The sequence below is a fragment of the Paenibacillus sp. MMO-177 genome (assembly GCF_037147795.1).
Classification (GTDB): domain Bacteria; phylum Bacillota; class Bacilli; order Paenibacillales; family Paenibacillaceae; genus Pristimantibacillus.
Map to the genome: position 1 here is coordinate 1 of NZ_JBBCUR010000008.1, position 57,671 is coordinate 57,671.

42 protein-coding genes (1 of these 42 running past the window's edge) are annotated in these 57,671 nt (G+C 52.6%); 7 read left to right on the forward strand and 35 right to left on the reverse strand.

Going from position 1 to position 57,671, the window contains the following annotated elements; translation table 11 throughout:
• Positions 1-504: 504 nt before the first annotated feature.
• The 17 genes from WFK81_RS22915 to WFK81_RS22995 all read right to left on the reverse strand — a co-directional run bounded on the left by WFK81_RS22915 (position 505) and on the right by WFK81_RS22995 (position 31,917).
• Complete coding sequence (locus tag WFK81_RS22915; RefSeq protein ID WP_336788770.1) at positions 505-1,869, reverse strand: Ger(x)C family spore germination protein; 1,365 nt, start codon at positions 1,867-1,869, stop codon at positions 505-507.
• Positions 1,751-2,875 carry a GerAB/ArcD/ProY family transporter gene (locus WFK81_RS22920; RefSeq protein WP_336788772.1) on the reverse strand — a complete coding sequence of 375 codons (1,125 nt, stop codon included), beginning with the start codon at positions 2,873-2,875 and terminating at the stop codon, positions 1,751-1,753. Before WFK81_RS22920 ends, WFK81_RS22915 begins: the two co-directional genes overlap by 119 nt.
• The gene (locus tag WFK81_RS22925) at positions 2,872-4,431 is read right to left on the reverse strand and encodes a spore germination protein (protein ID WP_336788774.1); all 1,560 of its coding nucleotides are present in this window, start codon (positions 4,429-4,431) and stop codon (positions 2,872-2,874) included. Before WFK81_RS22925 ends, WFK81_RS22920 begins: the two co-directional genes overlap by 4 nt.
• 121 nt (positions 4,432-4,552) lie before the next feature.
• Positions 4,553-6,163 (reverse strand): helix-turn-helix domain-containing protein, encoded by a 1,611-nt coding sequence (locus WFK81_RS22930; protein ID WP_336788776.1) that lies wholly within the window; start codon positions 6,161-6,163, stop codon positions 4,553-4,555.
• On the reverse strand, positions 6,160-7,917 hold the full coding sequence (locus WFK81_RS22935) for a sensor histidine kinase (protein ID WP_336788778.1): 1,758 nt from the start codon (positions 7,915-7,917) through the stop codon (positions 6,160-6,162). Before WFK81_RS22935 ends, WFK81_RS22930 begins: the two co-directional genes overlap by 4 nt.
• Before the next feature lie 30 nt (positions 7,918-7,947).
• Complete coding sequence (locus WFK81_RS22940) at positions 7,948-9,513, reverse strand: ABC transporter substrate-binding protein (protein ID WP_336788781.1); 1,566 nt, start codon at positions 9,511-9,513, stop codon at positions 7,948-7,950.
• A 153-nt stretch (positions 9,514-9,666) separates the two neighbouring features.
• A complete protein-coding gene (locus WFK81_RS22945; RefSeq protein WP_336788782.1) occupies positions 9,667-16,008 on the reverse strand; it encodes an S-layer homology domain-containing protein in 6,342 nt (2,113 codons plus the stop codon).
• Positions 16,009-16,041: 33 nt separating this feature from the next.
• The gene (locus WFK81_RS22950) at positions 16,042-16,884 is read right to left on the reverse strand and encodes a sugar ABC transporter permease (RefSeq protein WP_167199626.1); all 843 of its coding nucleotides are present in this window, start codon (positions 16,882-16,884) and stop codon (positions 16,042-16,044) included.
• 1 nt (position 16,885) lies between these two features.
• On the reverse strand, positions 16,886-18,190 hold the full coding sequence (locus WFK81_RS22955) for a sugar ABC transporter permease (RefSeq protein WP_336788786.1): 1,305 nt from the start codon (positions 18,188-18,190) through the stop codon (positions 16,886-16,888).
• Positions 18,191-18,279: 89 nt separating this feature from the next.
• Positions 18,280-19,635: an extracellular solute-binding protein gene (locus tag WFK81_RS22960; protein WP_336788788.1), complete on the reverse strand. Its 1,356-nt coding sequence runs from the start codon at positions 19,633-19,635 to the stop codon at positions 18,280-18,282.
• A gap of 569 nt (positions 19,636-20,204) precedes the next feature.
• Positions 20,205-21,215, reverse strand: coding sequence for a formylglycine-generating enzyme family protein (locus WFK81_RS22965; protein WP_336788790.1), 1,011 nt, complete (start codon positions 21,213-21,215; stop codon positions 20,205-20,207).
• 148 nt (positions 21,216-21,363) lie between these two features.
• Positions 21,364-22,836: a sulfatase gene (locus WFK81_RS22970; RefSeq protein WP_336788791.1), complete on the reverse strand. Its 1,473-nt coding sequence runs from the start codon at positions 22,834-22,836 to the stop codon at positions 21,364-21,366.
• Between the two features lie 185 nt (positions 22,837-23,021).
• Positions 23,022-24,719, reverse strand: a complete 1,698-nt coding sequence (locus WFK81_RS22975) for an extracellular solute-binding protein (protein ID WP_442956091.1) — start codon at positions 24,717-24,719, stop codon at positions 23,022-23,024.
• 251 nt (positions 24,720-24,970) lie between these two features.
• The gene (gene bglS, locus WFK81_RS22980) at positions 24,971-25,636 is read right to left on the reverse strand and encodes a beta-glucanase (protein ID WP_442956092.1); all 666 of its coding nucleotides are present in this window, start codon (positions 25,634-25,636) and stop codon (positions 24,971-24,973) included.
• Between the two features lie 141 nt (positions 25,637-25,777).
• Positions 25,778-30,079 carry a carbohydrate binding domain-containing protein gene (locus tag WFK81_RS22985; protein ID WP_336788795.1) on the reverse strand — a complete coding sequence of 1,434 codons (4,302 nt, stop codon included), beginning with the start codon at positions 30,077-30,079 and terminating at the stop codon, positions 25,778-25,780.
• Between the two features lie 61 nt (positions 30,080-30,140).
• Complete coding sequence (locus WFK81_RS22990; RefSeq protein WP_201007096.1) at positions 30,141-31,019, reverse strand: carbohydrate ABC transporter permease; 879 nt, start codon at positions 31,017-31,019, stop codon at positions 30,141-30,143.
• A 13-nt stretch (positions 31,020-31,032) separates the two neighbouring features.
• Positions 31,033-31,917: an ABC transporter permease gene (locus WFK81_RS22995; protein WP_127496825.1), complete on the reverse strand. Its 885-nt coding sequence runs from the start codon at positions 31,915-31,917 to the stop codon at positions 31,033-31,035.
• Between the two features lie 219 nt (positions 31,918-32,136).
• Here WFK81_RS22995 and WFK81_RS23000 point away from each other — a divergent pair, with 219 nt between their 5' ends.
• On the forward strand, positions 32,137-33,849 hold the full coding sequence (locus WFK81_RS23000; protein ID WP_336788798.1) for a sensor histidine kinase: 1,713 nt from the start codon (positions 32,137-32,139) through the stop codon (positions 33,847-33,849).
• A 10-nt stretch (positions 33,850-33,859) separates the two neighbouring features.
• Complete coding sequence (locus WFK81_RS23005) at positions 33,860-35,488, forward strand: response regulator (RefSeq protein WP_336788800.1); 1,629 nt, start codon at positions 33,860-33,862, stop codon at positions 35,486-35,488.
• Between the two features lie 536 nt (positions 35,489-36,024).
• Here WFK81_RS23005 and WFK81_RS23010 read toward each other — a convergent pair.
• The 14 genes from WFK81_RS23010 to WFK81_RS23075 form a co-directional block, all read right to left on the reverse strand.
• Positions 36,025-36,339: a hypothetical protein gene (locus WFK81_RS23010; RefSeq protein ID WP_336788802.1), complete on the reverse strand. Its 315-nt coding sequence runs from the start codon at positions 36,337-36,339 to the stop codon at positions 36,025-36,027.
• A gap of 130 nt (positions 36,340-36,469) precedes the next feature.
• A complete protein-coding gene (locus WFK81_RS23015) occupies positions 36,470-36,949 on the reverse strand; it encodes a DinB family protein (protein WP_336788804.1) in 480 nt (159 codons plus the stop codon).
• Between the two features lie 34 nt (positions 36,950-36,983).
• Positions 36,984-37,505: a GNAT family N-acetyltransferase gene (locus WFK81_RS23020; protein WP_336788805.1), complete on the reverse strand. Its 522-nt coding sequence runs from the start codon at positions 37,503-37,505 to the stop codon at positions 36,984-36,986.
• A gap of 3 nt (positions 37,506-37,508) precedes the next feature.
• Positions 37,509-37,880: an iron chaperone gene (locus tag WFK81_RS23025; RefSeq protein ID WP_336788807.1), complete on the reverse strand. Its 372-nt coding sequence runs from the start codon at positions 37,878-37,880 to the stop codon at positions 37,509-37,511.
• 17 nt (positions 37,881-37,897) lie between these two features.
• Positions 37,898-38,611: a GntR family transcriptional regulator gene (locus WFK81_RS23030; protein ID WP_336788809.1), complete on the reverse strand. Its 714-nt coding sequence runs from the start codon at positions 38,609-38,611 to the stop codon at positions 37,898-37,900.
• An 11-nt stretch (positions 38,612-38,622) separates the two neighbouring features.
• Complete coding sequence (locus WFK81_RS23035; RefSeq protein WP_336788811.1) at positions 38,623-39,645, reverse strand: sugar kinase; 1,023 nt, start codon at positions 39,643-39,645, stop codon at positions 38,623-38,625.
• A complete protein-coding gene (gene dagF / locus WFK81_RS23040) occupies positions 39,635-40,393 on the reverse strand; it encodes a 2-dehydro-3-deoxy-phosphogluconate aldolase (protein WP_336788812.1) in 759 nt (252 codons plus the stop codon). Before dagF ends, WFK81_RS23035 begins: the two co-directional genes overlap by 11 nt.
• Positions 40,386-41,498, reverse strand: a complete 1,113-nt coding sequence (locus WFK81_RS23045) for a DgaE family pyridoxal phosphate-dependent ammonia lyase (protein WP_336788814.1) — start codon at positions 41,496-41,498, stop codon at positions 40,386-40,388. Before WFK81_RS23045 ends, dagF begins: the two co-directional genes overlap by 8 nt.
• Positions 41,476-42,579: an amidohydrolase/deacetylase family metallohydrolase gene (locus WFK81_RS23050; protein ID WP_336788816.1), complete on the reverse strand. Its 1,104-nt coding sequence runs from the start codon at positions 42,577-42,579 to the stop codon at positions 41,476-41,478. The genes WFK81_RS23045 and WFK81_RS23050 overlap by 23 nt, the downstream gene beginning before the upstream one ends.
• 248 nt (positions 42,580-42,827) lie before the next feature.
• On the reverse strand, positions 42,828-43,172 hold the full coding sequence (locus tag WFK81_RS23055; RefSeq protein ID WP_336788818.1) for a DUF1801 domain-containing protein: 345 nt from the start codon (positions 43,170-43,172) through the stop codon (positions 42,828-42,830).
• Positions 43,173-43,312: 140 nt separating this feature from the next.
• A complete protein-coding gene (locus WFK81_RS23060; RefSeq protein ID WP_336788820.1) occupies positions 43,313-44,620 on the reverse strand; it encodes a homocysteine synthase in 1,308 nt (435 codons plus the stop codon).
• A gap of 39 nt (positions 44,621-44,659) precedes the next feature.
• Entirely contained in the window at positions 44,660-45,637 is a 978-nt protein-coding gene (locus tag WFK81_RS23065; protein WP_336788822.1) for an aldo/keto reductase, read from the reverse strand.
• 36 nt (positions 45,638-45,673) lie between these two features.
• On the reverse strand, positions 45,674-47,890 hold the full coding sequence (locus WFK81_RS23070; protein ID WP_336788824.1) for an SfnB family sulfur acquisition oxidoreductase: 2,217 nt from the start codon (positions 47,888-47,890) through the stop codon (positions 45,674-45,676).
• Between the two features lie 18 nt (positions 47,891-47,908).
• Positions 47,909-49,294 (reverse strand): LLM class flavin-dependent oxidoreductase, encoded by a 1,386-nt coding sequence (locus WFK81_RS23075; protein WP_336788826.1) that lies wholly within the window; start codon positions 49,292-49,294, stop codon positions 47,909-47,911.
• Between the two features lie 459 nt (positions 49,295-49,753).
• Between WFK81_RS23075 and WFK81_RS23080 the strand changes: the two genes are divergently transcribed.
• The 3 genes from WFK81_RS23080 to WFK81_RS23090 all read left to right on the forward strand — a co-directional run bounded on the left by WFK81_RS23080 (position 49,754) and on the right by WFK81_RS23090 (position 52,518).
• The gene (locus tag WFK81_RS23080; protein WP_336788828.1) at positions 49,754-50,779 is read left to right on the forward strand and encodes a methionine ABC transporter ATP-binding protein; all 1,026 of its coding nucleotides are present in this window, start codon (positions 49,754-49,756) and stop codon (positions 50,777-50,779) included.
• Positions 50,769-51,431 (forward strand): methionine ABC transporter permease, encoded by a 663-nt coding sequence (locus WFK81_RS23085; protein WP_336788830.1) that lies wholly within the window; start codon positions 50,769-50,771, stop codon positions 51,429-51,431. Before WFK81_RS23080 ends, WFK81_RS23085 begins: the two co-directional genes overlap by 11 nt.
• A 97-nt stretch (positions 51,432-51,528) precedes the next feature.
• Positions 51,529-52,518, forward strand: coding sequence for a MetQ/NlpA family ABC transporter substrate-binding protein (locus WFK81_RS23090; RefSeq protein WP_336788832.1), 990 nt, complete (start codon positions 51,529-51,531; stop codon positions 52,516-52,518).
• Between the two features lie 135 nt (positions 52,519-52,653).
• Here the strand turns inward: WFK81_RS23090 and bshB2 are convergent, their stop codons facing one another.
• The 3 genes from bshB2 to WFK81_RS23105 form a co-directional block, all read right to left on the reverse strand.
• Positions 52,654-53,316 (reverse strand): bacillithiol biosynthesis deacetylase BshB2, encoded by a 663-nt coding sequence (bshB2, locus tag WFK81_RS23095; RefSeq protein WP_336788833.1) that lies wholly within the window; start codon positions 53,314-53,316, stop codon positions 52,654-52,656.
• 180 nt (positions 53,317-53,496) lie between these two features.
• A complete protein-coding gene (locus WFK81_RS23100; protein ID WP_336788999.1) occupies positions 53,497-53,841 on the reverse strand; it encodes a YojF family protein in 345 nt (114 codons plus the stop codon).
• A gap of 83 nt (positions 53,842-53,924) precedes the next feature.
• Positions 53,925-54,479, reverse strand: a complete 555-nt coding sequence (locus tag WFK81_RS23105; RefSeq protein WP_336788835.1) for a GNAT family N-acetyltransferase — start codon at positions 54,477-54,479, stop codon at positions 53,925-53,927.
• Between the two features lie 172 nt (positions 54,480-54,651).
• On the opposite strand from WFK81_RS23105, the gene WFK81_RS23110 reads away from it, so the two are divergent.
• The gene (locus WFK81_RS23110; protein ID WP_336788837.1) at positions 54,652-55,470 is read left to right on the forward strand and encodes a methyltransferase domain-containing protein; all 819 of its coding nucleotides are present in this window, start codon (positions 54,652-54,654) and stop codon (positions 55,468-55,470) included.
• Positions 55,471-55,651: 181 nt separating this feature from the next.
• Here the strand turns inward: WFK81_RS23110 and WFK81_RS23115 are convergent, their stop codons facing one another.
• A complete protein-coding gene (locus WFK81_RS23115; protein ID WP_336788839.1) occupies positions 55,652-56,935 on the reverse strand; it encodes a histidine--tRNA ligase in 1,284 nt (427 codons plus the stop codon).
• Positions 56,936-57,392: 457 nt separating this feature from the next.
• Between WFK81_RS23115 and WFK81_RS23120 the strand changes: the two genes are divergently transcribed.
• Positions 57,393-57,671, forward strand: partial view of a MarR family winged helix-turn-helix transcriptional regulator gene (locus tag WFK81_RS23120; RefSeq protein WP_336788841.1) — the 5' portion only. Its footprint extends 162 nt past the window's final position; 279 of the gene's 441 nt are visible here — the first part of the coding sequence; the start codon lies at positions 57,393-57,395; the stop codon falls past the right edge of the window.

The window sequence follows — 57,671 nt, forward strand, 5'->3', positions numbered from 1 at the left end:
TCAAACTCTCCATTAAAGTGTTTGACTTGCTCATTACTTGTTTTATCGCTTTTCCGTTATAAATAACGGGGCAGTTTCGCTCGTTGTTCAGTTTTCAAAGAACAATTTTTTTCAACAACGCGGTATATCATATCACGTTATCGTTTTTAGTGTCAAGCTTTATTTTTCATCCATTTGCTCGATGATATTCAGCTTTTCGTCCGAACCGCTTGTCTCTCTCGGCCGGAATTAGAATATATCATAGATCGAAACTCAATTGCAAGCTTTTTTTAAAGAAAATTACTGCGCACACATTACTCTTCATATTGATCGTTTGAAGAACCGGAAGGCAACATCGTTCTTTGTATTGGATCACTGGGCTGATCCTGCTTCCAAGGCGGGTCATGCCTGCGCATCCGATTGGATACCCAGTAGAATACCATGGGAATAACGACACACAGGCCTGTGCTGAATAAAACACTTATCGAAGACACTCGTTTCATAATACCGTTCAACAGTTCCATTCTAATTCTCCGTCAAGTTAATATTGCCGCTTCTTCTCACGCCCACCTTCACATCCAACCGAACCGGTCGGGTAGCAAAGAGATTACCTTGTTCCTCCCACTGGTTTTCATGCTGCTTGAACCAATAGTAATGATTATGGAACAAATATTCGCGGAGGCCCATGACATCGCAATTGTATTCATGCTGCAGCTTACTGATAGTCATCTCCATGATCTTAACGATTTCCTTTCTAACCGCTTCCTCCATTTTTTTGATGGAAGGTTCTTTTAAGGTATCCGGCGCGTGTAAAACCTCGTCCACAGCCCCATCCACCTTGACGTGATAAGTGAACGACGGCAAATGATCGGGGCCAAATCTACATTCCAGGGATCTGGTTGCCTTTTCTATGCTAAATACGCCTAGCCGGTCATCAAAAGAAAATTTAATTTGGCCCCCCTTTACTTTTCCCTGCAAGAAGTTAAGCCCTGCTGTTTCCTGAGAAGTTAAAAAACCGACAAGTTGATTGGAGGTTCCATTAAAAATCGCGGCTTCAGTCAACGTAGAATAGTTGGGATTGCCGTTCGTAACCGCCTGAATGGCAAAGCTTTTGCGCTTGAGCAAGAACTCATGAACATCCCCGATGCGGGATTCGGGCAAAATTCTGGAGCTTTCCTTCGTATTGTCCGACAACTCTTCCAGATACTGCGACGGCAGCTTCTGATCAGGCGGATGCGTATTCAAAATATTAACCGCACTGTCCCGTGTTATCATTACTCTGGTCGAACGCCTCATTTGGCTTTCGCGCAAAAAGAAGTCAATGGTCTCCGCGAACTTCCGGGGCTTCCGCGCAATGCTCTCTGAAATGACTATGACCTTAAGATGTTCAAAGAAGGGAGCGCGGCTCAAACGCTGGGAGAGTTTTGCCATCGAAGTCGCCATCGTTTTTTCCTCTACCGCCATATTAAAAAAAGCTTTTCCGCCGCTTTCACCGCCACCCGACTTATTGGTGCTAAGACCCGCCGGCATTACGATCTGATAGACAACTCTAAAACTCTGCTTGGAAGGGCCTTTCTGACCGGCCTGGGATTGACTTCCGCTATCCTGATTATTGTCATTCTGATTACCGTTATCCTGCTTCTCTTCTTGTTTAACCGGTTCGTCAACCCCTACTCCCACTACAAAACCTCGCTGATCAATTTCAACACGGTCCCAGCAGCCTGACAGCAGAATTGATAAGGCCAACGCCAAGGGCAGCATTCGTCTACTTCTACGCGCCGCTCTTGTCATTTGCCTTCTCCTCCTTTTTCTTCTTTCCCCCAAACATGAGAAGCGAGATCGGCAATAAAATGCCGGAAATGATCGCCAAATAGTTGATAATGCTGCCAAGGATTGTGAATTCGGCCATATCTCCGGGGGTCATGCAGATCAAATAAGCAATAGGAGCAATGATAAGCAGCCTGTATCGCTTGGTTAGTCTTTTGAACATAAAAGACAGACATACGTTAGCTAGATCAAACCCCATTGCCGCTGTGTTATAGATCGTCATAATCCAAATGACAAAAAACAACGATTCAAACCGTTCGAAAAAGTTGCCCGGGAATTGAATTTCCTTAGCCAGCTCGATAGTTGGATACACGATGTTCATGGCTCCAATATTGGAGAATATGCCTATAACGAGATGATAGAGGACAAGGTAAATGAAGATCGTCAACGCAATGCCGGACATTACGGCTTTTGGCGCTTTTTCGGGACGCTCCATAAACACGATGTAATACAAAATAATCTCGAACCCAAGCAGAGAATAAATAACCTCTTTCATCCCTTGGGCAATGCCGATGGGCGGCGTAATAAAGAACGGCTTCAAATTCTGAAATTCGTACCATCTGTACCCAAAGAAAACCACGATGGTGATCATGATAAGAACCGAAGGCAGGAACAAAATATTTAGCCGGAGAAGCCCGGATCTGCTGCCGGACACTCCATAGACAACAACCAAAATAAACACAAGCGAGATGTACTCAACCGGTGTTCTGTCAAATAAGTATTGCTTGGAAATATTGGCGATCGCCCTTGTTTCAAAAGAGCAGAAGCCCAGAAAATAGCTGAATTGAAGAGCAGCAATGAGATAAGTGACCGGCCGGCCAACCAGGGAAACCGAATATTCAAGAAACGGCTTGCCTCCTGCCCGGACCGCAACCTTTGAAACCAGCCAGCCGGCAAGAAGCGCAATACTGCCCGCGAGCAGAATGCTCATCCAGCCGTCAAACGAGCTTGTGTAGGTGGCCACCGAACGGGGAAGCGTCAGAATCCCTACGCCGATCAGCATGGATACGATTGTCATGCCCATCTCCAAAGTAGACAGAGGCTTTTCGCCGTAGCTGTTTATTCTCATTGTGTCCCCTTTCTTTTGCTTTTCTTGGTCAATCTCTTCGAATCCATCGTTTCTAATATCTCCGGCCTATGAGATAAGCGGATAACGGGCAGCCGATAAATAAGATCACGCCAATCCGATAAGCGGAGCGGCGCAAGCGGAGCTGTATACGGAATACCGAAGCTCCTCAGATTCACCAGATGAATGCAAGTGACAATCATCGCAAGCACGACGCCGTAAAGCCCAAATACGCTTGCCGCAATCATAATTAGAAATCTCATTAACCGGATGGTAATGGCAAAGCCGTAAGAAGGAATGGCAAAGGAAGCGATAGCCGTTACAGCCACGACAACAACCATGACCGGACTTACTATGCCTGCCGTTACGGCAGCTTCGCCTATGACCAGACCGCCGACAACGCCAATGGTTTGTCCAATGGATTTTGGCAGTCTCACCCCGGCTTCCCGCAAAAGCTCCAAAGTAGCTTCCATCAGAAAAGTCTCGACTACAGCCGGAAAAGGAACCCCTTCCCTCGTTCCCGCCACGGAAAAGGCAAGCTTGGATGGCAGCATCCCGTGATGATATTCCAATATGGCGATATACATGCCCGGAAGAAATAACGCTACAAACACAGCCAAGACGCGCAAAAGCCGAAGAACGCTGGATAATATCCAGTTCTGGTAATAATCCTCCGGCGATTGAATAAAGGAAGCTATGGTTATCGGCAGGATCAGTTGAAACGGCGTGCCGTCAACCAATATAGACACTCTTCCCTGCAACAAGGCCCCCGCTACCTTGTCCGGACGTTCCGTATTCAAAATTTGGGGAAACGGCGACCAGTAATGATCCTGAATCCACTGTTCGATAAAGCCGGAGCCTTCCGGGTCATCGATGTCGATCGTACTGATTCTGCGCTTCACTTCGTTCACGAGCATAGGATTGACGATACCGTCAATATAAGCGACCGTTACATCCTTCCTTGATCTTCTTCCGATGCAATAGGATTCAAACCGGAGATGCGGATCCCGGATCCGTCTTCTAATTAAAGCCGTATTGGTCCGTAGATCTTCCGTAAATCCATCCCTTGGTCCGCGGATAAGCGACTCGGTTTGCGGTTCTTCTATCGCCCGGCTTTTCCAGCCCTTGCTTCCGATCAGAATCGTCTCTTCCATGTCTTCCACGAATAGAGCCGCATCTCCGGACAGAATAGTCAGCATAATATCATCCCAATCCGAAGAACGCCTCATGTCCTGCAGAGAAAGCTGCTCGGTCGTTTGCGCCTCCAGCCCTCTGCTGTATTCATCGTCCATTTGCCCCGTGTTCTCGGTACGGTCCGTACGGGTAAAATGACTTCCGCTGACTTGGGTCAGCTGGCTGATGACTTGATTCTGAATAACCTGCTTGTCGGCCAGGCCTTCGATACATACAACCGCCGCTTTTTCGCCTTCCGCCATCCGAAAGGTACGGATTAATAAATCATTGGGTGAGCCAAGGGATTGCCTGATAAAAGCTAAGTTATCGCTGACGGATGCGAATGGTTTCGATGGCTGCTCTAAGGGTTGTCCGTTATGCTCCATATACATCCTCCCGCCAATTCGTTTAACTTCATGATGCCCGCGAAAGGAAATTTTATGAAAGAAAAACAAAAAACCACCTGAAAAGGTGGCGGTAAAGCAAAAGGGGATATTTTAGTTGATTTTACTGTACTTTGCGATAAGGCTTGCGGTATTCCTGCGGCGTCACTCCGTGAACCTTGCGGAACAATCTCGCAAAGTACGAGAAGTTCCCGTAGCTGAGCCCGTCGGCAATTTCGCTTATGCTGCGGTCCGTTGTTGCAAGCAGCTCGGCTGCTTTCTCCATTCTTTCCTTCAATATATAATCGGTCAGTACCATGCCGGTTTCCTTCCGGAACAGACGGGACAGGTAAGCCGGATTCACAAAAGCAATCGACGCCAGGTGCTCGCGGGACAGCTCTTCGTTCAAATGCTCGGTTATATACGCTTTTACCTTTTGCACAATTGGACTTACCGCCATCGTTCTCGTAAACAGACTGCCCGCGGCATCGGCCATACAGCGTACCCATAGCTTGAACTGTTCGACCGAACGGGTCGCGGTCTCTACGCTTGAGCAAGCGTGATTCTCGTAAAGCTGCTGGGCATGAAGCCCCTTGCGGTGCATCGCATAATAAATGACCTGCAAGAGCGCGTGATAGGAAGCGGTCAGCGTCTCAACCGTTGCTTTAGTAGAGTCAATAGAATGAGTCCATTCTTCGAGTCTGCTAGAAAGCTCCGCCGTGCTTCCCTGCTCGAGCAAATCCGCCCAATCGAGCATGGACTCTGTAAAGCTGACGGCTGGTTTGGCCGTGTTGTTCAGCGGATCCTCGCTCCAGATTACGCCGCCCGCCATATTCACATTGCGGTATTCCTTGTTAAGCAGCGCCAGGTAGCTTTGCAACACTTCCGTTACGGCGGTTAATTGACCCGCATAACAAGAGAGCCGGCAATAGAAATACTGCCTGCAGGCTTCAACATAGTTCCGGCACAATGCCTCGATTTCCTCTCTAGCCACTTCGGCCTCTCCCAGATGCAGCACGACAAGAATATTGCCCCTGTGATCCTGAATAACGTTGCCGGGAAGCTTCTCGAGCAGCAGCTCCTCGGCCGATTTGCGCAGCGCAAATTCCATAATAAGCTCATCCCGCTCGTTAAGAGGACGTTCCCAGCTCTCCACGCTGATTAGGATGAGGCGTACCCGTTCAACCGTACTCATCCGCATATCGTAGGCGGAGAGCGATTGGCGAATCGCCTCGGAATTGCTTGAAACTCTTCGCTCGAGCAGGTCCTGCCAGAAACGCTCGACAAGCATCGGCTTGCGGCTGTTCCACAGCTCAACGATCTTGTTGTACTGGTCGTCGGTCTCGCTGATTCTCCGCTTCTCCTTCACCCGGGAGATAGCGGTAAGCAGCGTCTCCTCCAGCTCGGTATAAACAACGGGCTTCAGCAAATATTCAAAGCTGCCCAGATGAATCGCTCGCTTAGCGTACTCGAATTCGGAATGGCAGGTCAGGACAATCGTCTCCGGCTGCATGCCGCGCGCTTTTACCCATTCCAGCAGTTCAAGACCGCTGATCTCCGGCATTTCGATATCGCAAACGACAATATCAATCGGCTGTTCAAGCAGCAGCTGCTGCGCCATCGGGGCATGGTACGCTTCATATACCTCGTCTACCCCGATCATCTCCCAGCGTACGCCTGAACGGAGTCCTTTTACCGCATAGATCTCATCATCGACAATAAGTACCCGTATCATAGTCCCGGCTCCCTTTCGCCCGTCTTGTATCTCGGCACCCGAAGCGTGACGACCGCGCCTTGCGGATCCGCGCTGCCAAATGCCATTCTGACCGTTCCTTTATAGTAGAGCCTGCACCGCCGGACAACGTTCCACAATCCTAGGCTGCCGTCGCCGGGCTCAAGCGAATGCACTTTGATTCGCAAATGCTCCATTTGCTCCTCCGTCAGGCCTTTCCCGTTATCCTCCACCTCGATTATCAGCTCAGCGTCGTCCCCTTCGCCCTCGGCCGATACCTTCACCCGGATATGGAACGGCGAGCCCGTGCGGATCGAGAAGCCATGCACCATCGCGTTTTCCACCATCGGCTGAATAGTGAGAGGCGGAATACTCACCTTCTCGAGCGCCGGATCAACCTCGAAATCGAAGGCGAGCGTTTCCGGGAACCGGTATTTCTGAATCGATAAATAATGGAAAATATGCTCGACTTCTTCCTTCACGGTCACCGTCGAGACCTGGGTACGGGTCGTAAAACGGAAATACCTTACCAGATGAAGGGACATATTCTGAATGACTTCATAGTCTTTGATCTGGGCGAGCTGATAGACGATATTCAGAGAGTTCATGAAGAAATGAGGGTGGATCTGGGCTTGCAGATGCTTCAGCTCCGCCTTTTGCGTCCGCAGCTGCTCCTCGTAAATATCAATCTTCAAATGCTCAATCTGCTGGGCCATGCCGTTAAACGTCTCTTTGAGCGTTATAAACTCCTGAAGCTTGTAATCCTCCATCCGGACGCTTAGGTCGCCGGAACGGATTTTTCGCATCCCTTTAATAAAATGATGGATTGGCTTCACGATCGAATTTTGCAGGAATAAGAGATAAAGTCCCAGCATGATCGCAGCCAGCATCGGAATGAGGTACGTCATTTTGCGGAAAATCGGAAGCCCTTCAAGCAGCTTGCGCTCCGGCAGCAGGAAGATCAGGTTCATATCCGCCATCCGGGAGCTCTTGGCGACAAGCAAATACGGCTTGCCAAGCTTGACGATATTATAGGCCGCATTCCCGTTATCCATATACGCGGTCAGGTCAAAGACGTTAATCTCCTGCCGGATCGATTCGCTTACCGTCGATAGAGGTTTTCCTTCCCCCGATACCAGAAGCGCTTCCGCCTTGCCTCCCTGACCCAGCTGGCGGATTGGCTCCATCAACCGGTTTAGATCAATCCATGCTCCGATAAAAGAGTCATAATTCGTATCCACAACGCGAACGAGCGCGTATTGCCCCTTCAGCTCGACTACCTTCCAGCCCGCGCGAAGCGTTGGATCGTTTCCGGCAAGCAGCTCCTTCAGCTTGGACTGAATCTCCTGCTTGCGCGCATAGGTAACGGATTGCTGCTGGGCGACCAAGAGCTCCTTGTATTTCCCGCCGTAAGCAAACAAAACATCCGCCGCGTCGTAATAATTGATATTCAAATCCAGATCGTTTGCCGTCTGCGTTGTGGACAAATAATACTCCCAGCTGTCCTTATCGTATTGGCTGAGCGAAATCAGGCTTTGATCCTGCTCCGCCGCTTTATAGAGATAGTTCTCGATCTCGCCAAGAACCTGATCCATATCGTTCATGTACATGGTGAGCATATTTCGATTCGACTGCGCCACTTGGGAATGGACAACCTTCGTCGCGTAAAGATTGTTCCATAATAGCAAAATGACGAGAGGAATAATAACGAGACCAAAGCCAAGTATCAGCCGGGAACGCATCGTTGCTTGTCTCAATGATTTTCCTCCTCTCTCATTGGGGAATTGCTAGCGGCTCGCAAGCCATAGATCAAGCTGACGCTGCTTCTCCTGGACAACCTTATCGGCTCCCGCCGCCTTCAGCTTGCTTACGTACATCGGAATGATTTTCTCCGGGTCCTGCGCCCCGGTGTTAAAGGCCGGCATAAACTCCTTTTCGACCAGAATCGAGGCCGCAATCTCGGCTTTCACCCTCTCCGGGTTAAAAACAAAGCCTAAAGCCTTCGATTTGTCCGCCTGCTCGTTAAAGCTGCGGTATTCCTCCCATAATCCCGGGTTCTCGTTATCCCATAGGTACGAATTCAGCTGGTTCCCAAACATCCACGGCTGGTTCAGATTATAGCCAACCGTCTTCGCGTCAACGCCAGACGGGTACCCAATGACGTTATCGGATTTTTTGACATAATGAATCCCTTCCACGCCCCAGTCCAGCAGGTTCAGCAAATAAGGATCCGTATACAAAAGATTAAGCAGCATCATCGATTTCTCCGGATGCTTCGCATTGCGGGTGATTGCAAACATCGCGCTTGTTGTATCCGCCGTTGTGGTATATGGCTTTGTCAGCTCCACGCTTACCATCGGATATCCGGTATCCCGGGACGCCTGGATCTCAAAGCCTGGCTTCAGCGACTCTGCGTAAGCGAAGGCATTACCGGCTTTTACCGCGTCATATTCGTTATCCTTCGACGTTGTCGCGTCCGCATTGAGGTACCCCTTCCGGTTCCACTCGTAGAGCAGCTTGGCGTAAGCCATAAATTCAGGGGTCTCCGCCATACTCAGCACCTTCGTCGACTGCCCTTCGCGGCGCAGAACGCCCGGACCTTCTCCCAGCATGTCGAAAATGCCGTATTGCATCATAAACGTAAGCGGACTGCGGTCTGCCCTTGCCTGCAGCGGGGCCATCTCCGGTTCATCCTGCTTGATCTCCTCGAAAATCGGACCAAAATCGGCTAATGTCTTGACCTGCGACAGATCGATATCGTACTTGTCGACCAGATCCTGACGGAGCACAAGTCCTTTGCTGGAGGCAAACTCCTTGTTGGTCACAATGCCGTACAGCTTGCCGTTTACTTTACTTGCCTCCAGAATGGATGGATCCAGAATCCTCCGTATACCCGATCCGTATTTGTCCAGCAATTCATCCAGCGGCAGATAACGGCCCTTCGCAATCTCGTCTCCGAAGCGCATCCATCCAGCCGTGAAAATAATGTCCATCTGCTCGCCGGATGCGAACATCAGCCCCGTCTTATCCCACCAGGAGCCCATGTCGATCGTGCGGATATCCACGGTTGCGTTTATTTTCTTCATAAGGTAGTCATTGATTTTATTTTCAACAAGGTTAAGATCCTTCGGCACGTTGCCTGCGGGGAAAACCATAACCAGCCGGTCGGTATCGCTGTCGGCTCCCGGATTGGCCTGTGTATCTTCTTGGGTCCGGGACGTATTCGAATAGTGCGGGGATTGGGCCGGCCTGGAAGTTTGTCCGTACATCGTTGAGAATGCGATTAGAACAGCAACGACGAGCAGCGATCCCATCATAATTGGAAGCGCTTTCTTATTAGCTCTATTGAACATGTCACTCGTCTCCTTGGCACAAGGTTAGATACCTCATCATACAACGGCCTGATTCTTTCCGACTACTCTAATTGTAACTTTTAATAATAAGATTGTTACTTTGAACGCATGGCGAATAGCCGGTCCGGGAATCTCCCTGACCGGCTCGCGCTATTATTTATTCATCAGACCGCCTGCCTGCAGCAAACGCTTCAACGCTACGGCTGCTTCAGCACGCGATGCCGGGTCGAGCGGCGCAAACTTGCCGGCCGATTTGCCTTGCATGATTCCGGCTGCAACAAGCTCGTTGATTGCGGATTTCGCCCAATCGGCAATCTGGCTGCCGTCTTGCGGGAAGGCCGCTTTTGGCGCTTCAGATTGGATTTGTTCGTGATTCGTAATCAGGTCCATTGCCCGCTCCAGCATAACCGCCATTTCCTGACGGGTAATTTGCCGGTTCGGACGGAATGTCCCGTCACTCATGCCTTTTACAATGCCGTATTGAACGGCTGTCTTCACATAAGAAGCGTACCAGGCGAATGAGGTAACATCCGTGAAGGATGGAGTTGATGTTCCGCTGCCTGATGCAAGGCCAAGCGCTTTTACGACAAGCGCCGCGAATTCGGCTCTCGTCATATTGCGGTTTGGCGCGAACAGATCCGTTGATACACCGTTAATAATCCGTTTGTTTGCCAGCAGCAAAATATCGTCCTTGGCCCAGTGGGCAGCGATATCCTTGAAGGAAGCATCGGTCACCGCTACGGCGTATAAGCTGTTTGTTGTGCTAAGTACCGTCACGACCGTGTCTCCCCCCTGGCTTGCGAACCATGCAGGTACCGTTCGGAATTGGCCGGTTTCCGGATCGTAAACAACAACAGAGCTGTTGTCTTGATCAAGCTGACCGTTAAACGCAAAGCTTCTTGCAACGAATTGCTTGCCGAATTGATGCACGGGTATGGACTGGCCGCCGGATTGCAGCGTCAGCTCGAAGGAAACCGAATTACCGGCAAGAGTAAAGCCCGCGGAAGCGGCTTTGCTCTTCATTTCGTCGGCCAGCTTGCCGGAAACCGGCGAAAGTGTCAGTGTCAGCTTGGCATCGGCAGCCGCCAACGCATTCGCATAACCCGCTTCCTTCAGAATCGTCCATATCGTCGAAGGAAGCGTGTAGGTCATCCCGCCATAACGAATGATAATGGAAGTCTCATGCGACGCGGATGCTGCGTCCTTCAATGCAGCGGCAGAGAATTCGGCAGCGCCAGAGTTGCCTCCGGCCGGCAGGTCGATGACGATTTCCTTTTTGCCCGCCGATAGTCCTGCTATCAGATCTGCGTCATAGTTAACGGAAGAATCAACCGGTGTTGAACCTCCTCCGCCCGTATTGCCGGGGCCGGAGTTGTCTTCATGCGTAATCGTGCGCAATTCAAAGCCTGTAGACTTGGCGTTAAAGACAGGGCCAATCTTCGTATTGCGGACAATGACATTGTCCAGATTAATGGAACCACTTACGTCATTGTTGACATGGATTCCCCATGTACCGGTACCGTCAATAACGTAGTTCTCGATCGTAATGCTGCGGGAACCGTTTGTTATCGCGTTGGGTCCGTTCACATACAAGCCTTGATAGGTGCTATCCAGCGCCGTGTTGTTGCGGATGGTAATATCGGCATCAATCGGCTTATCGCCCGTGAACAGCCAGATCGCCCCGAAGTTTTGTCCCCAGCTTGGCTCGCGGCCGCCGGTACGGATCAGCGTATTGCGCTCGATCAGCGTCGTGCCGTCAAAGGCAACCGGATTAAATCGCGTCGATACCGCGATCCCCGCGCCAAAGCCAACCGTATCGGACAGGATATTATCCTGCACTTTGTTGTCGCGTCCTCCGAAAATCGCCACGTTATCGGCTAGCCATGGCAGCTGTACCGTATTGAACCTTAAGGTGTTATTGCTCACCCGGCTGGCATCGTCGGATACGCCTTCCGGCTTCTGCGACCAAAGCGCGATGCTATCATCCCCGGAGTTGCGGATATGGGTCTGCTCAATCATCGAATTTCGCGTACCGGTTGTAAAATTAATGCCGTCAGCGTAAGTATCGCGGATGCGCACTCCGCCAACGTACAAACCGTCCGTCACCACTCCCTCATTGCTGCGCATCGACCAGATGCCCGCCTTGGCATGCTCGATCCATACATTCTGTATGATGGAGCCTTTGCCAAACGTTCCGTCAAAGCCCGCCTCGCGCAGCTCGTCATGACGTCCGGTTACGCCTAGATCCATATACAAATCGTAGACGCGAACCTTGCTTCCTTCCGCTAGAAAGCCTGCGCCATGCAGCTCCGTACGCCAAATTCCCGCACCGCGGATCGTTACATTATCGATATGGAGAGGTCCTTGCGCAAGATTAAAGCTTCCCGCCGGAATCCACACGCCCGTCCCTTGTTCCTTAGCGGCTGCGATTGCGGCTTCGAATGCGGCCGAGTCGTCGGAGCTGTCGTCCGCCGTTGCGCCAAAGTCCGTCACCGATAAATAACCTTCCGGCTTCGAATATGCGTCAGGCGCTTGCTCCAGATCAACCAAGTCCACCACGTAATAATCGGCGGTATCGTCAGCTTCTTTCACGAGCCGGATGATTGAGCCTGCCGGCACATCTCCAATCAGCAGACGGGACTCATCATAGAAGCGGTGGGCATCCCCGTCGGCCGGATTATTCGACCAAGGGTATTTGCCGTATACCCAGCTGTACTTGCTGGACAAGTTGATCTTGCCTTGTTTATGGCCATTCACGTAAAGCGTCAGCGTACGCTCTTCTCCTTCCCCCGCCGCGGAGTCTGGAATGATATAACGCATGGTCAACGCATTCGCCTGTCCGGTTGTCTTGAACTCGATATATTGTCCCGTTGCATCCAGACGAACCGCCTCTCTGCCGGAGGCTTCGGAAGCGAAGGTCTTAAACGTACGGTCTTCTTCAATAAGAGTACCGTTTGTTGTCCCATGCTCTGCCTCATAGGTTGTAAACGGAACGGTCGCTCCGCGGTAATCCTTGCTCACCGCATTGTGCACAAGGAGGTAATCTACGTCGATACCGCCTGTGCTGCCGTTATCGTATTGAAGCGATACGGTGTTCATGCCGGCACGAAGCGGCAGCTCGAAGGTAACGTCAGACCAGCTGCTGCCCGTGCTTGGGAACTCGGCAGCAGCGGCTTGCTTAAGACCGTTAACATAGACATTCAACGTCTTTGAAGCATGATCCGTATTCCGGAAACGCAGCTTAGCGGAGTAGTTGTCTGCTCTGTCCGTATTGACGGCAAAAAGCAATGCTGCATCCTCTTGCGTAAAGACGGCAACGGAAGTTCCGTTTGCCTTTACGCCGCCCGTCATAAACGCATCTTCCGCTTCGTAACGGATATCGCTCTTCACCGCTTGCAGCTGCCAATGCGCCGCGGCATCGGATGCTTCTACGGCTTGAACGGATACAGTGCCAGCGGCACCCACCGTCAAATATTTCCCTGTGACAGAAGCGTTGCCGAGCACTTGATAACCCCCGTAAGACGAGGCATCCCATTGCGCGGACAAACTTTCCCCATCGGTCAACGCGGTTGCTTGACCGCTTGCCTTCACGGCCAGTTTGCGGCCGGTTGCCTGGTTCACGTATTGCTTATGGCCGTTATAATCCTGTGGCAGCCATTCGGCCGCTGTACCGTCGGCAGCAGTCGGCGTATCCGCCACCACAGCACCATTTCGTTCAATCAATGATTTGCCGCTGAGAGCGTCCACAATCCGGACCGCGTTAAGCTCCTTCAATACCGGAGTTACCGCATTAGCCGGACCGTCAACCGGCGGTACCGTTACCGCTTCCGCGGGCGCCGTCTCGAATCTCCATTGCACGCCGCGGCTTTCATTCGATCGCAATTCATATTGCGCATAACCCTGCAGGTCTTCGGTATGGATATAGTTGTCTTCGTAGCCTTCAGCCGCGCTGCGGAGCAAATAAAGGCCGGCTGCGGGACCATTTTCCACTACCCATTGCACCTTCGTGTCTGCTGCAGACGGCGATGCCGTAGTCTCGAGGTAGCTTTGCAGATGTGCAATCGAAATCGCGTTCCCGGTCGCCCGGTTTACGATCAGCTGCTTGCCTTCCTTAGTAGTAATCTTCCAATTTGAAGCCGCGTTATTGGCAGCCGGCGTTCCGTACAAAACAACGTTCTTGCCATTCTCATACAGGTATTGACCGGAAGCTTCGTTCTTAATGCGGATATAACCTTCCGGCAGCTCGGCCGGCGCTTGACGCGCAGGCTCCAGCACCCACTGGGCGCTGCCCCAGTCGGCAGGAATCGGACTCGCCTGACCGTAACCGGTCTGGTCTTGAATATGGATCCGGGCAGGTTCGTTATTCCATTTCCCATTCCAGCCATTGCTGAATACTTTCGTATTCGCGGCTCCTTCAACGTCATTCATTTCCCACTGCACGCTGCCCCATGATTGATCAAGCGTCAAGCTTTCCAGCGGTTTGAGATGCGGGTTAGTTTCATTTTCGGCACGATTAATATTCTCGTTCGAAATCATATGGCCGGTCGCCTTGTTCACGATATATACGCCTTGCGGAGCGGTCTCGAGGGACCACTGGGAAGCCGGATCATCCGTTGCAGGCTGGCCGTAAGCAACCTTGCCATTCTCGTCCTCAAAGAGGTATTGGCCAAAATAACTGTTCTTCAATCGCACGTAGGACGGCGCTGTTTCGCCTACCGTAATAAACTCCCATTTCGGGCTGCCCCAGTCCTTCGGCACCACGCTAAACTGCGCATGCTTCAGCTTGTTCTCGACGTTGACGTATTTGCCGCTGGCATCGCCAGGCTTGCTAATCAGCTTGTAGCCTTGATACGTCTCGATCGTCCAATCGCCCGCCGCTGAATCATCGGCCAAGGCAGTGGATTTCAATGCGTCTCGGTCTCCCGCAACGCCTTCATTGTTTAAGTAGTGACCGGTCCCGCGGTTCTTGATCCGCTTCGCCCCGTCATGCTCCTCAACCAGCCATTGCGCATTCCGGTCCGAAGGCTGTACGTTGCCGTACTGAACAACGCCGTTTGCATCCTCGAACAAATACAGCTGCAGCCAATTGTTCTTGATCCGGATATACGGAACAACGGGTTCCTTCGGCGGAGCCGGATCCTCCAGCGTCCATTGCGCGCTGCCCCACGTCGCCTGCGCCCAGTTATTACCCTGCGCGAAGCCGTCTTGATTCTGCACGTTGATAAAGCTGCCTGCATTTGCCGCGCTGCCCAGCGTCACGTAACCGTCCACTTCACCGCCGCTGTCGTTCTTGGCTGCCGCAACTATCCAGGCCGAGTCCGCGCTTGGCAAGTCCGCCGCGGAGAGCGGTGCTGCTCCAACGTAATCGACGTTTGTTACGTAATGACCGGTTGCGAGATTACGCAGCAGTGTTCCATTTGCCGTGTCGATTAGAATCCATTGCGATGTCTTATCGGTGTAGGCGGGCTGTCCGTATTTGATCTGGCCGTTCTCTTCGTACAAATAGGTACCCTTCCAGTTGTTCTTGATCCGCTTCGGAGTTGAATCCGCCGCGGGCTCAAGCTTCCAGACGGCGCTGCCCCAGCTCTTCTGCGCCCAGTTGTTCGCGCGGACGATGCCGTCCGGGCCGTTGCCGGTGCCTTGAATATTAACGATCCAGCTGTTATCGCGGGAGCTGACGATATTAATGCCGCCATTGTCGTCTGCCGATTCGAGGGACCATAAATCCGATGTCCAGCCCTCGCCAATAGCGGAGATACCTACCGGATTCGTAATCTGTTCGGCGGTAATCGCCTGCGAGTGCAGATAATGACCCGTCGCCCGGTTGCGCAGACGCTTGTGGCCGTCCTTGTCTTCGATAAACCATTGCGAAGACATGTCATTCAATGCGCGCTCCCCGTATTTCACCTCACCGTCTTCTTCATATAAATAGGAGCCTTTCCACGGATTAACGATCCGAACCGGCTCGGTTGCTTCGGCGGGATCCAGCGTCCATGTTGCGCTTCCCCAATCCTTTTGCGCCCAGTTGTTCGCCTGCACCTTGCCGTCTTGAATCTGGAAGTTAACAATCCAGGACGGATTGCGTGTGCTGATAACATTGAACTCCCCCGGCTTGCTTGCTACTTCCGCAATATCCCAGGTGTCGGATACCGAGCCTTCGCTTGCAGCCGAGCTCTCAACCGCATTCGTAATATTCGCATCCGTCACTTGCTCGGAGTTCATGTAATGGCCGGTTGCACGGTTCTTGATGCGCTTATGGCCATCCTTCTCCTCAATTGTCCATTGCGCATATGGATCGTTTACCGCGGGAAAACCGTAACGCACTTTGCCATCGGCATCCTCATAAAGCGAATATCCTTGCCAGGGATTATGAATTTGAATGAAAGCGCCTTCATTATTAACCCCGGAAACGCCGTCCGCACTAGCGGACAGCGGGGGGATCGCAATGAGGAGCGCCATGCACAGAATCATCAGCTTCTTTAATAATGATGGCATTGATCCCAGTCCTCCTGAAATGAATTCGAACTTCTAACCTTTGGTTGCCCCATCCGCTAGACCGGAAATAAGGAACCGTTGCAGCAGCAGAAAGACAATCGAGATCGGAATCGCAATCAGGATCGTTCCTGCGGCAAACATCGTAAAGTTGTTCGCGAACTTATCGTTGATGAAGTTGTACAAGCCTAGCGCCAGCGTAAACTTCTCCGGGCTGCGGATAATGATCTGCGGCGTCAGGAAGTCAAAGAACGGCGCCATAAACGTAAACAAGGCAACAACCGCGATAATCGGGCTGGCAAGCGGCACCAGAATCCGGAAGAAAATCGTCAGGTAGCCCGCCCCGTCGATTTTGGCCGATTCGTCGAGGTCGCGCGGAATCGTATCGAGGTACCCTTTTACTAGGAACAGGTTCATCGGCAGGCCGCCAAATACATAGATCAGGATTAAACCCAAAAACGTATCCAACAGGTTAACCGTATTTAGCAAGAGGTAAATCGCCACCATCCCCATCAAGACGGGAAACATTTGCAGCAGCAGGAACGTATAAATGCTGTTCTTTCGTCCGACAAACCGGAATCTCGAGAATACGTACGCAACGATGGATACGATACAGACCGAGGCTAGACCGTTCGCAAACGCGATGATTAGCGTATTTTTATACCATAAGGTGTAATTGCTGCTCGGATTGTTAAAGAGCCATTCATAATGCTCTAGCGACCAGTTGTCCGGGATCATCTTAAGCGAGAACAAGCTGGTGCCCGGGTTGAGGGACATGCTGAACGCCCATAGCAGCGGGTACAAAATAATGACGAACATGATCAGGACAACCAGATAAATGCCGGACACTTCCAGAGCGGATTTGAGCGAACGCTTCATCTTAGTACATATCCTCCTCTCTGAAGGAACGGGTTCTGCTGAATTGATATAGAGCAAACGCCGCTACGACAATACCCATGATGATGGATACGGCGGCAGCCATTTTGTAGTTGTTTTCCTTAAACGTCAGGCTGTACACCCACGAAATCAGAATGTCGGTTGCGCCCGAGTTCTGGCCCGGCACCGGAGGACCGCCCTTGTTGAACAGGTAAATAATATTGAAGTTATTGAAGTTGTACGAGTATTGCATAATGAGCAGCGGAGCCGTTGCGAAGAGCACATGCGGCATCGTGATGAAGCGGAATTTTTTCCAGCGGCTTCCTCCGTCCACATCGGCTGCTTCATACCAGTCCTTCGAGATCCCTTGCAGCACTCCGGTAATTAGCGTGAATACGTACGGGAAACCAAGCCATACTTGAATGCCGATAATCGCCACGCGCGCCCAGGTCGGATCGGACAGCCACGGAATCGACAAGCCAAAGTGGGAGAAAATATCCCGGTTAATCGCGCCAAACGTATCGTTAAACATCGCCGTAAACACAAGCACGGTCATAAACGAAGGAACCGCCCAAGGGAGAATCATAACCGTTCGGATCAGGCGCTTAAACCTGACGCGGCTGTCATTAATCATCACCGCAAGGAAAAAGGCCAGCATAATTTGCAGCGTTGTCGCGACAAGCGTCCATACTACCGTCCAGGAAAGAACGGTAAACAAGCTTTTGCTCCATACGGCTTCCGTGAACAGCGCTTTGAAGTTCGCGAAACCAACCCAATCCAGAAGATGGGCAGGCGGAGAATTGTATAGGTTGTAGTTGGTAAAAGCAAGAGAGATCATAAACAGCAGCGGAAAAATAACGATCAGCGCCATCATGATGAAGTTCGGCACGACGACAAAATACGGAAACCCATGCTCCCAGCTGTCCTGGAAGGCCTGACGGACGGATGGCGTGCGAATACCCTCCCGGCGTTTCCGCGCATCCTTCCGGGCATCCAGTATATTAAGCACGTACAGGCCCAGCAGAATAACGCCAATGATAGAGGATAACAAGCCTTGGACCAGCAAATTACGGGAATCGTCAGTCTCCGGGTTGTCCCCAAGCGTAATCATTCCTGCAATGCTGTTTGCGATAGGCACGGACAGCGCAATGATCAAGCTTAAGCCAATTACAAGAAATACAATTCCTTTAATCCAGCGGCGGTTGTATAGCTGGCCTAACCCAGGCACGATGGACAAGACGGTCGCGAGGGCGGGATTATGATGGCTTTGTCTGGTTTGCGACACGGGCTCCAGGGCGTTGATGTTCATGTTTGGTTCACCTTCCATATTTCCGAATGCGATTTAATAGAGAAAGGGGCTGTGAGTAGCCCCTTTCCTTTGTTTCATGGTTTGGCAGGTTACTTCGCGCCGGCCATCTTCATTTTGTCGTTAATGAGTTTGACGGCATCGTCCAGGGAAGCTTGCACGTCTTTGCCTTCCGTAATGAATTTCAAGGCATTCGCCATTGGATCCCATACATGGTCAAGCTCGGGAACCGTCGGGAACGGCTGGCCGTATTGGATTTGCTGCGAGAAGCCGGCTACAAGCGGATCACCCGTCAGAACCGGATTGTTCAGGACATTGATAACCGGAGGAACTTCGCCTGTTTTCTTGAAGTATTCAAGCGCGTTTTCTTCGTTCGTCAGGAAAGCTGCAAAATCCGCCGCCCACTCCGGGCTCTTCGAGAACTTGGAGAGCATCCAGCCTTTTACGCCGATGAACGAGGTTGGGTGTGCGCCGCCTTCAAGGGTAGGGATTGGAGCAACGGCAAGATCGTCGCCGAGCGCTTTCTTGTAATCGTTGATAGCCCAAGGTCCGTTGATAACCGCGCCAACCTTGCCTTGCGTGAACAGGCCGCCAACGATGTCGCCGTTAACGCCTTTAGGCAGGTAACCGTTGTTGAACCAGCTTTGGATCAGGGAAGCGCCTTTTACCGCGCCTTCCTTGTTCAGTCCGATATCGTTGATATCGTATTTGCCGCCGTTGTCTTTGAAAATATAGCCGCCTTCGCCGCCGAGGAAGCCCCATGCAAAGTAGAAGTTTGCCGCTTCAAAGAGGAAGCCGTAATTTTGTTTCTTCGCGTCTGTCTGGTCTTTCATAATTTTCTCGAGGTCAGCAATCGTTGCGGGCGCATTAGGGACAAGCTTCTTATTATAGAAAAGAGCGTAAGTTTCCGTTACTAACGGGAGGCCGTACAGAACGCCGTCTTGGCTAAGAGCCGCAAGTGCTTCCGGCGTGTAGGTGCCTTTCACTTCGTCCGAAGCTTTTACCTCTTGCACCAGGCCTTTCACGACAAGGCTGCCGATTCCCGGCTGGTAGAACAAGTCCGGACCTTTGCCGGCGGGACCGTCGAGCGCAAGCACATCCGGCTGGTCGTTCATCGCAACCGGCTTGATGTTGATTTTGATTCCTGTTGCGGCGGTGTATTTATCCGCTGCCGCTTGGATAACGGCCAGTTTGTCTTCTGCCGTATCCGGCCAGATGGTCAGCTCGGCAGGCTTCGCTTCCGTTGGCCCGTTCGCTTCCGCTGTTGCCGCAGCGTCCGCGCTTGGCGATTCCGAAGCCGGTGCGTTAGCGTTCGTATTGGCGCTTGCGGAGGCATTGGCATTGCTGGCGGCTGTGCCGTTGCCGTTATTGTTGCCGCCGCATGCGGCGAGCGACATCGATACAGCCAGCAGGCTCAGCGTGATAAGCATCTTTTTGCTCTTTAACATCGTGGAGAGCTCCCTTCCCTTTATCAACTCTTGTAGGTTTGTTGACCCCGGTATGCCGTGGTTCATGAGTTCATTGTAGGATTTTGAGGGGGAGTCTCACTACTAATCCGGTGACCTGAAAGGATAAGATTGTGACCTGTCGGTGAGGTGGATGGATGGGAGAGGTCGCTTAACGATGTGGACATGGTTAAGCTCAGAGGAAAACGGCGCTGTGAGCTAGTTTGGGGCGGTTTGGGCGCTTCTTAACGATGTGCGACATCGTTAAGAGAGCTAGCGTGGGCTCTTGCGAGCAGCTTAACGATGTCGCACATCGTTAAGCTCGGGGAAAACGGCGCTGCGGGCAATTTTGGGGTGGTTTGAGCGTTCCTTAACGATGTGCGACATCGCTAAGAGAGCTAGCGTGGGCTCTTGCGAGCAGCTTAACGATGCGGGGCATCGTTAAGCTCGGAAAGCACGGTTTAGGTGGCGTTGTTGAAATAGCCCCGGCCCCCGCGCCACAGGTGCATTCGGGCTACAAAAAAAAGCCGTCTACCAAGCTAACGGCGTGCTTGGTAGACGGCTTTGCTCTATTATTGTTGCGGTGCGGACAGCACCGTGCGGAACCCGCAATTGCCGGTGGAGCTGTCAGGCGTATTCTTGCTGCGCGCCGCTACACGGTAACGGTTGCAGTAAGAGCTGTGGCAGAGATAGGAGCCGCCCCGCATGACGCGCCCTTCTCCGGTACGCGGGCCAAGCGGGTTATCGCTCTCGCCGCTCTGGTAATAGGTTGGGCTGAACCAGTCCGAGCACCATTCCCATACATTGCCCGCCATATTATAGAGGCCATAGCCGTTTGGCCGGAAGCTCTTGGCCGGAGCGGTTCCCAGGTAACCGTCGCTGGCATGATTTTTGACCGGGAACTTGCCCTGCCAGATGTTGCAGTTATGCTCGCCGCCTTGCTTCAGCTCATCGCCCCACGGGTAACGCTTCTGCACAAGTCCGCCGCGGCCCGCGTATTCCCATTCCGCTTCCGTCGGCAGGCGTCTGCCCGCCCACTCGCAATACGCCATCGCATCATTCCAGCTGACATGAATAACCGGATGGTCCTCGCGGCCTTCGATACGGGAATCCGGTCCTTCCGGATGGTTCCAGTCCGCGCCTTCTACAGGGTACCACCAAGGAGCCGTCTGCGGCACCGTCTTCACCTTCGACGCTTCCGCCTCCGACACGAACAGATGGAACACATAAGACCAGCCGAACCTCCGGGCTTCGGTAACATACCCCGTTGCCGCAATAAAACGTCCGAACTGCTCATTCGTTACCGCCGTTTCATCCATATAAAAGCTGTTTACGCTAACGCTATGAACCGGGCCTTCCCCGTCTGCCGCAAAACCTTCCTTATCGTTCGTCCCCATCAGGAAAGTTCCGCCCGGAATAAACACCATCCCCGTTGTATCGGAATACGGATCAGCAGCCGGCTTGGAATCCATCGATTTAACCGCCGCCGGCTTCAGCTTCAGGTTGTTAGGCGCAATAACAACCGATGAACGATTGGTTGAACAGCAGGATTTTTCCGTGTTATGATCCGATTCCCGTGCCATCTTCAACTTCCTCTCCGTCTAAGAAGTGTTTATCATCAATCTAGCTTTTCTGTAAATCTCTTATTTCAACACTACCATAATAAGAAATGGCAGTACAACGCTTTCCGCCTGTAATCTAACGGAAAACTTTATACTGCCATCTGCTCTATTACTTTTCCATTAGTCCAAGCCGGACATACTGCTCTTCCGGTGCTCCTGCCTGCTTCATGCCCGCAACGAGCAGCTCAATCATCCGTGTCTCGGCCGCTTCATCCCGAAGCGGATGCTCCTGATGCTCATCCCTAGCAAGATCATACAGCCGCTTCTCCATGACGAATTGATTCCGGGCATACGGTACTCCTTGCGTGCTCTCCGGAATTTTGAACACCGGATATGCCGTATAAGGCAGGAAACGGCCCGCTTCAATACGTTCCGGCGCTACGTGTCCAAGATAAGAACGGAAGGTTGTTGGCATAGCCGTGTACGCGTAACAAGGATAATTATCCTCCGACACCGGTGCGCGCATATACGTATAACGGCCATCCGTTACATTGACGCACATCCCGTGGTAGCCATACAAAGCCGCTTCCCTAACCTTCTCCTGCGTTCCTTCGAGCAATCCGCGAAGCGAGGAGCCTTGCACCGTATCCGGAATCGAAGCTCCCATATAGTCCAGAATCGTAGGCATAAGATCGATATTTTGCGTAAGCGCCTGTATGCGGGTGCCCGCGGCCCGGCCTTCAGGCAAACGGATCATCAGCGGGATATTGGCCAGCTCGTTATATACATGCATAACGTTTTTGCCGGTCTGTTCATGCTCGCCTAGCAATAAACCGTGGTCGGTTGTAAAAATAACTAGCGTATCGTCCAAAATATCCAGCCGTTCCATCGTATCCAGCAGCTTGCCAAGCCAATGGTCGATCATCGTAAGAGTAGCCGCGTAACGCTTCTGAATATGGGCAAGCGCCTCCGGCGGTACATCAACGGTGCCGTATTTCGGCCAGCTGTAGGCCGGACCTTCATAGCTGTCCTGGTACATATGCAAATAATGATCAGGCGTATCAAACGGCTCATGCGGATCAAAGGCTTCTACGGTCAGGAAATACCGGTCCTCGCGGCCGTTCTTCTCCAGCCAGTCGCACGCCGCCTGAATGGTTCTTGGCCCCGGATAATCCTCTTCGCGAAGAAACTGGGTACGGTTCTTCTCGCATTGCGCGCGTACCTGACCATAATAGCGTTCCGGCGCAGGCAAATCTTTAATAGAGGAAACCCAAGGATCATCCTCCTGCCCCCGGTGGAAATCCCAAGTGGAGAAGGACTGGCAATAGTTCTCGCCGCCCGTTGCAAAATAATGATAGTGGTCGGTCACGATGTGACTGAACACGCCGCCTTCTCGTAACGCGGCAGGCAGCGTACGGTCGAACGGTTCAATGCCGCCCCAGCCCTTTTCCAGAAAAGCAGCCCGTCCCGTCAGCATATCGCGCCGCGCCGGCATGCAAGGCAGCGATCCGGACCAATGCTGGTCGAAGACAACGGACTGCTCCGCCAGCAGGTCGATATTAGGCGTTCGGACGCCCTCCCCGCCGTAAGCGGATAAAGCTCTGCGGTTCAAGGTATCGAGCATAATCATAATCGTTCGCATGTAAGCACCCCTTATTTCAGACCTGTTGTTACTTGCACGAAGTATTTCTGCCCTGCCAACAATAATAATACAAGAGGCAACACGACTAAGGTAGCTGCTTCCATCAACAAATTCCATTCTGCTGGGAGGGGCGCAAGCGGAAAACGCCTCTCCATTCAGATGGAGAGGCGTTTGTCAAACTTCTATTATTTTGTTCCGCCGCTGACGGATTGGTACCACTCGTTCACTTCCTGGGTGATTTTATCGCCGCCGGAGGATTTCCACTTCTCCACGAACTTGTCGAAGGAATCAATTGGAGCCTTGCCGTATATAATTTGCGAGAAGGTGTCCTTCTCCATCTTGCCCAGAATATCGTTGCTTGTCTGCATCGTCTTGGTCGGAGCGCCCGTAAACATTTGAGGCAGAACGGAATCCTTCTGCTCCTGAACGATCTTCGCCGCTTCCAGCATAGGCTGCGGCGTGCTCAGCTTAAGCTTCTTCTCGAATGGCGTAGTCGCTTCCTCGCCGTTTGCCAGCTTCGAAAGCACTTGCATGTTCAGGCTTGGGATGCGTGCGCCGTCAAACGTAATGGTGTACTTCTCCGGTGCGTAACCGCCTGTGCTTGCCGCGTCCGTCTTCACCTGGCCGTCTACCATAACCCAGTCGTAGCCTTCGGCAAGACCGTTCTCGAACTCCCCGCCCGCCTTAGGGTTAGCGAATTGCTCGAACAGGTAGTTCTGGTAAGCGAAGAAAGCTTCAGGATGTTCCATCTCGGCATTAATCAGGACAACCCCGTTGGAGTTCGAAGTACCGTGACGTCCCACTTTGCCGTCCGGTCCTGCTGGCAGCGGATAAGCTTTATACTGCGCGTCCTTATTGTTCTTCTTCACATCTTCCAGCGGCCATGCCGGCATCCAGTGAGGACCAACCACGATACCCGCTTTGCCTGCCGTAAAGTCTTCCGCTGCTTTGGTCTCGTCATATAGACCCGCTTCGGTCGGCAAATACCCTTTGCTCATCCAGCTCTGCAGAGTAGCGAGCGCCTTCTTGGAGCCTTCGTTCACGGAGCCATATTCCAGCTTGCCGTCCGCGGTTTTGTTCCATTGGTTTGGCATCGTGCCGTAAGCGCCAAAAATCCAGCCCGCGTCCGACATCCATGTATTAATCCAGTTCTTGAAGCCAATCGCGAGACCATAGGTGTCCTTCTTGCCGTTGCCGTCCGGATCCCCGTTCGTAAAGGCATCCATGACCTTCTCGAGGTCATCCAGCGTTTTTGGAGCCGAAAGCCCCAGCTTCTGCATCCAGTCCTCGCGGATCCACATGACAGGATCCCCGTTGTAAGCGTAATCGAGAATCGGGATGCCGATTCGCTTGCCGTCCTCCATGTACGGATACCATACGGTTGGATCCTCGTTCATCGCGTCTTTCCATACCTGCCCCGCATATTTGTCGAACAGCTCGCCGGCATCAAGGAAGCGGCCGGAGTCAATCAATTCCCTAACAAGCGTGAAGTCGCCGCGGTACGAAATAATATCCGGCATTTTCTCGTTTGTTGCCAGGGACAAGCGAAGCTTTGTTTCAAAGGCATTATTCGTGGAAGGCGCGATCCACTGGTTTTTGAGCTGAATGCCGAATTTATTAAGCGCCCACTTTGTATGGACATTATTGTCCTGATCTTCGCCCGATTTGAATTTGACATCCGGACCCCATGGACGCAAATACGTAATCGTAATCGGAGGATCGAATTTGACGTCTTTCGCCTCCGCGCCTGCATTCGTGTTCCCGGCAGCAGCCGTATTGCTTGGCTCTTTGCCCGCATTTGCATTTGCATTGTCCGATGCATTGTTATTGTTGCCGCATGCGCTTGTAATCGCCGTAAGGGAGATCACTCCCGCAAGTACCATGGTCGGCAGCAACTTTCTCTTCTGTTCCTTCAACTGCGTTTCCCCCAGTGCAATGTAATGGCTTACAGGACTTATATTAAGGAGTCGGGCAACTCCGTTCTATACTAAGATTGCAACATCGATTGCACTTCTTTAGGATGTTGGAAATTGAATATGCATCTTAAAATATTACTGTACCGTGCTGCAATCTACTAGTAGGAAAATGCCATATAAAAAGCGGTACAGGATTAAGCTCCTGCACCGCTCCTCTTTTAGTTGCTCGTATATTTCATCCAATCGTACTCGGCATAAAGCGGATTGGCGCCGTTGTAGGCGCCGAGCCAGCTGTCGACTCCCTTGCCGTTCCAGATGTTCATCATGATTTTGCCCGGATTGGTTGGGATGCTGGAGGTTGCCGTATGCTTCAGTACGCCATCTACATACCATTTGATTGATCCGGCTTGCCAGTTAAACGCGTAAGTATGGAAGCCTTGCGACGCATCAAAGCCAAGATCAACGATTTTCTCATGGCCGCCTACGCCATTCGTATAATAGTTAAACTGAACCTTGGTGGTATCTTTGCCGAGGAACTCGATATCGATCTCATCCCAAGGCGTACCGTCAGACGGACCGGTATAAGTGAAGAAGGAAGATACGATGCCCGTATTTTTCGCCGGCTTCATGCTGACCTCGTACAGACCGTAACCGTATTTGTTGACGGAACGGTACTCGGCGCAGTCAAACACGTTGTAGGCAGAGCTGGTCAAGCCCAGCTTCAAATGCCCGTCGCTCGTAAAGCTTGCGTTGTTCGCCCGCCAGGTACAGTTGAACATGCCGCCGTTCGAGTAGCCGTCCGCCTTCTGCCAGGTAGCGGGATTATAATACGTAAGAGGCTCCCAAAACTCCGTAGCCCCGTAAGAGCTTGAGACAAACAACATCGATACAATCGCCGAACCGGCCATAAGAAGGGATGCTTTCTTTTTCATAGAACACCTCCGGATTTTATCGTGCCTTGGAATTGCCTGCCGCCTTCGCTTATCCCCTCCCCCAGCACCAAGCCTTCGATCTATAAAATGGCGTTAAATCGGCCCCAGATTGACCAAGCTAACGTCCGAGATCGTAATCGTTGCGTTACCGGCGTTGCCGCCCGCGATATTGCCCATATCGAAGGAGATGCGGGACGTATTATAACCCTGTTCGGTCACGTCAAAAGTGAACGTAAAGGTCTGCTCCTCTTCCGTCAAATCCACCTGCTGGCCGTAATAGCCATGCCAAGCATAACCCGCCGGCACATCTACCCATCCGATGCCCAGACCCAGCTTTCTTGCCGTGCTTGCTTTCGCTTTGAAGCTAAACGCATACTTGCTTCCCTGCTGAATAGCAAAGCCTTCCTGAATCACTTGGCGGTCCCAAGGGTTATCGCCGACCGCGCCAATCGAAGCCTCCAGCCTTCCGTTGTTAGCCGCGACCGCAAGCTCGCCCGGTGCCGTCGAGTAAGAGAACCATCCCGCAAGGCCGTTCGCGAAATTGCCGTTTTGCAGCAGATTGACGTTCGTCGGCTGGCCGCCGCTTTCCGCGGAAGCATTAACCTCGTACAGCAGCACGTTATCGATCGTTACCGAATGCCCGCCTGCGGCGCCCGCCGGATTGCCGAGTCCGAACACCAGCACGGACGAAGGATCGGAATCGCCGGCCATTGCAAAAGAGTACGCGTAATGCTTGCGGTCTGCGGAAAGCTGGGCGGTGTCCTCCAAATATTTGGCGAAATCGCCGTTGCTCTGCGAGACAACAACCTGCACGGCCTTCTCACCGGAAGAAGAAGCATCGAACTCCAGCCTGTAAGTCTTGCCTTTCTCGATATTTAATTGGCCTTGCTGAAGCGTATCGTCCCACCAGTTCGCGCTTGTGCCAAGGAGCGTCGCAACCAGGCTTCCCTCATCCGAGCGGCTGATGGACGCCGAACTGCCGGCAATCAAATTCCAGCCGTTAAGATCCGTATCGAATCCGCCGTTCTGAACAAGGTTAGGCGACAGGTCTACCCAAAGCGTGTTATAGTCGTAGCCTTGGAATTCCACATAATAGTCATGTCCGGCTGCCAGCGCGGCAAGATTCATATAGACGGTTTGATAAGTCTGCCAGCCGCCGGTATTGCCGAGTTCATAACTCGACTGCGAGACAACGGCACCATTCTCGTCTTTGATCCGCAGGCGGATTTGCGATTGATCCTTACCGCTTGCCACTCTGGCCGAAAATTGATATTCACCGGAACGAGTTACGCCGAGTTTGTACTTGAGCGTGTCGCCTTCATCCATGTAAGCGACGTTTTTGCCGCCTTCGCTTGCGTTCTCGAGCTGCAGCCCCTGCATCTCCCATGCGTTTGCTGCCGGAATATGAGTATAGCCTGCTACCGTCATTGGCTCGCCGCGCTTCACCAGCCGGACATTGTCCACATATACCTTGCCGTTCTGACCGCCGAACAACAGCTTCAACTCGGCTTCCGCCGTATCCGCGCCGTCCCCCAATACCGCTTCCAGCGAGTAGGCTTGCAGCGTGGTACCAAGCGATATGGTGTTGCCGCCTGGGTATAAAGCGGAATGATTGCCTGCCAGTTCAACCTTCATACTCCGCGGTGCATCGGCCTTGGCCTCAAAAGAAATGCCGTATTCGCTGTTCCCTGCAAGCGCCAGCCCAGGCTGGGAGACCGTTACGGCTTCCGCATCCGCTCCGCCGTCTGTCACATCAACGACTAGCTGTCTCTCATATATCGGGAAGGCAAGGAAGTTATTCACGCTGACCACAGCTTCCGCATCCGGAGCAACGGATTTGGTCCAAAAGGCCAGCCGGTCTTTCCCTTGATCAAACGTACCGTTGTAGATCAGATTGCCGTCCGCCAGCGCGGCTCGTTCGCCCGGGATCTCCGGCTGGGGGGACGCATCGCCGATCTCAACCAACTTCACGTTTGCGATATAGACGGTCGCCGCGTTTTTCCCGAGATTAAACTCGAACCTCGCATTGTTGTCCGTACTCTCCAGCATGTCGAACGTATATTCATAAGACTGCCATTCGGTCGTCAGATTGCCGTATTGCTCGCCGGAGTAATTCTTCCAGTTCTTCTCGAACTGATTCACCTTCGACATTATCGTGCGGGCCTCGTCTGCCTTCGCCTCATACGTGACCTTATACTTTTTGCCCTTTTGCAAAAACACCGGCATTTGCGTCAGCTGAACGGAGTAAATCTCCGTACCGCTATTATCGATTGCGATTTTTGCCGCTTTTCCTTTGGAAGCATCGTCAACAACGGCCACTTGGCCTGAGCCGCCGGCATTAAGAAGGAACTGCCAATCCTGCGGCACGCCGTTTGCATCCGTTGACTGCGTAAACTTTTCGTTATACAGCAGATTGCCGTCAGCCTGCGGTTCGCGCTTAGGGGACGGCTCCGGAGGATTGCCCGTTACATCCTTCCAGCTGTCCAGATTCTTGTATTCATACACCCTTACGAAATCAACATTCATCTCATCGGCCGTAAAATCGCCGTTTGGCGAACCCGGCCAATCACCGCCTACCGCCAGGTTCAGAATCAGATAGAACGGGCGGTCAAACGGCGCGGGATACGTATAATAGTCCGGCTGCCCCGGCCCTTTGGTTTTCCAGTCGCTCACTTCTTGGTAGAGCTGGCCGTCTACATAGAATCGAATGACGCCAGGGAGCCATTCCAGTTGAAAATCGTGGTAATCGTCGGCAAAGCTCTTGCCCTCCGGCAGAACATAACTGCCTTGCTCCGAGCCATGCGAGCCGTCCGGCTGAACGCTGTCGTAATGAAGGGTGCCAAAGACGCGGTTCTTGTTCGCCCCGCCAATCAGCTCCATCAGATCGATCTCGCCGGAAGCCGGCCAGCCGCCGTAATGGGCCTCATCGGTTGGCAGCAGCCAAATTGCCGGCCACATGCCCTGCTGAACGGGAAGCTTGGCGCGGACAACAACCTTGCCGTAAGTCCAGTCGCCTTTTTCTTTGGAGATAAGCTTCGCCGAGGTGTAATGGCTTCCTTTATGCTCTTCCTTCTTGGCTTTAAGACTCAGGACGCTGCGGTCGCCATCCCGTTCAATGACCGCATTATCCGGCTTGTAGTACTCAAGCTCGTTATTGTAAACAACGCCGGTATCTTGAACCGTCCACTTGCTTGCATCAATCGTTGATTGATTGAATTCGTCATTCCATACGAGCTTCCACTCGTTATCCGCTATCGTTGTCGGCGGCACGGGCTTCTCTCCGGAGGCTGCCGGCGGGTTGGTTGCCGGAGGATTTGTAGTTCCCTCAGAACCCGTACCCAGGGTGGTTTTCGTCCCTGCCGGCACGGCTTTGTCATTCACCGTCACGCCGCCCGACTGGACCTCAAGGCTTCCTACGCGGCTGTCCGCCGACCATTCGAAATCCGTTGGATGCTGGATAAGGACCTGATCCGCCGTCGTTCCGTTTGAGAAAACAACGCGGACCGGACCGCCTGGTTTGTTAATAAGCACATCCTTCAGCTTGGCACTGTCAAAAACAACCGAATGGCTTCCGCCGCCCTTAACAACCGTCTTGCCTGTAACGGTAACGCCCTTGAGCGTCACATCGCCTTCTTTAATCCCTTCGGCAAGCAGCAGGCTTCCGTGCACCGCCGTACGGTCGACGGTAACGTCCGTGGAGCGAATGATGAGGTTGCCTTCCACTTGCGCAGCGTCGTACTTGCCCGGCTTAGCAACCAAATCCCCGATCATGCCGGACAAAAGCACGGCCGATTCGGCGCGCGTAATCGGCGACTTCGGTTGAAGCTTTCCGTTATAGCCTTTTATGTATTTTTCGCCCGTTAAATAAGCAAGCGCTTTCTTTGCATAGCCGGAAACCTCACCCAAATCCTTGAACGGCTTCAATGACGCATCGGATTCCAAGCCCGTCGAGAGCTCGAACGCCCGGTCAATCATGACCGCCGCATCTTCCCGCGTAATGCCGGCGTTTGGAGCAAAATGCTTCGCGTCCACGCCTTGAACAATGCCGGAACCGCTTGCTCTCGTTACCGCGTCGGAATACCAGGCATCAGGTGCCACATCCTGAAATCCGGCTTTTTCCTGTCCGGAGAATCCAAATATACGGTCCAGCATGGCAACAAATTCGGCACGGCTGATAGGCGAGCTGGGCTTAAATGTCCCATTTTCGTAACCGCTTACAACTCCAAACGAAGCCATGCGATTGACGGCGGATTCCGCCCAATGTCCTTTCAAATCTTGAAACGAGGATACAGCCGCCGTTTCCGAGGCTTGGATGGCTGTCCCGCCAACAAGCGGGCTAAGAGTGGCTGCCAGCAGACTGCAGGCCGTTAATTGCGATAATCTCTTCTTTAACATAGTTACCTCCCAATGGTTTAATGGTCGGGGCCGCATCAAGCGGCCCCTCCTTTGCCTGTCGCTACTCTTTTACCGCGCCAATTACCATCCCTTTAACAAAGAACCGCTGCAGAAACGGATAAACGAGCAGAATCGGAAGCGCGCCGATGAAGATCTGCGCGGCCCGTACCGTACGCTGCGAAATGTTCTCCAGTTGCTTCGGATCGACGTTGATCTTGCTGAAATCCTGCTGGACGATAATCGTCTGGAGAAGCGATGCCAGCGGATAATCCTTGATATCCCGCATATAGATCATCCCGTCGAACCAGGAGTTCCATTGATAGACCATCGTGAACAGCGACAAAGTCGCGATCGACGGCATCGACAATGGAATAAACACGAGCACCAGCGTCTTCAGCTGGCCCGCCCCGTCCAGATAAGCCGCTTCCTCCAGCTCCTTCGGCAGGCCTCGGAAAAAGTTCAGCATCAGAATGACGTTCCATACCGACACCGCGCCGGGCAGCACTAACGCCCAGATGGAATCCATCAGGCCTAGCTTCTGAATCAGAATATAGCTTGGAATTAAGCCTCCGCTGAACAGAATCGTAAAGACAAAAATCCAGATATACATCGTGCGGCCCCGGAAATGAAGATCCTCCTTCGACAGCGGATAAGCGGTCATCAGACAAAGAGCCATGCCGATTACCGTGGATAATACGGTTCTCATAACCGAAACGCCAAGCGAGTTCAGAAAATTGGAATTGCCGAACGTTTTCTCGTAAGCATCCGTCGTAAAGCCGATCGGCCAGAAGCCTACCAGATTCGAGGAAGCCGGCGCCATGCTGCTGAACGATACGGCCAGAATATGAATAATCGGCAGGATGCACAGAAGCGACAGAAGACCAAGAAACACATAGTTGCCGATGTTGAAAATTTTGTAGCCTAACGTTTTGTGGTACAAAAGTAGAACCTCCTTAGAAGACGCGATAATTCGCAAATTTATAGGCCAACCGGTAAGATGTCGCGATGAGAATCGTCGCTACGACGGATTTGAACAGTCCAACCGTTGTGGCGAAGCTCATTTTCCCGTTTAATATCCCCAGCCTATAAACGAAGGTGTCGATAATATCTCCCTTCTCCATCACGAGAGGGTTGTACAGGTTAAACACCTGATCAAACCCGGCATTCAAAATATTGCCGATCGACAAGGTTCCAAGCACGATGGTAATCGGCATCAGCGCCGGCATCGTAATGTGAAGGGTCTGCTTCAGCCTTGACGCCCCATCCACCTCCGCAGCCTCGTAAAGCGCCGGATTGATTCCCGCCAGTGCCGCCAGGAAGACGATTGTTCCGAAGCCGAACTCCTTCCAGACATCGCTGATTATAAGCGTGAAACGGAACCAGTTGTTGTCCCCGAGGAAGAAGACCGGTTCAAACCCCAGCGCCGTTACGGCTTTGTTGACCAGTCCCCCGTCCGGAGCGAGAATATCGAGCAGAATGCCCCCAAGAATAACCCAGGACAGGAAATGCGGCAGATAGACAAGCGTCTGCGTAACCCGTTTGAAGGCCATCAGCCTGACCTCATTGAGCAGAATGGCGAACAGGAACGGAACGATAAGTCCGGCTGCCATTTTGAAAAAAGCGATGACAAGCGTATTCCAAATCACCTGACCGATATCCGGATACTTGAACAGAAACCGGAAGTTGTCGAGGCCGACCCATTCAGATCCGGTTAACCCTTTCCAAGGCTTGAAATCCTGGAACGCGATTACGATTCCGGCCATCGGAACGTACTGGAAAATAATGACGAGAACAAGCGCCGGCAGGAGCATCACGTGCAGAGGCCAGTTGCGTTTCATGTTCCAGCTTTTCCTTGAAACACGGCGTTTTTCTTGTTGTGCAGGTAGCTGTAAAGCTGTTTCTTTCACCGCGGTATCCTCCATGTTCAGACAAATTTGTGCTTTTCTAGGTCGTCCTGACCTTGTAATATAACGATTATAGCAACGGGGATTTGTGATCTATATCCTAATATTGCAACAACGATATTGATATTTTAACTATCTGAAGGAGGCATCATCTTGCTGCTGCGGTTTAATGTTTTTACGAAAATTTCGCTTCTCGTCCTGCTCCTGCTTATCCCGGTCCTATCCCTGTACACCTATTCCAACCGGGAAAGTGTGCGCGTCATCGAGAATGAAATCCAAAGCGGCACAACGAATCGCTTGTCTTCTTTCGCCGCCCAGGTCGAGTCGAATATTTATCAGTTATCCCTCTACGGCGTATCGATTGGGCAGGACTCCAGCATTCAGGAGTACCAGCGTCCGGACTTCCGGGAGCAGCCTTATGAACGGGTAAAGCTGAGCGTCGCCATACTTGAAAAAATGAATCTGTACAACGCCGCCAGCAAGTGGCATTCCACCATTACGTTGTTTTTCCCGCGCACGGGAGACGCCTTGTCCACGGACTATTACAATACGATCACGTATCGGGAGGATGCCTTTACGAGGCCGTTCCTCAAATCCTGGGAGTATACGGGCGACAGCTTCGTCTGGTATGCCACCGAACCAACGACGGCGATGTCCAATCCGCGCAGCGCGAGGCTCATTACGAAGATCAGCTTCCCGATCAATCATGTGACGGCCATGCTGGACGAAAACAAAGTGAACAACAGCGGCGATCCGTTCCTGTTTAATCCGGAGCAGGGATCGATCCGCAATCATTCCGCCAACGCCGCGAAGATCGATCTTCTAACGGAGAAGCTGAAATCATCCAAGCTCGGGGAGCGGGGAGGCTTCCGCACGAAGCTGGACAATACCGAGTATTACGTCTCTTACATCAAGTCGGATAGCCTGAAGTGGTATTATGTCGATTATGTTCCGATGCAGCAGATTTTGAGTCCGATTACGAACAGTCGGAACTTGTTCTATACGTCGATTGCCGTCCTGCTCGTCATGAGTATCGCCGTTATATTCGTGATTTACCGAAGTGTGCAGGTCCCACTGCTCAAGCTTGTCCGGGGTACCAAGCGGCTGTCTTCCGGCGATTTCTCGGTGCGGCTGAGCCATTCGGGCCATAACGAATTCAGCCTGTTGCTCGGACGGTTCAACATTATGGCCCAGCGGATCCAGGAGCTGATCGAGAACGTTTACGAGGAGAAGCTGCGAAGGCGCGAAGCAACGCTGAAGCATTTGCAATCCCAGATCAATCCGCATTTTCTGTACAACTGCCTGTTCTATATCAAGAACATGGCGCGAATGAAAAACGAGAAAGCCGTTGTGGCCATGGCATTAAATCTGGGAGAGTATTTCCGCTATATTACGAGATCGGAAAACGACGGTGCGACGATCCGCGAGGAACTGAGCATGGTTACGAATTACCTCGAAATCCAGTCCCTCCGGCTTGAACGGATGCGGTTTGCGATTGAAGTGCCGGATGAGCTGATGAACAAGACGATTTCGCGGTTAACCTTGCAGCCGATCGTGGAAAATGCCATTGTTCACGGATTGGAGCCTCAGGCGGAGAACGGCGAGATCCGGATCCGCGGTTATGCGGAGGACGGGTTGTATCGGTTAGTCGTGGAGGACAGCGGGATTGGCATGACAGACGAGGAAATTCAGAAGCTTCAGCTCAACCTTACCAAGCCGCTTGACGACAATATGGGCTGCGGGACTTGGAATGTGCATCAAAGATTGATTTATCTGTTTGGAGAAGGAGCCGGCTTGTCTTACTCCCGCTCAGACTTGGGGGGAATAAGGACGACTATTACCTGGAGTGACAAAACAATAGAGTAGGTGAAGCAGCATGTTACAGCTCTTGCTTGTAGACGATGAACGGTCCGTTGTAGAGACCCTTGCCGAGACGATTCCTTGGGAAGAATGCGGCATTAGCGTTGTTCACGAAGCCTTATCAGGTCCGATAGCCCTGCAAATCATGGAAGACCATGCGATCGATATCGTGATTACCGATATCAAAATGCCGGGGATGTCCGGCATAGAGCTCATTACGGCGATTAATAGCAAATGGCCGCATGTCCGGACTATTTTGCTCACCGGATATGCCGATTTCGATTATGCCAAACAAGCGATCGTTCAGAATACCTTTGACTATCTGCTGAAGCCGGTCAGCGACGAGGATCTGATCGATTCGGTTGAGCGCGTTGTGAAACAAATCAAGGAGAAATGGGAAGAGGTAGCCTCCTACCGGAAAACCTTGTACACCTTGAACGAGAACCTTCCTTTGCTGAGGGCTAATACGCTTAATGAGCTGCTGAGAGGCAGCAATCAGTCTGCCTTGGCGGACAAGCTGGCGCTTCTGGAGCTTCCTTTTGCGGCGGGCGATCAGGTGTGCATGATGCTGATCCGGATGGAGGAGCGTTTTGCCGAAATGCCGGGACAGGATTCCGCGCTGATGGAGTATGCGATTTGCAATATAACGAGTGAAATCATGCAAAATGACTATCATATCTGGCACGCCCGGGATGCTCATGATTACATCGTAATTCTTGTAAAACCAAGGAATCCGGCGGTTGCGGGCGCCGGAGCCAGGTCCTTGCTCGAGCGTTACGCCGCGCAAATTCAGACCAACGTGCAGAACTATCTCAAGGGGGCTATTTCGGTACTCGTAGGGGGCCAAGGAACGTTTCCGGGACAAGTGAAGGAAATCTATGAGCATGCGGTTACCTCCATGCGCCGGAGGATGGGCCACGGAAAAGGGTTGTTTGTGACCACGCAGGAAGCCTTGGATTCCAGCCCGATGAATACGGTCTGGTCCTTATACGAGCCGCCTACCCTGATCAGCCTTCTGGATGCCGGCCGGTTCGACGACGTCGAGGCGAAGATCCGGCATATTTTCCGCGATATGCTGGAGACGGGCGGCGAACAGGATATGTCGGAACAGCTGATTGAAGCTTATCATGTGCTGGCCGGTGCGTTCTCGTATATCATTCACAAGAACGGCAAGCTGCTCTCCTCCGTTCTCTCGGCTGAGGCGCTCAAGTTCTTCCATGCCCCCGCCTACACCACGGCGGCGCAACTGATGGAATGGTCGATCCGGATCCTGCAGGGTATCCGCGAGGATGCCGATCAGGAGCTGAAAGATAACCATAGCACGATTGTTCGCGCGGTCCGGTCGTTTATCGACGCCAATCTGGCGAAGGACGTATCGCTGCCGGCTATTGCCGACCATGTCCATCTGCATCCCGTGTATCTCTCGAAAATCTATAAAGCGGAAACCGGCGAGCCGCTGACGGAATACGTGTACCGGCTTCGGATGGAAAAGGCCGCTTTCCTGCTCCGCACAACGCCGTCCAAGGTGTTCGAGATCGCCGAGATCGTCGGCTACAACAATACCGCGTATTTCATCCGCGTGTTTAAGAAGTTTTTTGACGTGACTCCCCAGGAGTATAGGGACGATGATGGGCGGGGCGGATAAAGCAGAATAGTTGTGGGTAACTGTTGGGCTTGGGGCTGGCTGGTGGTACCGCGCTGTGGCTGGCACTGCGCAAGGGCTGGCACTACGCAAGTGAATGTTCTTCCGATTGCTGTTGTTTCCGGATTCTTTGAACAATCGGACAGTGGTCCGAATCCGGAAACAAAGGCAAACGCTCCGCTTCTCCAGAACATTCACTTTCTCCGTGCCCGCCTGCTCCGTGCGTCGTTACACCACAAAAACCTCGCTTCATCGTTTGGGGATGAAGCAGAAAGATAGACCCTCGCAAGGGTCTTTTTTTCTGCTCGGGTTTTATATTAGCTACTCTAACCCCGCTTTCGCCCGTCAGCCCTACGTCCGCTCGTTTTCCCCTTTAGCAGGCTTTTTTCCTGCTATTCGCCACTTTCCTCGCCGCGCCGAGGAGCTCGATCGGCCGCAGCAGGCTTTTTACCTACTGCAGCCGTTCCAGCAACTTAGGCGTGGACCTAACGCAAAAAAGACCCACTTGGGGTCTTTTTTGCGTCGCGTTCGCGCGGGTGCTACGACTCGCTTTCGTCTTCGGCTTTCGGCTTGAACCGTCCGATAATGTCCAGCACGTACTTGACGATCAGGGATAAGCCGCCTATGAAGAATAGGGTAATTAGCGTCCATTCCGTCGGGTCCAGGTTAACTATAGATAAAAGGAAGTACAGAGGATATACGTAGAATAAGATGTCCTTTAGATAAGGCAGAAATGATGTCTTGAAGCTTCCCTGCCAGAACGACTTGGAAAAGGCAATTACGAAGTCGATAATCATAAATCCGAATACGCCCCAGAACGTATACTTGATCCAGTCGATAAGTGTAAATGTCACTCCATCATCACCACCTTGCAACACCATATGCGATGAAAGGTGACATGTTGATAAAATGCGCCCAAAACTTATCGACTTGTTTGTGTGAATTTTGACAATTTCAGAACAAAACGCTTACACGGCAAAATGACTATCCGTTAACGGCGAAACGCTTAAGCAGACTGATGGAATTGAAATGAATGCCTTCATGGTACAAGGTATAGCTGAGAAATTCGCCAATCGTACGGAGAACAAGTCCCGTCCCCGTGGTGAACGGCACGGCCACTTGCTCATCGATTCTATTGTGCAATTTTTCCGCGATGCGAATCGGCTGTCCGGCAAGAAGCTCAAGCAGGGTATCCAGCTTCGGCAGCTGTTCTTCCTCCTGCCAATCGCCCGGCTTGGTGCCTTTCGCAAACCATCGCTCAAAGCCTTCCGGAAGATGCACAGACTCTCCGGCAAAATGGAAAGCAAACCTTTCCTGAACCACATAAATATGTCCCAGATTCCATCTGATATTGTTGTTAAAGCCGTCCGGCACATGATCCAGCATAGTTTCTGTCAGACCGCGAGCGGCGTTTAACGTTACCTGCCGGACAAAGCCGAGTTGGTGAATCAAGGATTGATTCATCAAAATCCCTCTTTTCCTTCATAATAAAGAACGTCTAATCCTCTATCCAGAAACGTCGGATCACGTTCCCGTTCTCTTCCGTGAAGCTCGTATCTTCAACTCCGCCGTTGTTCAGAATGGTCCTTGCCGATGCGACATTACTCTCGTCGCAGCAGACCAAAACCCGCTGAATGCCAAGCTCTCTCGTCTTCCCAAGCGATAGGGCAAGCAGCTTTGTCGCATAACCTTGCCTTCTTGCGGAAGGGCGGATTCCGTATCCGATATGCCCTCCCCTATCCGTCAACCACGGCGTTAAGGCATGCCTGATGTTAACCGCGCCAACAATTTTGCGATTTTCCGTGGCCAGCCAATAGGTGGAGTCCGCTACCCAGCCCTCTTGAAGACCAATTCCGTTCGAGTGATCCTCCAGCCACTGAAGCATCCCCTCAAAGTCGGACGGATCCCGCTCCACCACCCAAGGGACGATGTCCTCGCCGCTGTCGATCCATTCCCGATAAAAATCCAGGTAAGGCTCCTTCCACTCCAACCCCGGCCGAACCAAATAGACATCCGCCATATATTACTTCTTCCCTTTCTGTCTGTTCTCCTCTGCCCGGTATTCGGTAATCCGCTTGATCAGATCGTACGGAATCGGCTTGTTCAAAGGAAATTGCACGGAGCCCTTGGCTCCTTTGTAGCCGGACAACTCCTCCTGAAAAGCGCTTATCCCTCTAGCCGTCGGGTAAAACCCGATATGCTTTTTGAACGCCGCATAATAGACCAGGTTTCCGTTCAGCTCAAAAGCCGGCATCTGGTAGCTGATCTTCTCTTTCGCGTCCGGCGCAGCCTCCCGGATCACCTCCCGGATCTTCGCAAGAATGACCTGCAGCTCAGGCGGAAAATATGCAATATATTCATCAATTGTGTTGTATTCCGTTTTGCTTGTTTCCATGTCGGCCCCCTTGGTCCTTACACATCGTAATTCACGACGTAAGGATGCATGTCCGTATTATAAAAGCCAACGCTGTACTCAATCAAAGCATCATCGGCCCCATAGGCAAACCGGGAACGCTTCAGCACGATAGCCTGTCCCCCAGCCATTCCTAATGCTTCCTGCGCCGCAACGGGAGCCTGCGATACGGCAAACTCATCCCGGTAACGCTCCGGCACAAAGCCCTGCTCCTCCAGCCAGTCGTATAGCGATTGGATCCGCAGAACGTCCGCGCTGCCGTGCAGCTTCGCCGGCAAATAATGCGTGTAATGAATATAGGGCTTCCCGTTCAGCAGATACAACCGGTCGATCTTCAAAGCCTGCGGCCCGAACAGACGATACGGCTCCGTTCCTTCTTCGTTATTCGAAAGCCCCGCGCTAAGCAGCTGCTTGCCGATCTGATGTCCCTCTTCTACCAGAACTTCCGTGAATCTCTTCAGCTTGGACAGCTTGGAGGAGGAGGTATTGCGGATAACTCTCGTGCCTTTGCCGCTGCTCGTCTCCAGGTACCCTTCCTGCACCAGCGCCTTGATCGCATTGCGCACCGTTATTTTGCTGACCTGGAACTCCTGCTCCAGCAGCGGCTCGGATGGAATATTCGCATCCACCGGGTACACTCCGTGCAAAATCCGGTCTTTTATAATGTTCATCACTTGTATATATAAAGGGCTATTATTTCGTACCAGCTTCATCGCTGTTCTACCTACCTTTCCACATCGGCCGCCTTCTCCGCCATCGCCCGCAGAATATCCCGTTCGGACGACATTGGCGTATCTCCTGCCGTTGTATGCGCCAAAATGGCCGCGGCCGCCGCGAAGCTTACCGTCTTCCCGGGCGCAAACCCCTGCAGTTCCCCGTGAATGATCCCGCTCGTATAAGCATCGCCGGCTCCAATCCGATCATACACCAAAAACGACCGCTCCGGCGAAAAAGAAAAGGTATGCTCTTTGTAAAGAAAACCACGCAGCGAATGCGTATTGTCGGCATTAACGGTACGGTGCGTGCCTGCGATAACGGAAATGCCATAGCGGTCCGCCACAGCCGGAATCAGCTCGACGAGCTGTCCCTCGCGCTCCGCTGCCTCAGCCTGCATCCCCAAAATATGGATCGCATCGCGCTCATTCATCATAACCGCGTCCGCAAGCTGCAGCATCCGCTCGTAATGAGGCTTCGCCGCGTCGTAGCCGCCATCACCCCATAAAGTCGGGCGGTAGTTGCAATCAAACACAACCGTTCCGCCCCGCTGCTTTACCGCCTCGGCCAGCTTTCGCATATGAAGCCGGACGCCGTCATTCATCGCCAGCGCAATGCCGCATAGATGGAGAACGTCCAGTTCGGCGGCCATCCGGTCGTAATCGTAGGCATCCGCCGGAGCCGTGTTAAAGCTGCTTTCTTGCCGATTCGTGTAAGTGACGCGGCTAGGACGGGAACCAAAGCCATTTTCGAGAAAATACATGCCGATATATCGTCCGCCGCGCTCTATAAGCTCCGTCCCCACCCCGAGCCTGCGCAAGCTTCCGATTGCCGCTTCCCCCAGCGGATTATCCGGCAGCCGCGTGATGAGGGACGTGGAATAACCAAATCGCGAAAGCGCCGACATCACATTAACGCCCGTGCCCGAGAACGAATAAGACAAGCTGTCCGCCTGCGTGAGCAGCTGGAAGCCCGGCGTCTGCAGCCGCATCATCACTTCGCCAAAAGCCGCGATCCGCCGCTTATCCACCATAGCGGTCGACCAGCTTTTTCATCGTGATCAGCAGCTCTTGCACATCCTCCACTCTCGTTGCCCCTGTTGCCTTGTCCATAATCGAGGAATACACATGCGGAATAACCTGCGGGACGCCCGCTTCCAGCGTTATGCGCAGAATCGCCTCGAAGTTCTCCTTATCAATGCCGCCTGTCGGTTCAAGCGCAAAGCCTTCCTCGGCGCACGCCTTTGCTACCGCCCGAAGCTCATCTTCGCAAGCTAGTCCGTTCATCGGAAAATATTTCAGCGCATTGCCGTCCATATCGCGGACAAGCGCAATCGCCGCCTTCACCGGCACGATAGCCTGCTCCTGCGCCGCCGCGCTGGCCGGTCCCGTTGACAGATTGACGTAACCAACCTGACCGGTTGGGGATACTAAGCTGTTAATCCAGCTGTCTTTCTCTCCGAGATTAGCGCGCGTTGCTCCTACGGACGGGAATACCTGGTTAATATGAGTACCTCCGTATTGCTTCGCAATCTCCGCAACAACGGCGGCCTGGCGGTTATCCCCTGCGCCAAGGCCGATGGATACGGCATCATCGATGGCATGACCGTACTCCCGCATCGCCTCGACCGCAGCCTCCGCAGTCGGGTAGTTTTTGGACAAAACGCCAACCAGCACGTAGCCCTCCGCCGCCTCGAATACATCCTTCGCATTACCGATGCTGCCCGCGAGCACATTCAGTGCGGCGCGTCCTTTGTACAATCGTTTCGCCATATTAGACATGGTTGCGGCCTCCTGCCAGTTCTCGTATGCGTGCTTCGATGACATCCATATCGTCGCCCATTAACGGACGGGGATCGATATCGAAATAGCCCTGTTTTACGCCGTAATCCCGGGTATAAATCGCAATGTCGCCTTCCCGCAGCCCATCGTTAACGGCCTTCGCCGTCGTACCGGACAAGACAGGATCGATCTGAATTCGCGCACGGAAAATCGCCCTTCCCGCTTCATCCTGCACAACCGTTACCTTAACGCCAGGCAGCCCGGAGAGCGGAAGCAGCTTATTCAGCGCTGCCTTCTCCCGCTCGCTGGTATCCGGCTTATCGCGATATTCGTCCAGCGCCTGAAGCAGGCCAAAGGACGTTTCCTTGCCGACCTTCATGCTTCGTCCGATGCCGTGAAGCTGCATTTTCACCCACTCGATATAGGTCCGCTTCCCGCCTACAATACCGGAGGTTGGTCCTTCAATCGCCTTCGAGCCGCTGTAGATGGCAAGGTCGGAATATTGGACGTATTTCCGCAAATCCTCTTCCGCCGCCGCGTCCACGATCATCGGCACGCCCCGGCGCTGCGCCACTTCCCAGGCCTCCTCGACGCTGATCATGTTCTTCTGCACGGCATGATGGGACTTCACATACAAGATAGCAGCCGTGCGTTCATTAATAGCTTCTTCTATATGCTCGGCTTTTCCTTCGTTTGCGTAACCAACCTCAACCAACCTGCCGCCGCCCAAGTAAACCATCGTCTCAACCGGTGCTCCGTATTGCACGTTATGGCCTTTGAGAATAATAATCTCATTCTGCTGAATCGGCTCCTGATGAAGCTTTTCCGTCAAACGCCGGCTGCCCTTCGTCACGATGCCCGCAACCGACAGCGCAATGCCGCTGGAGGCGGAGTTCACGATAACAGCAGCCTCGGAACCGATAATCGCCGCAATATAGTCGCCTGCTTTGTCGACCAGGTCCGAAATCTCCACATAGCTTTGTCCGCCCCGCTTCATCGCCTCCATTACCGAATCGGTTGGCGCGGAGACGCCTAGAATGCTCATCCGGCCGCTGGCGTTAATAACTCTTTTCAAACCGTATCTAGCATGCAAAGTACTGTCCATTCGTATATACTCCCCTCGCCTGAATCGTTTGCCCTGCCGTTCTTTTCTCGCCTTCCGAATCCAGCAGCTCCGACGGACTGTCCGATACCTCGAATAAGGTCAGGTTCGCGGCTTCGCCAACCTGAATTCGTCCAAGCTCCGGTCTGCCCAGCCACCCGGCAGGACGGACCGTCACCGCCGCGATAATTTCCTCGAGCGGATAGCCAAGAAGCAGAAACTTCGTCAGCACCTGTGATAAGCTATGTACCGGACCGTTCAACCGGTTCCCCCGGTAGATGTCTGTACTGATCGTATCAAACCGAATTCCCGAACGCTTTGCCATCTCCGCCACTTCGAACGAAAAGCTTGCCGTCCCGTGCCCGACATCCAACCGCACGCCTCTGTCCAGCGCTTCCTTAAGCATCGGCAAAGGCTTGCCGCTCAGGTCAAAGAGCCGGTTATCCGGCTTGCCGTTCAAATAATGCGTCACCACATCCCGCTCCCGAAGCAAAGGCAGGATCTCCTCCACTCCGGGCGGTCTTGAGCCGATATGGACCATAAGCGGCAGCCCGCTTCCTTCGGACAAAGCCCTCGCCAGCCGCAAGGGTTCAAGACCGTTTTGACCAATAACGCTCCCGCTCATTCTTGCCTTTAGCCCCACGATAAATGCCGGATGACGGGCTATGGCTTGAAGGGCGGCCTCCCGGTCAATCCATTGAAGCTGCGAGAGCTCATCGATCCGCTGCAGGCCAAGCCGGGATACGTTCAACAGAGCCAGTACTCTCGTCTTCGCCTCCAGCCGGCTTGCAGCCAGCTCGTCAATCCGGTCCGCGCCGCAGCTTCCAGCATCAACGATCGTAGTTACGCCTTGCCTCACGCCAATCTCATCGATCTCATCGCCATACGGCGCAAGCCCGGCAACCGCATGTACATGCAAATCAATCCACCCGCTGGAGGCGTACATGCCGGTACCGTCAATCACCTTGGTGCTGGTTGTCGTGCATGCATCAGCCAGCTTCGCAATCCGGCCATCCGCATCCATCACAATATCGACCGTCTCTGAACGGTCCAACAGCTTCACGTTCCGCCATATCAATTCCATTCCGCCACCTTTTTCTGTAACAGGCATGTAGTATAACGTTATAATGTTAGATTACATCGATTAGAGGAAGCGGTCAACAAACATTATAATGTTTAGCTGAACAAGGTGAACGGATATGTCCGTCCTTTGGCGAGGAGCGCATTTCAATCCAGAGAAATCTAAGCGATGTTTATGAGAAAAGATGAAAAAAGAGCCCGCAAGTTAATGAGAAATTCCTTCCACTAACTTGCAAGCTCTCTTCTTCCCGATTACAACGGCTCCGATGCCTGCTTCAACAGATTGGCGAGCAAATCGTAATCAACCGCCTGCCCTGCTTTGAATTTGATTGTTTTGCGCTCCGGCGGGCCGTCGAATTGCTCTTCGGGGAAATCCACTTCCGCTGCGTTAAAAATAACAAAGCTGACGGCATCCTTCGCTGTCGAGATAACCGCGGCGTATTTGCCATTTTTTAAAAAATGGGGCTTCTTGTATTGAATTCGTTCCTCCGCATTCGGCACGGTCTCATGGACCATATCCCGAAGGCTGTTAGCCAGCTCGACCTGCCACGGCTGCGCCAGCGCATCGATAAACGACGTAACCTCTGCCTGCTTCATGCCAACCTCTCCCTTGCGCTTTATTCTATCAACTACTATACCATTTTGCCCAAATTATAGAAAACCTGCCTTTTGGTATTCGCGCAAGGAAAACAAAAACCTCACTTTGCAGTGAGGTTTTTGCAGCAAATGAAAGCAATTTATTGCGCGACCGGAACGCCTTTCGCCGCCTCGATCGCCTGAGCCAGATCGTCAATAATATCACGGATGGACTCCGTGCCGATGGAAAGACGGATCAGTCCCGGCGTTACGCCGGCTGCAAGCTGCTCGTCTTCCTTCAACTGGGCATGCGTCGTGCTGGAAGGATGAATAATAAGCGACTTAGAGTCGCCAACATTCGCCAGATGGGAGAACAGCTTAACATTCTGGATCAGGCGTTTGCCCGCGTCGGCACCGCCTTGAATGCCAAAGGTCAGAATAGCGCCCTGTCCGTTAGGCAAATATTTTTGCGCGAGCTCATAGGAAGGATGGCTTGGCAAACCAGGGTAGCTTACCCATTCGACACCTTCATGGTTCTCCAGATACCGCGCTACTTCCAGCGCATTGGAGCTATGGCGCTCCAGGCGAAGATGCAGCGTTTCCAGCCCTTGCAGCAACAGGAACGAACTGAGCGGCGACAACGCGGCACCCAAATCGCGGAGCAGCTGCACGCGAGCTTTGATGATATATGCGATCGGCCCTACCGCCTGCGTATACACCACGCCATGATAGCTTGGATCCGGTTCGGTGAGGCCCGGGAATTTGCCGCTTGCTTCCCAATCGAAATTGCCGCCGTCAACAATTACGCCGCCGATTGTCGTGCCATGCCCGCCAATGAATTTAGTGGCCGAATGAACAACGATATCCGCGCCATGCTTGATCGGCTGCAAAAGGTAAGGACTCGGGAACGTATTGTCGACGATAAGCGGAATACCGTTATCGTGAGCGATAGCCGCTACCGCTTCAATGTCGAGCACATCGCCTTTTGGATTGCCGATCGTCTCGCCGTAGATGGCTTTCGTCTTATCCGTAATGGCCTGACGGAAGTTCTCCGGATCGCTGGCATCGACAAATACGACCTTAATGCCCAGCTTCGCAAACGTATGGGCAAACAAATTATACGTGCCGCCATACAGCGAAGCGGAGGATACGATCTCGTCGCCGGCACCTGCGATGTTGAGAATGGCCGTCGTAATAGCCGCTTGTCCGGAAGCAACGCCAAGCGCTCCGGCACCGCCTTCAAGCGCCGCAATACGCTGCTCGAATACGTCCGTCGTCGGATTCATGACCCGCGTATAGATATTGCCGAACTCCTTCAACGCGAACAGATTGGCCGCATGCTCCGTATCGCGAAAGCCATACGAGGTGGTCTGGTAAATCGGCACCGCCCGGGATAAGGTGGTTGGGTCAATCTGCTGGCCGGCATGCACCGCCAACGTTTCCAAGCCGTAGTTGTTTGTTTCGCTCATGGTTCATTCCTCTTTTCGATTAGTATATTTTATATAAAATCAAACGTATTGCTGCTCTTCGCGGCGATCCGTCGCAAGCGGCGGCTCTGCCGATAAACGGGAAATCTCGTTTCTTTGCTCGGGGGTTAATGCAATGTCCGCGGCAGCCAAGGAGAATTCCAGCTGCTCAACACTACGGGCGCCAATGATTGGTGCCGTAATAGCCGGATGACTGCCCGCCCAGGCAACAGCAAGCGAAGCGGGATGATAGCCATGCTCGGCCGCGTAGGCCCGAAACCGGTCAGCCGTCTCGTAATAACCCTCTTCCCCGTAACGGATCGTATAGTTTTTCACTTCCACCAGCCGGCCCGAGTCGGGTTTATGGGACACGCCGTACTTGCCGGTCAGCAGTCCGCCGCCAAGCGGGCTATAGGAGATCACGCCAAGCCGCTCCGACTCGGCCAGAGGCAAAATTTCCACCTCGGCCTGCCGTTTCACCAAATTGTACATGGGCTGGATCAGCTCAAAGCGCGCCAGGCTCTGGTGGATGGAAATCCCGAGCGCCTTTGCAATTTGCCAAGCTGCCCAGTTGCTGACTGCCGGGAAACCGATTTTGCCCTGCTTCTGAAGATCGTCCAGCGCCCGGACCGTCTGCTCGATATCCGTTGCCGGATCAAAACGGTGTATAAAATAAAAATCGATCCAGTCCGTACGGAGCCGCTTCAAGCTCTCCTCCACCTGCAAAATCAAGTGCCTGCGCGATGCCCCGCCCTCATTTAAACCCTGCCCGACGGGGAATCCAGCCTTCGAGCTGATAACCAGCTCATTGCGGTGGCCGGCTATAAATTCGCCTAGCCACTCCTCTGCAATTCCCCCGCTGTACACGTTGGCCGTATCGAAAAAGTTAATGCCCGCCTCCCGGCTGCGGTTATATAAAGCCTGAGAGGTTTCGCGGTCCGCGTTGCCGCCAAACGACATCGTGCCAAAGCATAAGCCCGACACGTGCACGCCTGTTCTGCCAATTGTCCGGTACTCCATATGGCCTCCTTAAAAGAATCGATACTTTTTTACGAGCTACATTTTGTATTCGTGATATTCGCCGTTAAGCACCCATTTGCCGACATGATGAAGCTTTAGCCGTGCCGGATCGTGGAGAGTATGAATGCGGGCATTCCGCCAATGCCGGTCATAGTTGTATTTCTGGTCCATGGACGCCGTGCCCGCCGTTTCGAACAGCGCATTCGTTATTTCGATCACCGTTTCGGTCATGCTGTATTTCGCGGAATCAACAAGCAGTCCGGCTTGCCCGACATGATCCGCCGTCGGCTCCAGCCCTGCCTTGTCGATAGCTGCGGCCGCCTTCTCCAGCAGCGCTTCGGAGGCATACAGCTTAATGCCAAGTTCGCCGAAACGCCGGATCTGATCGGGCTCATCCGATGCCCTCTCCGCGTTGCTGCCATAGACAGGCCGGGTTTTCTCCCGTACGAAGGCCGCTGCGTCCTCGATGGCTGCCTGCGCGATCCCCGCATCGATCGCCGCATGAAGGATTTGCCCGAATGCCAGGTAAGTATTAGGCAGGTCAAATATTTGGTATTGCGGCAAGACATAATGCGCCGGAATGTCCACATCCCGCAAAATGACGCTTCCGCTTCCTGTAGTCCGCTGTCCGATGCCGGACCAATCGTCAATAACTGTTACCCCTTTGGCATGCCTTGGCACGTAGACGATTACCCGTTTATCCTCTTCGTTCAAGGCGGCGACCGGAATCCACTGGGCGTATAAAGCACCCGTCGAATAAAACTTCGTGCCCGATAACCGGTAGCCGTCATTTCCCGAAGCTTTCGCAAGCCGCGTCGTCATATGCTTGAAGTCCTTCTTTGCGCCCCGCTCCGCGATGGCATTACCGAGCAAGGCTCCGCGGAGCACTTCCCCGAAGAAAAGCCTCTTCTGCTCCTCCGTTCCCACCAGCTCAACGGATTTCAGGAAATAGAAATGGTTTTGCGGAATTTGTCCGAGTGAGCTGTCCGCTTTGGAAATAATCCGGATGATTTCGGTCAAGACTGCCACATTGATACCCGCTCCCCCGTAAGACTGGGGTACAGTCACGCCAAGCAGGCCGCTTTCGGATAATTCCCTCAGCTCAGCCAGCGGAAGCCTTCGCTCCCTATCCCGCTCCGAAGCTCCGGCTTTAGCCGATTCCGCAAACCGAAAAGCCGCCTCGAGCGCTTCCTTCTCCGTCTTTAACACCTTTGCAGGCTTCCGATCCGCAAAAAAATCCGGCGACAAATCCGTTAATGCGTAAGGGGACAGTTCCTTTGTCTTCGGCTGTCCGACAGCCCCGCTTTCCAGCAGCAACCGGGCTTCGCGGAGCAGCTCCTGCGGGACATACTCCTCCAGTTCCAGGTGTTGGCGCAAATAATGATTGTCCGTCAGCCAGTCCCGAGTCTCCCGCAGCTCCGCCCACTTGTCAGGCGACGGCTCGATATCAAGCTGAGCATGCAGGCTGCCGGAGAACACGGCCGATAAATCCTTCTCGGCTACACCGGTCATATGTCCTAACAGCAGGCAGGCATCATCGGCATGCTGCTCCGCCCACCGCGCAGCCGCCCCGATATGCGCAAGCAGTCTTGCGGTAGCTTCAGGCTGCTGTTCAACGAACGTCTTTGGCGCCGTTAGAAGAACCGGCAAGGCATACTGCTCATCATGAATGGAGCGTGCCCCGAGCAGCGTTCGCAGTCCTTGATCGATGGCGCCTTCCGCGTATACGGCGTCCGCTTCGCCCGACAGCAGCGCTTCCGCCAGCCGCTGCGCAACGGCTTGGTTTTGTTGAAGATCAACGGCATGAACGTTAAGCAAGGCATGCTTTATTTTGCAATCCGGATAGCCGCGCGCAATACGCTGAACGGCCCGGTCCGCGGACATGTGCCAGGCATCCGGGGTGCTGACTTCCAACCTCGGAATGCCAAGTACGTTCGCTTCACGCAAACGCCGGATGCTGGAGTCTGCGCGGACCAGAATGGAACCGCGAAGCTGAATTGGAGTCAAGCCGAGAATAACGCGGCAATCTTTTTCCTCCTCCAGCAAGGTAAGGCCCGTTAAAGGATCATCCCAGCGAACCGTATAGCTCTGCTGCTCATCGAAGGCGATATCCAGCTGATTCCACTGATTCTTCGTAAGAGTGATTCCGCGCCGCCTGAAGTCCAGCGGCAGCTCGCCTAGCTTATAGGCAAGCTCGAGCGCGTGGGGCAGCGGCTTTACCGTTGTCGTTATCTGTTGTACAAGAGTGGCCATACCGATACCTCCTCCTCTCTACACCGTGCTCTTCTCAATATGACGGTATCGGGCTCCCGGATGACCTTCCTGCAAATGACGCTTGCCCTGGCCAAACAGCTTCTCCCGGTAGGTTCCCGGCGCATATTCCGTCTTGTAAATCCCGCGCTTTTGAAGCTCGGGAACGACCAAGTCAACGAAGTCAACCAGACTGCCCGGCGTGATCATATGCGTCAGGTTAAAGCCATCCACTCCCGTCGCTTCGAAATAAGCTTGAATCCCGTCGGCAACCTGCTGCGGGTTGCCAACGATAGCGAATCTCCGCTTCAGAGTGTCAAAGCTTTCGAGCACCTCGCGGACGGTCAGTTTCTTCGGATTATCCTTCGTCAGCGACGCAGCCCGCGACTGGCCATGCTCGGTATGCTTATATTCAAAGACGGCATCCAGGTCGGTATATTCGGACAGGTCATACCCGCTGGAGCCGCCGTATTGCGCTTTCGCCGCTTCACCGCTCCACAGCCGCTTATATTCTTCGAATTTCTCTTCCGCTTCTTCCGTCGTCTCCGCTACGACAACATTCAGGAACGTAAAAGCCTTGATATGGTCCGGATTGCGGCCATAGGATTTCGCCAGCCTCTTAACCTCTTGGATGGACTGCTTCGTGTGCTCGGGCGTAGGTCCGCCAACAAACAGGCATTCCGCATGCTTGGCGGCAAATTCCTTGCCTTTGGGAGAAGAGCCCGCCTGATAAATAACCGGAGTACGCTGCGGCGAGGGTTCGCTCAAATGCGGTCCCGGCACTCGGAAAAACCGGCCTTCATGGTTAATCTCATGCACCTTGGCTGGGTCGGCGAATACTTTGTTTTCCCGGTCGTTTACCACAGCGTCTTCTTCCCAGCTTCCTTCCCAAAGCTTATACGACACATCCAGAAATTCATCGGCCAGTTCATAACGGTCATCATGCTTAATCATTTCGTCCAGCCCGAAATTACGGGCCGCGCTTGGCAGATAGGAAGTTACGACATTCCAGGCAAAGCGCCCTTTCGTCAGGTGATCCAGGGTACTCATTCTGCGGGCATGCGCATAAGGGTGCTCATAGGTTGTGCTGACGGTCAGGGCAAAAGACAAATGCTCCGTCACCGATGCCATAGCGGGGATGGCGAACGCCGGATCGTTAAGGGGTACCTGAACCGCATCACGGATCGAAGCGTCTTTGCTTTTCTGATAGACGTCGTAGACCCCAATCACGTCAGCCAGAAAAAGAGCGTCAAACCTGCCTCTCTCCAGCAGCTGCGCAAGCTCGGTCCAATAGTCCAGATCCTTATAACGACGCGTTCTTTCGTTAGCAGGATGCTTCCAGAGTCCATGCGAATTATGCATCGCGCTGGACATCTCGAAGACGTTAAACAAAATCTGCTTTGCCAAATGAAGTCACCTATCCTCTCTGTTAAATCCTATGCCTTTTATAACTTACTATTCCGATCAAAAAAACAGGTTTAGAATGTGAGGCCTACTCTAACACTGTATAAATATGGATGTCAAGTACGTCTTCTATTAGAATTTTTTTGAAATTTTAGGGATTGACAGTGCCGCCCGGGACACTTTATAGTAAATGCCAAGTTGAGAGCACGGAATTAAGAAAACCCGCGCCCAGCAAGGGATAGATAAGCAACACATCCTTTCATAATGTTGTTTTCGATACAGATGACTGATCATTTCAGAACTGTGCGAACCAAGTCTTGAACAAAGACTGGAAGAGCCTGTTCTAATTCGGCGGCCTCTTCTTTCCGAGAGAAGAGGCCGCCTTTTATTCGTTATACCTACTATGAAGATGCGTTTACTAAACTTTATAAAAGTAATACGCGCTAAAGGAGAGAACTTCACTTGATTAAGTTTGAATCGGTGTCCAAAACCTTCCTGTCACAAAAAAAGGCGGTTAACGCAGTCGATAACGTCTCCCTCTCCATCGCCAAAGGAGAGATTTACGGAGTTATCGGCTTCAGCGGCGCCGGCAAAAGCACCTTGCTTCGGCTTGTCAACTTACTGGAAAAGCCTACAAGCGGCAGAGTCGTCGTCAACGACCGGGACGTAACCTCCATCACCTCTCGGGAGCTTCGGCAGCTGCGCAGACGAATCGGGATGATTTTTCAAACCTTTAACCTGTTCAACTCCCGTACCGTGTACGGCAATATCGCGTATCCGTTAAAGCTTGCCCGCGTGCCGAAGGACCAGATTAAAGCGAGGGTAGCCGAGCTTCTCCGCTTCGTAGGACTTGAGGATAAAGCGGATCAGTATCCCGAGCAGCTGTCGGGAGGCCAGAAGCAGCGCGTCGGGATTGCGAGGGCGCTGGCTACTTCGCCAGATATCCTCATATGCGATGAAGCAACCTCAGCCCTTGACCCGGAGACGACCGGCGAGATACTGAAGCTGCTGAAACGGGTGAACGAGGAGTATAAGATCACCATTCTTCTGATCACGCACGAGATGCATGTCATCCGTTCCATCTGCGATAGGGTAGCGGTCATGGAAAACGGGCGGGTTATTGAAGAGGGGCAGGTATTTGACATATTTGCGAATCCGCAAAAACAAACAACCCGGAACTTTATCAGCTCCGTGCAGAACGACAAGCTTTCTCCGAAGCTGCTGGAAACACTCAAGAAAAGCCACAAAGGCCGGCTTTACAGGATCGTATTCCGAGGCGGAGCGACAAGCGAGCCCATCCTGTCCCAGACAGCGAGGAAGTACAACGCGGATTTCAATATCATTTACGGAAGCATTAACGAACTGCAGGGCCAGCTGTTCGGCAGCCTTATCGTCGAGTTCCCCGAGCGGACGCCGCAGCTTGCACCGCTCATTCGGGAGCTAAGCCAAAACGTAGAGGTAAGGGAGGTTATCGATCATGAAAGTTGATTGGAATACGTTCTGGCCCCGCATTTTCGAAGCGACCGGCCAGACGATTACGATGGTTATTTTCACTCTTATATTTGGAGCCATCCTAGGGCTTGTTATCGGACTGCTGCTCTTCGTGACCCGCAAGGGCAACATTCTGGAGAATGCCTTTATCTTCTCGTTGCTGAACATCGCCATCAATATTATCCGCCCCGTACCGTTCATTATCTTCCTCGTGACGATCAGCCCTTTCACCCGGGCCGTTATCGGTACAACAATCGGTACCTGGGCTGCCATCTTCCCGATGACAATCGTCGCGGCCTTCGTTATCGCTAGGGTTGTGGAGAACAATCTGGTTGCCGTTGATCCCGGCATCATTGAGGCGGCCAAAGCAATGGGGGCCAGCCCCGTGCAAATTATCGTCGGGGTACTCATCATGGAAGCGCTTGGCCCTCTTATTCTCGGGCTCACCTTCATGACGGTGGCGCTCATTGACTTCTCCGCTATGGCCGGAACAGTCGGGGGCGGCGGACTTGGCGACTTGGCCATGACCTACGGCTACCAGCGCTTTGACGGCTCGGTCATGCTCGTTACCATTGTCGTACTGATCGTCCTTGTGCAGATCGCGCAATTTCTCGGCAACACGGTGTCGCGCAAATTTTTGCGCCGGTAATTCCGAACGCTTCGCGTATGAAATATAAGCACAGTATGAAGGAAACTTATACGTTCTTATATTTTAAATAAAAACAAAAATAGAGGAGTGTCAAACCATGAAAAAACATGCTGTACTTGCAAGTCTTCTGCTGATCTTAATCGTAGGAGTGCTGTCGGCCTGCGGCAGCAACAAAGCCGCTAGCAATACGGCTGCACCGGCTAAATCGGATAACAAGACGGCAGCCAACGCCTCCCCATCGGCAGCTAACACAGCGGCTGAACAATCCGCGGCTCCAGATAAACCGGCGGAACCCGTTAAGGTCAAAATCGGCGTATCCGGTACCGACGGCGAAACCTGGCCGCTTCTGAAGAAAAAGGCGAAGGAGCAGTTAAACGTCGATATCGAGCTTGTTGAATTCTCCGACTACACCCTGCCGAACCTGGCGCTTGCGAACAAGGAAGTGGATGTGAACTCGTTCCAGCATCTGGCCTTCCTTAGCCAGTTCAACATTGAGCATAACCTGAACATTGTGCCGATCGGTTCAACCGTTGTATCGCCGCTTGGCCTTTATTCCAAAAAGTACAAGGATGTGTCCCAGATTCCGGACGGCTCCAAAATCGCGATCCCTAACGATCCAGCGAACCAAGGCCGCGGCCTTCTCGTTCTTCAAGCCGCCGGTCTTCTGAAGCTGAAAGACAATGTTGGCCTTTACGGCACGCCGGATGATATCGTAGATAACCCGCATAAGCTGAAAATCGTACCGGTTGTCGCTCAGCAGACACCGCGCGTATTGCCGGACGTTGCGGCATCGATCATTAACGGCGGCATCGCCGGTCAAGCCGGTTTAAAGCTGTCGGATGCTATTTTCCATGACGATCCATTGTCTGAGACGACGCGTCCATACCTGAACGTATTTGCGACACGCGTCGAAGATAAGGACAACGAAACCTACCGCGCAATCGCGAAGCTGTACCAGGATCCGGAAATTATTGAATCGGTTAAAAAAGACTCTAACGGAGGCAGCGTTGTTATCGACGTTCCTGCCGAGACGCTGCAAGGCGAGTTAGATAAGCTGGAGGGTGAAATAAAAGCTGCGAAGAAATGATTTCGGGCAAGGAGAAACGACTTCCCGTTTCCCTAGGCGGGAGCGCGTGTTTCAGCACGGAGAGAATTGTAAGGCATGTTTATATGAAAAAAGCGGACCCGTATGCATCGATGCACACGGGTCCGCTTTTTTTGCTTATTTCCAAGTTTCAAATTTATAGGTCCAGAACCTTTCCGTACCCAAGCGTTCCTGAACCTCTTTGTCGGTATGCTGCTTGTTCCCGAGAATTTCAGAAGCGTTAAACTGGGAGCGGTGGGCCCTGATCGAGGCTATCTTGTTCTTCAAATAATCCCGCACATCAAACGAGATATCCGGCTTGCCGATGAACTGCTCATGATTTCGGGAAAATGCCGAGCAATATATCGGCGGGCGCTCTTCCTCAGGAAGTCTTCCCACCGTCCGGACAACGGCTTCCCCGGTCGCGTCATGGTCCGGATGAACGCTGTAGCCCGGATAAAACGTGAAGATCACGTCAGGCTTCACTTCTTCAATTAATGCATGAATATGTTCATCGAGGAACACTTTGTCCTCGAATTCAATCGTTTTGTCATGGAAGCCAAGCATTCGGAGATCCTGGATTCCGATCGCCGCGCAGGATTCTTCCAGTTCGCCGCGGCGAATCTGCGGCAGAGTTATCCTGCTTGCAAACGGCGGAAAGCCCATATTTCTGGCCATCTCCCCAAGGGTCAGGCAGGCATAAGTCACCTGAGCGCCTTGATCGATCAACTGCGCAAGCGTACCCGACATCGTAAATGCTTCATCATCCGGATGCGGTAGAACAACTAATATACGGTCCATGTATGTTACTCTCCTTTCTAAAAGCTTTCTGATAAGAAAGCTACTTCGTAAGCATGAGCTATGCTTTCTTATCAGAAAGCTACTTCGTAAGCATAGGCTAAGCTTTCTGATTAGAAAGCTACTTCGTAAGCATAGGCTAAGCTTTCTGATAAGAAAGCTACTTCGTAAGCATCGGATTACTTAAAAAGGCTCCCGGCTGAGCTGCAAAGCGACAACCAGCTTGCCCTGCTGGTCATGGCCGGCTAGGATAAGCCGTTCGGCTTCGCTCTCTTCATAGTGGGTCAAGCCTTCGGAATAGACCCAGCCCTGCTGCATTTTGAGCCCGACACGGAATGGTCCGTTCCCGGATATCAACCCATGCGAATATTGAATTACGGCATTCGATATAAAAGTAGCGGCCGGATGCTTGGAAGCATCGTTATGAGCCGCGTATGCTCCTGTCGTCATCTCAAGATGAATATACACATCTTGATCTTTCAAGCTTTCCAGGCGTCGTTGAACCTCGGCCGGATGGATCGGTTGCATCATCTTGGATTCTCCTTTGACAATAAAATAATAATGAATTGAGAAGATTGTATAGTAAGTTTATCGGAATAGCAAGGATAAGATTACCCTTCCGATATCTTTTTCTCATACAGGTTAAAATCGCCGATCGGATTTGATGCCGTACCTTTAAATGCATATCCGCAAGCGTTCCGGTAGAAATCGTTGAGCTTGGGATTATTGGCGATGCAGTCCAGCCTGATCCGGTCTTTACCCGGGAAATAAATGCCCTCGCTTGACCATCTTACGATTGCCTCGCCAAGATTTGTCCCCGCGGCAGCGCGGCTAATGTTAAGACGATGCAGATAGACCGAGCTCTCATGCCCTTCCTCGCCCCACAGCTCCCGATCCCAAGGACTCGCCTGCTGCATCAGCATAACCATTCCCATAAGGGTATCTTCCTGTACGAAAATATACACCTCGCCGCGTTTGATCGCTTCCGGGGTACGGTGGGAATCCTCGCCCCGCAGCAATCCGCTCCACTGCGCTGAGCCTCTGCTCTTGAGCCATTCCGCCGTCTGCACCAACAGCCCCAGCACGGCTGGCGTATGCTCTTCTGCGGCCTGGAATACTTTTATATGATTCTGAATACTCCCGATTGGTTCTAATTGCGTAAACATGAATGAAGGTCCTCCTGCTAATAGCCCAAGATACCTCCAGTATACTCTCTTTGGCCAAACTTCTACAAATCTCAACCGCAGGTTGAGTCCGGCAAAAGTTCAATTCCTGCGTTATTGTCCGGATGAGGCAACTTCACTAGAATGGTGAGTATCAAAAGGAGCGTGAGTGAACGTGAAGGAGAAACTGGCGCGGAACATCGCCATTTACCGGAAAGAAAGAGGATTGACGCAGGAGGAGCTGGCAAACAAGCTGGGCATTTCGTTTCAGGCGGTATCCAAATGGGAGAACGCTTTGACAATGCCGGACCTCTCGCTATTGCCGGAGTTATGCCGCACGCTTGAAGTCAGCATCGACAAGCTGCTTGGTTATGTCTCGCAGGATAAACCGATTACGATTTATGAAGAAGAGTATAAGACAGAAAATTATTATTGGGGAACGGAGCCAAACAGCGGCGTATACGAGGTGCTGAAGACTATGCCGCCAAGCAGGCGGCTGAAGCTTCTGGATATTGGCTGCGGGGAAGGCAGAGACGCGGTATTTTTCGCCCGGAACGGTTACGAGGTAACAGGGATAGACGTATCGGATGCCGGCATTGAGAAAACAAAGCGGCTGGCCGAACTCGCGGGCGTTGAGGTTAAAGCGGTTAAAGCGGATCTGCTGGACTTCCGCCTCGACAAGCCTTACGACATTATCTATTCCAGCGGCGTTCTTCATTACATCAAGCCGGAGTTCCGCCAGGAGATTTTCGCGAATTACAAGCAGTTCACTAACCCTGACGGAATTCATGTCCTGAACGTGTTCGTGCATAAACCGTTTATCGCGCCGCCGCCTGAAAAAGAACCTCATGCCTACAAATGGCATTCGGGGGAGCTGCTCTCCCATTATCGGGATTGGCTGATCAAAGACAGCGCCGAGATTGTGTTCGACTGCAACTCCAGCGGCATTCCTCATCAGCATGCGATGAGTACGGTTATGGCGCAGAAAGTGTGACGGTCAATAGGCAGCTCTGCCAATAGATCATCGTCTTGCTGAGCTGCCTTGCATACCCGGTCGATTTATGGCGTGTCATCAACGAAAATGAGCTACATTGGATTTGATGCAGCATAAGGAAGCCTTTTGGCCCGGTAACTTGATCTAGACGGTAACCGGCACCAGCGGCACTACTCGCCCATTAGGCATCGTTCTTTTCTACTATAAATATCGCTTCGTCAAGCGGAACCACGTATTCTTCCCTGGCCTTCATATCTTTCAGCCGCACTTTCCCGGTTTGAACCTCTTCCTCGCCAATGAGCAGCGCATACCTGACCGCCCTGCTTTCAAGAGAGGCTAGCGCTTTTTTCAGCTTTCGGCCCGCCGGCTCCATCCCGGTCTGAATCCCACTCGAGCGCAAGACGGCCGCAGCCAGCAATGCATCGCCTATAGTATCGCCAATCGATAAGACCACGACTTTGGGAGCTTTTGCCGGGATCGGCCTATCTCGAAGCATTTCCATGATGGACTCCATGCCAAACGACAAGCCAACCGCCGGGTAGGCCATGTCCTCGCTTCCTGTCAGCTTTCCGATGATCGCGTCGTACCTTCCGCCGCTTCCGATACTGGATGCATAAACGCCGCCGGCATCAAAAATCTCATAGACGGTTCCCGTATAGAAAGACAGCCCCCTAGATAAAAAAGGATCAAAGCGGCAAATAGCCGAAAGCTTCAGCTTATCGATTAACGCTTGGAGAGCACGCACCTCGGCAGCTCCTTGCGATTTCCCAAGGCCATAACGGTCCGCCAGAAGACGGAATGACGGCTCACTCATGGCAATAAGCTCTGCTATCTCATCAACAGCGGGCTCGGATATTCCTTTGTCTCTCAATTCCTCCAGAACACCGTCGCTGCCTATCTTCCCGAGTTTGTCGAGCGTAAGCATCACGGACAAGCTTCCCTCCGCCGGTACGCCAACCGAATCCAATATTTCGCTTAAAAAACGACGGTTGTTCCAGCGCAGCGTGACCGAAATATCGAGCCTTTTAAACACCTCAACCGCAATAAGCATCAGCTCCGCCTCGGCTTCCGGCCCCGCAACGCCAACCATGTCCACGTCGCATTGCAAAAATTCCCGCAGGCGGCCGCGCTTCACCGGCCCATCGCGAAAAACCTTCCCGATCTCGTAACGTCTGTACGGAAGCTTGATTCCGGGATTCAATGCCATAACCTTCGCGAAAGGGATCGTCAAATCGTACCGCAATCCCAGCTTCCGTCCGCGTTGATCCGTGAACCGGTACATCTCCTTCACAATCTCGTCGCCGCCCGCATACTTCGAGGTTAATAAATCCAGTTCGTGAAGAACGGTGGACTCCATGCTCTCAAAGTCGTACAACTCGAAAACCTCCTGCAGCGCGGCCCTTACCTTCTGGCGGACGGCTTGTTCCTTTCCGAAAAAATCGTAAGTTCCCTTTACGTTTTGCATAACCGGCACTCTCCTTTTATTTTGGGTAAAATAAAAAACGCGCAGGACCTCTTGGTCCTGCGCGTTACGTATGCCGCAGGGAGGCCAACGCGAATGGCGTTAGCCCTCCCTGAATTTTTTATATCAGGGGTGCTAACGCTGTTTGTAATGATAATGAAGTTGACTATTCACAAATGTCCGCATGTGCGTAACTCCTTCATTCAAACGGAAATAATTATGGATGATTATAGCAGGGCTGATTCGAAGATGCAATCATCGATTATCCGTCATTTGTTTTCTGTCCCGGAACCGCCGTCATTTCACCGTTTCACAAGATTGGGAAAGAAGTACCAAACGCCGGTTACGGCATAAGCAGCAGGACCTTTGCGGAAACTAACGGCCTGAAGTCTGATTGACATATAAGATTATTTTAGTTCATAATATTTCGCATGCAAACTATTTATGGAGGAAAGCTGTAGTGGAAGAACAGCGGATCGTGGATATTTTTCAAGCTCATCGCGAAATCAATCAAGCCTTTTTCCAGATCTTGTCCAAGGCGGCGAGCAAGCATAACTTGACCGCCCTTCAGCTTTTGGTACTGCGCGTACTGCACGAAACTCCCGAAATCCGCATGTCCGAGCTCGCCGAGAAGCTGAATGTGGGCAACAGCACGATGAGCGGCATCGTGGACCGGATGGTGAAGGCAGGCATCTTAGAGCGCGAACGAACCGAAGCGGATCGCAGGGCGATGACGATA

Excerpts from the sequence above, each read along its gene's own strand:
- WFK81_RS22920 (WP_336788772.1), bottom strand. The coding sequence starts at position 2,875 with ATGAGAATAAACAGCTACGGCGAAAAGCCTCTGTCTACTTTGGAGATG.
- WFK81_RS22925 (WP_336788774.1), bottom strand. The coding sequence starts at position 4,431 with ATGGAGCATAACGGACAACCCTTAGAGCAGCCATCGAAACCATTCGCA.
- WFK81_RS22930 (WP_336788776.1), bottom strand. The coding sequence starts at position 6,163 with ATGATACGGGTACTTATTGTCGATGATGAGATCTATGCGGTAAAAGGA.
- WFK81_RS22940 (WP_336788781.1), bottom strand. The coding sequence starts at position 9,513 with ATGTTCAATAGAGCTAATAAGAAAGCGCTTCCAATTATGATGGGATCG.
- WFK81_RS22945 (WP_336788782.1), bottom strand. The coding sequence starts at position 16,008 with ATGCCATCATTATTAAAGAAGCTGATGATTCTGTGCATGGCGCTCCTC.
- WFK81_RS22950 (WP_167199626.1), bottom strand. The coding sequence starts at position 16,884 with ATGAAGCGTTCGCTCAAATCCGCTCTGGAAGTGTCCGGCATTTATCTG.
- WFK81_RS22955 (WP_336788786.1), bottom strand. The coding sequence starts at position 18,190 with ATGAACATCAACGCCCTGGAGCCCGTGTCGCAAACCAGACAAAGCCAT.
- WFK81_RS22960 (WP_336788788.1), bottom strand. The coding sequence starts at position 19,635 with ATGTTAAAGAGCAAAAAGATGCTTATCACGCTGAGCCTGCTGGCTGTA.
- WFK81_RS22965 (WP_336788790.1), bottom strand. The coding sequence starts at position 21,215 with ATGGCACGGGAATCGGATCATAACACGGAAAAATCCTGCTGTTCAACC.
- WFK81_RS22970 (WP_336788791.1), bottom strand. The coding sequence starts at position 22,836 with ATGCGAACGATTATGATTATGCTCGATACCTTGAACCGCAGAGCTTTA.
- WFK81_RS22975 (WP_442956091.1), bottom strand. The coding sequence starts at position 24,719 with ATGGTACTTGCGGGAGTGATCTCCCTTACGGCGATTACAAGCGCATGC.
- bglS (WP_442956092.1), bottom strand. The coding sequence starts at position 25,636 with ATGTTGTTTGTCTCAAGCTCTTACGGGGCTACGGAGTTTTGGGAGCCT.
- WFK81_RS22985 (WP_336788795.1), bottom strand. The coding sequence starts at position 30,079 with ATGTTAAAGAAGAGATTATCGCAATTAACGGCCTGCAGTCTGCTGGCA.
- WFK81_RS22995 (WP_127496825.1), bottom strand. The coding sequence starts at position 31,917 with ATGAAACGCAACTGGCCTCTGCACGTGATGCTCCTGCCGGCGCTTGTT.
- WFK81_RS23005 (WP_336788800.1), top strand. The coding sequence starts at position 33,860 with ATGTTACAGCTCTTGCTTGTAGACGATGAACGGTCCGTTGTAGAGACC.
- WFK81_RS23015 (WP_336788804.1), bottom strand. The coding sequence starts at position 36,949 with ATGAATCAATCCTTGATTCACCAACTCGGCTTTGTCCGGCAGGTAACG.
- WFK81_RS23020 (WP_336788805.1), bottom strand. The coding sequence starts at position 37,505 with ATGGCGGATGTCTATTTGGTTCGGCCGGGGTTGGAGTGGAAGGAGCCT.
- WFK81_RS23025 (WP_336788807.1), bottom strand. The coding sequence starts at position 37,880 with ATGGAAACAAGCAAAACGGAATACAACACAATTGATGAATATATTGCA.
- WFK81_RS23030 (WP_336788809.1), bottom strand. The coding sequence starts at position 38,611 with ATGAAGCTGGTACGAAATAATAGCCCTTTATATATACAAGTGATGAAC.
- WFK81_RS23035 (WP_336788811.1), bottom strand. The coding sequence starts at position 39,645 with ATGGTGGATAAGCGGCGGATCGCGGCTTTTGGCGAAGTGATGATGCGG.
- dagF (WP_336788812.1), bottom strand. The coding sequence starts at position 40,393 with ATGTCTAATATGGCGAAACGATTGTACAAAGGACGCGCCGCACTGAAT.
- WFK81_RS23045 (WP_336788814.1), bottom strand. The coding sequence starts at position 41,498 with ATGGACAGTACTTTGCATGCTAGATACGGTTTGAAAAGAGTTATTAAC.
- WFK81_RS23050 (WP_336788816.1), bottom strand. The coding sequence starts at position 42,579 with ATGGAATTGATATGGCGGAACGTGAAGCTGTTGGACCGTTCAGAGACG.
- WFK81_RS23055 (WP_336788818.1), bottom strand. The coding sequence starts at position 43,172 with ATGAAGCAGGCAGAGGTTACGTCGTTTATCGATGCGCTGGCGCAGCCG.
- WFK81_RS23060 (WP_336788820.1), bottom strand. The coding sequence starts at position 44,620 with ATGAGCGAAACAAACAACTACGGCTTGGAAACGTTGGCGGTGCATGCC.
- WFK81_RS23065 (WP_336788822.1), bottom strand. The coding sequence starts at position 45,637 with ATGGAGTACCGGACAATTGGCAGAACAGGCGTGCACGTGTCGGGCTTA.
- WFK81_RS23070 (WP_336788824.1), bottom strand. The coding sequence starts at position 47,890 with ATGGCCACTCTTGTACAACAGATAACGACAACGGTAAAGCCGCTGCCC.
- WFK81_RS23085 (WP_336788830.1), top strand. The coding sequence starts at position 50,769 with ATGAAAGTTGATTGGAATACGTTCTGGCCCCGCATTTTCGAAGCGACC.
- WFK81_RS23090 (WP_336788832.1), top strand. The coding sequence starts at position 51,529 with ATGAAAAAACATGCTGTACTTGCAAGTCTTCTGCTGATCTTAATCGTA.
- bshB2 (WP_336788833.1), bottom strand. The coding sequence starts at position 53,316 with ATGGACCGTATATTAGTTGTTCTACCGCATCCGGATGATGAAGCATTT.
- WFK81_RS23100 (WP_336788999.1), bottom strand. The coding sequence starts at position 53,841 with ATGCAACCGATCCATCCGGCCGAGGTTCAACGACGCCTGGAAAGCTTG.
- WFK81_RS23105 (WP_336788835.1), bottom strand. The coding sequence starts at position 54,479 with ATGTTTACGCAATTAGAACCAATCGGGAGTATTCAGAATCATATAAAA.
- WFK81_RS23115 (WP_336788839.1), bottom strand. The coding sequence starts at position 56,935 with ATGCAAAACGTAAAGGGAACTTACGATTTTTTCGGAAAGGAACAAGCC.